Origin of the sequence: Erwinia mallotivora, from assembly GCF_000590885.1 — a bacterium.
Taxonomy (GTDB): Bacteria; Pseudomonadota; Gammaproteobacteria; order Enterobacterales; family Enterobacteriaceae; genus Erwinia; species Erwinia mallotivora.
Genome location: NZ_JFHN01000075.1, coordinates 114420 through 172090 on the forward strand (window position 1 = coordinate 114420; position 57671 = coordinate 172090).

At 52.1% G+C, this 57671-nt stretch carries 50 protein-coding genes and 6 tRNA genes (1 of these 56 only partly in view); 27 read left to right on the forward strand and 29 right to left on the reverse strand.

Annotated features, from left to right (window positions below; translation table 11 throughout):
- Positions 1-204 precede the first annotated feature (204 nt).
- On the forward strand, positions 205-1080 hold the full coding sequence (locus tag BG55_RS20630; RefSeq protein WP_034941602.1) for a hypothetical protein: 876 nt from the start codon (positions 205-207) through the stop codon (positions 1078-1080).
- A gap of 137 nt (positions 1081-1217) precedes the next feature.
- On the opposite strand, the gene cydX is transcribed toward BG55_RS20630, so the two are convergent.
- The 11 genes from cydX to sdhC all read right to left on the reverse strand — a co-directional run bounded on the left by cydX (position 1218) and on the right by sdhC (position 14400).
- Positions 1218-1313: a cytochrome bd-I oxidase subunit CydX gene (cydX, locus tag BG55_RS22175; RefSeq protein ID WP_071995069.1), complete on the reverse strand. Its 96-nt coding sequence runs from the start codon at positions 1311-1313 to the stop codon at positions 1218-1220.
- A gap of 14 nt (positions 1314-1327) precedes the next feature.
- The gene (gene cydB, locus BG55_RS20635) at positions 1328-2467 is read right to left on the reverse strand and encodes a cytochrome d ubiquinol oxidase subunit II (RefSeq protein ID WP_034941605.1); all 1140 of its coding nucleotides are present in this window, start codon (positions 2465-2467) and stop codon (positions 1328-1330) included.
- A 15-nt stretch (positions 2468-2482) separates the two neighbouring features.
- Complete coding sequence (cydA, locus tag BG55_RS20640; protein WP_034941875.1) at positions 2483-4051, reverse strand: cytochrome ubiquinol oxidase subunit I; 1569 nt, start codon at positions 4049-4051, stop codon at positions 2483-2485.
- A gap of 657 nt (positions 4052-4708) precedes the next feature.
- Positions 4709-5584 carry a succinate--CoA ligase subunit alpha gene (gene sucD / locus BG55_RS20645; protein ID WP_034941607.1) on the reverse strand — a complete coding sequence of 292 codons (876 nt, stop codon included), beginning with the start codon at positions 5582-5584 and terminating at the stop codon, positions 4709-4711.
- Positions 5584-6750 (reverse strand): ADP-forming succinate--CoA ligase subunit beta, encoded by a 1167-nt coding sequence (sucC, locus tag BG55_RS20650; RefSeq protein WP_034941877.1) that lies wholly within the window; start codon positions 6748-6750, stop codon positions 5584-5586. Before sucC ends, sucD begins: the two co-directional genes overlap by 1 nt.
- A gap of 106 nt (positions 6751-6856) precedes the next feature.
- Positions 6857-8068, reverse strand: a complete 1212-nt coding sequence (gene odhB, locus BG55_RS20655) for a 2-oxoglutarate dehydrogenase complex dihydrolipoyllysine-residue succinyltransferase (protein WP_034941609.1) — start codon at positions 8066-8068, stop codon at positions 6857-6859.
- A gap of 14 nt (positions 8069-8082) precedes the next feature.
- On the reverse strand, positions 8083-10890 hold the full coding sequence (gene sucA, locus BG55_RS20660; RefSeq protein WP_034941611.1) for a 2-oxoglutarate dehydrogenase E1 component: 2808 nt from the start codon (positions 10888-10890) through the stop codon (positions 8083-8085).
- Between the two features lie 276 nt (positions 10891-11166).
- The gene (locus BG55_RS20665) at positions 11167-11883 is read right to left on the reverse strand and encodes a succinate dehydrogenase iron-sulfur subunit (protein ID WP_034941613.1); all 717 of its coding nucleotides are present in this window, start codon (positions 11881-11883) and stop codon (positions 11167-11169) included.
- 18 nt (positions 11884-11901) lie between these two features.
- Positions 11902-13668, reverse strand: coding sequence for a succinate dehydrogenase flavoprotein subunit (gene sdhA, locus BG55_RS20670; protein WP_034941616.1), 1767 nt, complete (start codon positions 13666-13668; stop codon positions 11902-11904).
- A gap of 1 nt (position 13669) precedes the next feature.
- Entirely contained in the window at positions 13670-14017 is a 348-nt protein-coding gene (sdhD, locus tag BG55_RS20675) for a succinate dehydrogenase membrane anchor subunit (protein WP_034941618.1), read from the reverse strand.
- A complete protein-coding gene (sdhC, locus tag BG55_RS20680) occupies positions 14011-14400 on the reverse strand; it encodes a succinate dehydrogenase cytochrome b556 subunit (RefSeq protein ID WP_034941621.1) in 390 nt (129 codons plus the stop codon). Before sdhC ends, sdhD begins: the two co-directional genes overlap by 7 nt.
- Positions 14401-15022: 622 nt before the next feature.
- On the opposite strand from sdhC, the gene BG55_RS20685 reads away from it, so the two are divergent.
- Complete coding sequence (locus BG55_RS20685) at positions 15023-16306, forward strand: citrate synthase (RefSeq protein ID WP_034941623.1); 1284 nt, start codon at positions 15023-15025, stop codon at positions 16304-16306.
- 51 nt (positions 16307-16357) lie between these two features.
- Here the strand turns inward: BG55_RS20685 and nei are convergent, their stop codons facing one another.
- From nei to BG55_RS20730, 9 genes are all read right to left on the reverse strand, one after another.
- Positions 16358-17149, reverse strand: a complete 792-nt coding sequence (gene nei, locus BG55_RS20690; protein WP_034941626.1) for an endonuclease VIII — start codon at positions 17147-17149, stop codon at positions 16358-16360.
- Positions 17150-17163: 14 nt separating this feature from the next.
- The gene (gene pcp / locus BG55_RS20695) at positions 17164-17811 is read right to left on the reverse strand and encodes a pyroglutamyl-peptidase I (protein ID WP_034941629.1); all 648 of its coding nucleotides are present in this window, start codon (positions 17809-17811) and stop codon (positions 17164-17166) included.
- A gap of 172 nt (positions 17812-17983) precedes the next feature.
- Complete coding sequence (gene pxpA / locus BG55_RS20700) at positions 17984-18742, reverse strand: 5-oxoprolinase subunit PxpA (RefSeq protein ID WP_034941631.1); 759 nt, start codon at positions 18740-18742, stop codon at positions 17984-17986.
- Positions 18732-19664, reverse strand: a complete 933-nt coding sequence (gene pxpC, locus BG55_RS20705; RefSeq protein ID WP_034941633.1) for a 5-oxoprolinase subunit PxpC — start codon at positions 19662-19664, stop codon at positions 18732-18734. Before pxpC ends, pxpA begins: the two co-directional genes overlap by 11 nt.
- The gene (gene pxpB, locus BG55_RS20710) at positions 19658-20314 is read right to left on the reverse strand and encodes a 5-oxoprolinase subunit PxpB (RefSeq protein ID WP_034941636.1); all 657 of its coding nucleotides are present in this window, start codon (positions 20312-20314) and stop codon (positions 19658-19660) included. Before pxpB ends, pxpC begins: the two co-directional genes overlap by 7 nt.
- 111 nt (positions 20315-20425) lie before the next feature.
- Positions 20426-21169, reverse strand: coding sequence for a type 2 GTP cyclohydrolase I (locus BG55_RS20715; RefSeq protein WP_034941637.1), 744 nt, complete (start codon positions 21167-21169; stop codon positions 20426-20428).
- A gap of 114 nt (positions 21170-21283) precedes the next feature.
- Positions 21284-22705: a deoxyribodipyrimidine photo-lyase gene (gene phrB / locus BG55_RS20720; protein ID WP_034941639.1), complete on the reverse strand. Its 1422-nt coding sequence runs from the start codon at positions 22703-22705 to the stop codon at positions 21284-21286.
- A 21-nt stretch (positions 22706-22726) separates the two neighbouring features.
- Entirely contained in the window at positions 22727-23683 is a 957-nt protein-coding gene (locus BG55_RS20725; protein WP_034941642.1) for a YbgA family protein, read from the reverse strand.
- Positions 23684-23930: 247 nt separating this feature from the next.
- The gene (locus tag BG55_RS20730; protein WP_034941644.1) at positions 23931-24137 is read right to left on the reverse strand and encodes a YbfA family protein; all 207 of its coding nucleotides are present in this window, start codon (positions 24135-24137) and stop codon (positions 23931-23933) included.
- Positions 24138-24439: 302 nt separating this feature from the next.
- Here BG55_RS20730 and kdpE point away from each other — a divergent pair, with 302 nt between their 5' ends.
- The gene (kdpE, locus tag BG55_RS20735; RefSeq protein ID WP_034941880.1) at positions 24440-25120 is read left to right on the forward strand and encodes a two-component system response regulator KdpE; all 681 of its coding nucleotides are present in this window, start codon (positions 24440-24442) and stop codon (positions 25118-25120) included.
- Between the two features lie 93 nt (positions 25121-25213).
- On the opposite strand, the gene pgm is transcribed toward kdpE, so the two are convergent.
- Positions 25214-26854, reverse strand: coding sequence for a phosphoglucomutase (alpha-D-glucose-1,6-bisphosphate-dependent) (gene pgm / locus BG55_RS20740; protein ID WP_034941645.1), 1641 nt, complete (start codon positions 26852-26854; stop codon positions 25214-25216).
- A 30-nt stretch (positions 26855-26884) separates the two neighbouring features.
- Positions 26885-27433: a replication initiation negative regulator SeqA gene (seqA, locus tag BG55_RS22730; RefSeq protein ID WP_034941647.1), complete on the reverse strand. Its 549-nt coding sequence runs from the start codon at positions 27431-27433 to the stop codon at positions 26885-26887.
- A 262-nt stretch (positions 27434-27695) separates the two neighbouring features.
- Here seqA and ybfF point away from each other — a divergent pair, with 262 nt between their 5' ends.
- From ybfF to fur, 4 genes are all read left to right on the forward strand, one after another.
- A complete protein-coding gene (ybfF, locus tag BG55_RS20750; RefSeq protein WP_034941649.1) occupies positions 27696-28460 on the forward strand; it encodes an esterase in 765 nt (254 codons plus the stop codon).
- Between the two features lie 150 nt (positions 28461-28610).
- On the forward strand, positions 28611-28892 hold the full coding sequence (gene ybfE, locus BG55_RS20755) for a LexA regulated protein (protein ID WP_034941650.1): 282 nt from the start codon (positions 28611-28613) through the stop codon (positions 28890-28892).
- A 153-nt stretch (positions 28893-29045) separates the two neighbouring features.
- Positions 29046-29576 (forward strand): flavodoxin FldA, encoded by a 531-nt coding sequence (gene fldA, locus BG55_RS20760; protein WP_034941651.1) that lies wholly within the window; start codon positions 29046-29048, stop codon positions 29574-29576.
- A 366-nt stretch (positions 29577-29942) separates the two neighbouring features.
- Positions 29943-30386, forward strand: coding sequence for a ferric iron uptake transcriptional regulator (gene fur / locus BG55_RS20765; RefSeq protein WP_034941654.1), 444 nt, complete (start codon positions 29943-29945; stop codon positions 30384-30386).
- A gap of 223 nt (positions 30387-30609) precedes the next feature.
- On the opposite strand, the gene BG55_RS20770 is transcribed toward fur, so the two are convergent.
- The 5 genes from BG55_RS20770 to nagE form a co-directional block, all read right to left on the reverse strand.
- A complete protein-coding gene (locus BG55_RS20770; RefSeq protein ID WP_034941657.1) occupies positions 30610-33264 on the reverse strand; it encodes a beta-N-acetylhexosaminidase in 2655 nt (884 codons plus the stop codon).
- A 16-nt stretch (positions 33265-33280) separates the two neighbouring features.
- Positions 33281-33475 (reverse strand): ChiQ/YbfN family lipoprotein, encoded by a 195-nt coding sequence (locus BG55_RS20775; protein ID WP_034941659.1) that lies wholly within the window; start codon positions 33473-33475, stop codon positions 33281-33283.
- Between the two features lie 26 nt (positions 33476-33501).
- The gene (chiP, locus tag BG55_RS20780; protein WP_034941661.1) at positions 33502-34917 is read right to left on the reverse strand and encodes a chitoporin ChiP; all 1416 of its coding nucleotides are present in this window, start codon (positions 34915-34917) and stop codon (positions 33502-33504) included.
- 672 nt (positions 34918-35589) lie between these two features.
- Complete coding sequence (gene glnS, locus BG55_RS20785) at positions 35590-37254, reverse strand: glutamine--tRNA ligase (RefSeq protein WP_034941664.1); 1665 nt, start codon at positions 37252-37254, stop codon at positions 35590-35592.
- Between the two features lie 243 nt (positions 37255-37497).
- Positions 37498-39522: an N-acetylglucosamine-specific PTS transporter subunit IIBC gene (nagE, locus tag BG55_RS20790; protein ID WP_034941665.1), complete on the reverse strand. Its 2025-nt coding sequence runs from the start codon at positions 39520-39522 to the stop codon at positions 37498-37500.
- Between the two features lie 331 nt (positions 39523-39853).
- On the opposite strand from nagE, the gene nagB reads away from it, so the two are divergent.
- The 5 genes from nagB (at position 39854) to asnB (ending at position 45821) form a co-directional block, all read left to right on the forward strand.
- Entirely contained in the window at positions 39854-40654 is an 801-nt protein-coding gene (gene nagB, locus BG55_RS20795; RefSeq protein ID WP_034941667.1) for a glucosamine-6-phosphate deaminase, read from the forward strand.
- 52 nt (positions 40655-40706) lie between these two features.
- The gene (gene nagA, locus BG55_RS20800; protein ID WP_034941668.1) at positions 40707-41855 is read left to right on the forward strand and encodes an N-acetylglucosamine-6-phosphate deacetylase; all 1149 of its coding nucleotides are present in this window, start codon (positions 40707-40709) and stop codon (positions 41853-41855) included.
- A 7-nt stretch (positions 41856-41862) separates the two neighbouring features.
- Entirely contained in the window at positions 41863-43083 is a 1221-nt protein-coding gene (gene nagC / locus BG55_RS20805) for a DNA-binding transcriptional regulator NagC (protein ID WP_034941671.1), read from the forward strand.
- A 32-nt stretch (positions 43084-43115) separates the two neighbouring features.
- Positions 43116-43868, forward strand: coding sequence for an HAD-IIA family hydrolase (locus BG55_RS20810; RefSeq protein ID WP_034941882.1), 753 nt, complete (start codon positions 43116-43118; stop codon positions 43866-43868).
- A gap of 279 nt (positions 43869-44147) precedes the next feature.
- Positions 44148-45821, forward strand: a complete 1674-nt coding sequence (gene asnB, locus BG55_RS20815; protein WP_034941672.1) for an asparagine synthase B — start codon at positions 44148-44150, stop codon at positions 45819-45821.
- Between the two features lie 71 nt (positions 45822-45892).
- Here asnB and BG55_RS22735 read toward each other — a convergent pair whose 3' ends face one another.
- Entirely contained in the window at positions 45893-46165 is a 273-nt protein-coding gene (locus BG55_RS22735) for a hypothetical protein (protein WP_152542874.1), read from the reverse strand.
- A gap of 194 nt (positions 46166-46359) precedes the next feature.
- Between BG55_RS22735 and BG55_RS20820 the strand changes: the two genes are divergently transcribed.
- The 6 genes from BG55_RS20820 to BG55_RS20845 all read left to right on the forward strand — a co-directional run bounded on the left by BG55_RS20820 (position 46360) and on the right by BG55_RS20845 (position 46941).
- Positions 46360-46436 (forward strand) — tRNA-Met (locus BG55_RS20820).
- Positions 46437-46444: 8 nt separating this feature from the next.
- Positions 46445-46529: transfer RNA gene (locus BG55_RS20825), tRNA-Leu, on the forward strand.
- Between the two features lie 23 nt (positions 46530-46552).
- Positions 46553-46627, forward strand: a tRNA-Gln gene (locus BG55_RS20830).
- A 40-nt stretch (positions 46628-46667) separates the two neighbouring features.
- A tRNA-Met gene (locus BG55_RS20835) sits at positions 46668-46744 on the forward strand.
- Between the two features lie 7 nt (positions 46745-46751).
- Positions 46752-46826: transfer RNA gene (locus BG55_RS20840), tRNA-Gln, on the forward strand.
- A 40-nt stretch (positions 46827-46866) separates the two neighbouring features.
- Positions 46867-46941, forward strand: a tRNA-Gln gene (locus BG55_RS20845).
- 143 nt (positions 46942-47084) lie between these two features.
- Here BG55_RS20845 and ubiF read toward each other — a convergent pair.
- The gene (gene ubiF, locus BG55_RS20850; protein WP_034941675.1) at positions 47085-48275 is read right to left on the reverse strand and encodes a 3-demethoxyubiquinol 3-hydroxylase; all 1191 of its coding nucleotides are present in this window, start codon (positions 48273-48275) and stop codon (positions 47085-47087) included.
- Between the two features lie 183 nt (positions 48276-48458).
- On the opposite strand from ubiF, the gene miaB reads away from it, so the two are divergent.
- The 9 genes from miaB to BG55_RS20895 form a co-directional block, all read left to right on the forward strand.
- A complete protein-coding gene (miaB, locus tag BG55_RS20855; RefSeq protein WP_034941885.1) occupies positions 48459-49883 on the forward strand; it encodes a tRNA (N6-isopentenyl adenosine(37)-C2)-methylthiotransferase MiaB in 1425 nt (474 codons plus the stop codon).
- A 208-nt stretch (positions 49884-50091) separates the two neighbouring features.
- Positions 50092-51156, forward strand: coding sequence for a PhoH family protein (locus BG55_RS20860; protein ID WP_034941678.1), 1065 nt, complete (start codon positions 50092-50094; stop codon positions 51154-51156).
- Entirely contained in the window at positions 51153-51626 is a 474-nt protein-coding gene (gene ybeY, locus BG55_RS20865) for an rRNA maturation RNase YbeY (RefSeq protein WP_034941679.1), read from the forward strand. Before BG55_RS20860 ends, ybeY begins: the two co-directional genes overlap by 4 nt.
- Before the next feature lie 88 nt (positions 51627-51714).
- Positions 51715-52593, forward strand: a complete 879-nt coding sequence (gene corC, locus BG55_RS20870) for a CNNM family magnesium/cobalt transport protein CorC (RefSeq protein WP_034941682.1) — start codon at positions 51715-51717, stop codon at positions 52591-52593.
- 6 nt (positions 52594-52599) lie between these two features.
- Positions 52600-54135 (forward strand): apolipoprotein N-acyltransferase, encoded by a 1536-nt coding sequence (lnt, locus tag BG55_RS20875; RefSeq protein WP_034941683.1) that lies wholly within the window; start codon positions 52600-52602, stop codon positions 54133-54135.
- Positions 54136-54681: 546 nt separating this feature from the next.
- Positions 54682-55584, forward strand: coding sequence for an amino acid ABC transporter substrate-binding protein (locus BG55_RS20880; RefSeq protein WP_034941686.1), 903 nt, complete (start codon positions 54682-54684; stop codon positions 55582-55584).
- 197 nt (positions 55585-55781) lie between these two features.
- Positions 55782-56522 carry an amino acid ABC transporter permease gene (locus BG55_RS20885; protein ID WP_034941689.1) on the forward strand — a complete coding sequence of 247 codons (741 nt, stop codon included), beginning with the start codon at positions 55782-55784 and terminating at the stop codon, positions 56520-56522.
- Positions 56522-57199, forward strand: a complete 678-nt coding sequence (gene gltK / locus BG55_RS20890) for a glutamate/aspartate ABC transporter permease GltK (RefSeq protein ID WP_034941691.1) — start codon at positions 56522-56524, stop codon at positions 57197-57199. The genes BG55_RS20885 and gltK overlap by 1 nt, the downstream gene beginning before the upstream one ends.
- Positions 57200-57671: the 5' portion of an amino acid ABC transporter ATP-binding protein gene (locus tag BG55_RS20895; protein WP_034941693.1), read on the forward strand. Its footprint extends 254 nt past the window's final position; 472 of the gene's 726 nt are visible here — the first part of the coding sequence; its start codon is at positions 57200-57202; its stop codon lies off the right edge, out of view.

Consider the following 57671-nt stretch of genomic DNA (forward strand, 5'->3'; position numbering starts at 1 on the left):
ACAGAGCACAGCACAGCACAGCACTCAGCATATCGTTCGCCCCTCTGCATAACTTTTCTGATCTCCGGTATTACACCCGCAGGCAAACTGCTCAGCAGAAGATTGGTAACAACTGAAAACCGTTCACCCTTAAGCGTTTTTTTAAAGAAATCTACCCTGCATTGCTGTAGATACAACAAATCATCATTAACCAGAGATAGCATTATGGAAATACGGGGCAGCAGGGTAAACGCACATATCAGCTTATCGGAAATAGACAGGATCCAGAAGGCAACAAATAAAAATGACGTACCCAGCCTGTGGGGAAAAATCAAAGACTGGTTTTGTGGCACAAAAACGGAAAAAGCTAAAATATGTCTTTATGAGATCTATAACGAGGCTACCGACAATAAACAAAAATTAAACGCATTTTTCACACTCATCAATCTGGTTTCACCAGCTTATAAAAACAGATTCAAATTTAGCTTAGATGATAATTCGATAAAAATTAAAATTGATGATGTGGATGGAAGTGAACGTGAAATTGAACTGCCTGAAGATCAACACGGTCTTTTGGATTCGATTAATGAGCGTTTTGGTCACTATTCCAGCGAAGAAAGCATCAGGGGGTTGAAACAGGATATAAACAGGGCGGACTATAAGTTTTCATTTTACGATAAGGAATATGATTTTGATCACCGGGACAAGAGCAAATATCAAGAGCTGTATAATCTGGAATCTAAAGAGCAACTAATTAACGAATTAACTCTCGGCGATCATCAGAAAAAATATCTTGGCATTCTGGCATCCCAGGCGTTACCCCTGGCTATGTTGAGTTTAAGATCAGATTACAGAACGCTTGGTAGTAAACATGATTTGTCGTTTTCTGTCACAACCTTTGCGATAAAAAACAGCCTGCATTATGACAAGCATCTGAAAATAGATATGCAGTTCTCAAATAAGATACCCGAGGTTATGCGCGAATTTGATGAGTCACAAGGTCTGTATCCTGAAGTGAAGTGCACTGCATCATTTCTGATCAATTCTGAGAAAACCTGCCTTCTGTCATGCGAATGGCAAGGGATCGGCGATCGCATTTAAGACACTGTTTTAAAATAAGAGAGTTTGCAACAACACGGCTCCTTGTTATTGCTCCTCTCGTACAGGCTTCAGACCCCAGCTTAAAATATTAACGGATCGGTTGCCCGATCCGTTTTCTCGCGTTATGAACACTATCTTTATGAAGACTTATCCAGATGCTCAATCGCCAGTGCGGTAATAACACCAATTGCACAGGCCAGCAACGTGCCGAGGATCCAGGCAAAATACCACATAGTCAGCTCCTCAATCAGTAGAGAGAATGGGTGTTGGCTTCAATTTGTTCTTTGGTCAGACGACCGAACATTTTGTAGTAACACCAGGTTGTATACGCCAGGATGATCGGCACAAATATTATCGCCGCCACGGTCATAATTTTCAGCGTCAGGAAGCTGGAAGTCGCATCCCACATGGTCAGGCTGATATCCGGCACCGTACTGGATGGCATAATGAACGGAAACATCGCCACACCCGCTGTCAGGATCACGCAGGCCAGAGTCAGGGAAGAGAAAACAAATGCCCAGGCTCCTTTCTCAAAGCGTGAACAAAGCACCGTCAGCAACGGCAGCACCACACCCAGTGCCGGAATAACCCACAGCAGAGGAATCTGCCGGAAATTAATCAGCCAGGCCCCGGCTTCGCGAGTGACGTGCTTGTTCAGTGGATCTGACGCAGCATTATGGTCGAGCGTGGAAGTCAGCAGGTATCCGTCGATACCATACATCACCCAGATGCCCGCCAGTACAAAACAGACCATCATAATCAGCGCCGAAATCTGTGCCGCGGCACGGGAACGAAGATGAAGTTCGCCAACGGTGCGCATCTGCAAATAGGTCGCTCCCTGCGTCAGGATCATCGTGAGGCTGACAAACCCCGCGAGCAGTGCAAAAGGATTGAGTAACTGAAAGAAGCTGCCGGTATAGAACAGACGCAGATACTGGTCGGCGTGGAAAGGCACACCCTGTAACAGATTGCCAAAAGCCACGCCAATCACCAGTGGCGGCACAAAGCTGCCGATAAAAATGCCCCAGTCCCACATACCACGCCAGCGCATATCCTCAATTTTCGAACGATAGTCAAAACCGACAGGGCGGAAAAAGAGCGAGGCCAGCACGAGGATCATCGCCACATAAAAGCCAGAAAAAGCGGCGGCGTAGACCATTGGCCAGGCGGCAAATAAGGCACCGCCAGCGGTAATAAGCCACACCTGATTGCCGTCCCAGTGTGGCGCGATGCTGTTGATCATCACGCGGCGTTCGCTGTCGGTCCGACCCAGAATCCGGCTCAGCATCCCCACGCCCATATCAAAGCCGTCAGCCACAGCAAAGCCAATCAGCAGGACGCCTACCAGCACCCACCAGACGAAGCGTAACAGTTCATAAGTGATCATTTTCAGGTTCCTTTCTCAGCGTGCCGGTTGGCTGGCGATATCAGACTGTTCAAAGTGATAACGACCGGTTTTCAGGCTGCTGGGTCCCAGCCGGGCAAATTTGAACATCAGATACATTTCCGCAATCAGGAACAGCGTGTAGAGGCCGCATATCAGCGCCATTGAGAACAAAAGATCGCCCACGGTCAGTGAGGAGTTTGCCACAGCAGTTGGCAGCACCTCACCAATCGCCCAGGGCTGACGGCCATATTCAGCCACAAACCAGCCTGCCTCCACCGCAATCCACGGCAGCGGAATGCCATACAGCGCGCATTTAAGCAGGAAACGATTTTTGCCAATGCGGTTGCGAATCACCGTCCAGAAAGAACACGCGATAATCAGCAGCATCAGACCACCGGCCGCCACCATGATGCGGAAAGAGAAATAGAGCGGTGCCACACGTGGCACTGAGTCTTTTGTTGCCTGACGAATTTGCGCCTCACTGGCATCGGCGACATTGGGCGTGTAGCGTTTCAGCAGCAAGCCATAACCCAGATCTTTTTTCGTCTCGTTGAAAGCCACGCGTACGGCGGGATCTTCAGAACCAGAACGCAACTCTTCAAGCAGCTGCCAGGCTTTCATCCCGTTACGAATGCGTACTTCATGCTCAGTCATCAGCTCTTTCAGACCGGTCACTGGTTTATCAACAGAACGGGTGGCAATCAATCCCAGCAGCCAGGGGATCTGTACAGCGTAATGATTTTGCTGACGATCCTGATCCGGAATGCCAAACAGGGTAAATGCCGCCGGTGCAGGCTGCGTTTCCCATTCAGCCTCAATAGCTGCCAGTTTGGTTTTTTGTACGTCGCCCATTTCATAGCCGGATTCATCACCCAACACGATAACCGACAGCACTGCCGCCATGCCAAAGCTTGCCGCAATAGCAAAAGAGCGTTTGGCAAAAGCCACATCGCGCCCACGCAGCAGATAATAAGCACTGATGCCAAGAATAAACATCGCACCGGTGGTGTACCCCGCCGCAACGGTATGGACAAATTTAACCTGAGCAACCGGGTTGAAGATCAGTTCGGAGAAGCTGACCATTTCCATACGCATCGTTTCAAAATTGAATTCCGATGCTACCGGATTTTGCATCCAGCCATTGGCAACCAGGATCCATAACGCGGAGAGATTAGACCCGAGAGCAACCAGCCAGGTCACAGCCAGGTGCTGGACCTTACTCAGCCGGTCCCAACCAAAAAAGAACAGGCCGACAAAAGTGGATTCGAGGAAAAAAGCCATCAGACCTTCAATGGCCAGCGGGGCACCAAAAATATCACCAACGTAATGTGAGTAATATGACCAGTTGGTGCCAAACTGAAACTCCATAGTCAGCCCGGTTGCCACACCCAGCGCAAAGTTAATACCAAATAACTTGCCCCAGAATTTAGTCATATCTTTGTAGATTTGTTTGCCGGACAGCACGTACACCGTTTCCATGATCGCCAGTAAAAACGCCATGCCCAGCGTTAACGGGACAAACAGGAAATGATACATAGCCGTCAGAGCAAACTGTAAGCGCGACAGTTCGACGATATCAAACATCTTGACTCCTTGCTCCTCGCCTGAGGGAGATAACACAGTGCCATAGCCCATCAGGCCTGCACCGGTCAGTACCAGTAATTTTAAGAAGAAAAATCCTGTCATGGCATTAAGGAAATGAAATTTGATATCACCTTAATAACCAAAATTTAACAAAACAAATCAAAATCACAGTGGAAATTGCAGCTGTGGCCCACACGATAATCCTCTCTTTATAAACGAGAGTCCGTGACGGATAAACTATTTTATCAAATCATATGAATTTATTATTAATGCGCTGAAAGCCATTTTTTGATGCGGAACAATTTAATCGAAAAACCAATTTTTAATCCAGCAATAACAATTGATTTAGCTCTGTTTTTCTTGATCCTGATTAATGTCGGAAAGCGGTTAAATGTGCTTTGGAAATGGCAATGTTAAATAATTATATTTAAAAATCAGAAATACACTCATTTGAATAACAATGACATAATATTTTTAACCATGCTTTTATTTAAGCAGCAATGCGCATTACGGATTCATGCGCAACGGCAGCGTTAATCCGCCAGTCACGCTACAAAAGCGTAGTCCGATTTTCATATTTTGCCTGATAGCGGATTTTATCGCCGCAAGAGAAAAAAAAGGCCACCCGAAGGTGGCCTGAGGTATCCATCCAGGTAATCAGTTCGGTGCAAGAACCGCTTTCACCGCATCACCGATATCGGCAAGGCTACGCACAGTTTTGACGCCAGCCGCCTCCAGAGCAGCAAACTTCTCATCTGCCGTACCTTTACCGCCGGCAATAATGGCTCCGGCGTGACCCATACGCTTGCCTTTTGGCGCAGTGACGCCCGCGATATAACCGACCACTGGCTTGGTAACATGCTCTTTGATAAAGGCTGCGGCTTCTTCTTCTGCACTCCCGCCGATTTCACCGATCATGACAATCGCTTCGGTTTGCGGATCGTCCTGGAACAGTTTCAGAATGTCGATGAAGTTAGACCCCGGAATCGGGTCACCGCCAATCCCGACACAGGTGGACTGACCATAGCCAATATCGGTGGTCTGCTTAACCGCTTCATAAGTCAGCGTACCGGAGCGGGAAACAATGCCGACGCGACCTGGCTTATGAATATGGCCCGGCATGATACCGATTTTGCAGGCACCAGGCGTGATCACGCCCGGACAGTTTGGACCAATCATCCGCACGCCAGCTTCATCCAGTTTCACTTTCACCGTCAGCATATCCAGCGTCGGGATGCCTTCGGTGATGGTGATGATCAGTTTGATGCCCGCATCGATTGCTTCCAGGATACCGTCTTTACAAAACGGCGCAGGAACGTAGATTACTGAAGCCGTAGCGCCAGTGGCTTCGACAGCCTCACGCACGGTATTAAATACCGGCAGACCGAGATGCTCGGTGCCGCCTTTACCCGGCGTCACGCCACCGACCAGCTGTGTGCCGTAAGCCAGCGCCTGTTCTGAGTGAAAAGTGCCCTGTCCACCGGTGAAGCCCTGGCAGATTACTTTGGTGTTTTTATCGATCAAAATGGACATTATTTCCCCTCCGCTGCGGCAACAACGCGCTGCGCCGCGTCGCTCAGGCTGGTTGCTGCAATAATATTCAGCCCGCTGTCTGCCAGTTTTTTGGCACCCAGCTCGGCGTTGTTTCCTTCCAGACGCACCACCACCGGCACATTGACACCGACTTCAGCGACTGCACCAATGATGCCATCTGCGATCAGATCGCAGCGCACGATGCCGCCAAAGATGTTAACAAACACCGCTTTCACCGCATCATCAGACAGGATGATTTTAAAGGCTTCGGTAACACGCTCTTTGGTTGCACCGCCGCCAACATCGAGGAAGTTAGCGGGCTGGCCGCCGCTCAGTTTAACGATGTCCATCGTGCCCATCGCCAGACCTGCGCCGTTAACCATACAGCCAATGTTGCCTTCCAGCGCCACGTAGTTCAGTTCCCATTGCGCAGCATGTGCTTCACGGGAGTCTTCCTGGCTTGGATCGCGCATTTCGCGCAGTTCAGGCTGACGGAACAGGGCATTGCCATCGGCGCCCAGTTTGCCATCCAGGCAGATCAGGTCACCCTGTTTGGTGATCACCAGCGGGTTGATCTCGACCAGCGCCAGATCGCGCTCAAGGAACATGGTTGCCAGCCCCATAAAGATTTTGGTGAACTGACCAACCTGCTTACCGCTCAGACCCAGTTTGAACGCCAGTTCACGTCCCTGATAAGGCTGAGGACCGGCCAGCGGGTCAAGCGCCATCTTGTGGATAAGATGCGGGGTTTCTTCCGCCACTTTTTCAATTTCCACACCGCCTTCGGTTGAAGCCATGAACACCACGCGACGGGTTCCACGGTCAACCACTGCGCCCAGGTACAGCTCCTGGTCAATATCAGTCGCCGCTTCGACCAGAATCTGGTTAACCGGCTGGCCGTTGGCGTCGGTCTGGTAAGTCGTCAGGCGTTTACCCAGCCAGTGTTCAGCAAAAGCACGGATCTCTTCCTTGCTTTTGACCACTTTCACGCCGCCCGCTTTACCACGGCCTCCGGCATGAACCTGACATTTCACTACCCACGGACCGGCCCCAATTTTGGAGGCGGCTTCTTCTGCTTCACGTGGCGTGGTGCAGGCATAACCGGTTGGTGCCGGTAAACCATACCGTGCAAACAACTGTTTTGCCTGATATTCGTGTAAGTTCATGATGATAATCCACTCAGGTCGGAAAAGACTCAGCCGCATCCGGCAGGTTGCCGGCATGTCGGCCATACACAGGGAAAGGTGCGGCGAGCTGGCCGCACCGGACCAGTCAGACGTCCAGCAGCAGGCGGGACGGATCTTCCAGAAGTTCCTTGATCGCCACCAGATAACTGACGGACTCTTTACCGTCAATCAGGCGGTGATCGTAGGAGAGCGCCAGATACATCATTGGCAGGATTTCCACCTTGCCATTGACGGCCATCGGACGATCTTTAATCGCATGCATACCCAGAATGGCACTCTGCGGTGGGTTGATGATCGGCGTGGACATCAGCGAGCCAAACACACCACCGTTGGTGATGGTAAAGTTTCCGCCGGTCAGTTCCTCAACGGTCAGCTTGCCGTCGCGCCCCTTAATCGCCAGCTCTTTGATTTTTTTCTCGATGTCGGCCATACCCAGCGCATCAACATCTTTCAGCACCGGGGTGACCAGACCACGCGGTGTGGAGACGGCGATGCTGACATCAAAATAGTTGTGATAAACCACATCATCGCCATCGATAGAGGCATTGACTTCCGGGAAGCGTTTCAGCGCTTCAACCACCGCTTTCAGGTAGAAGGACATAAAGCCCAGACGTACACCGTGACGCTTTTCAAAGGCTTCGCCGTACTGTTTGCGCAGATTCATGATCGGCTGCATGTTGACTTCGTTGAAAGTCGTCAGCATGGCGGTGCTGTTTTTTGCTTCCAGCAGACGTTCGGCCACGCGCTTACGCAGACGGGTCATAGGCACACGTTTTTCACTGCGACCCGCCAGGGCCGGGGCTGGCGTAGAGGCGGAGGCGGCTGCCCCACTCTCAGATTTCTTCGCCAGGTGTTTTTCAACATCTTCACGGGTCAGACGGCCACCCACGCCGGTGCCTTTAATGGCCGCCGGATCAAGGCTGTGTTCTGCAATCAGACGGCGAATTGCAGGACTGAGGGCGTCATTACTTTCATCAGACAGGGATGCGCTCTGGCGTTGTGCCGGCGTGGATTCCTGAGGTTCTGCTTTGGCAGAACTCTCTTTACCGCCACTGTTACCCTCTTTCAGGCGGCCCAGCGGCTGACGCGAGGTGACCGTCGCGCCTTCATCTTCGAGAATGGCTTCCAGCACGCCATCTGCGGAGGCAGGAACTTCCAGCACCACCTTGTCGGTTTCGATCTCAACCAGCACTTCATCGCGCTGAACGGTATCGCCCGGTTTTTTGTGCCAGGTCGCCACGGTGGCGTCGGCAACGGATTCGGGCAGGTCGGGAACGAAGATATCTACGCTACTCATTATTTTTCCTTTGATTAATTAACGTTCAGCGCGTCGTTGACCAGATCTTGCTGCTGCTGCTGGTGAACGGACATATAGCCAACCGCAGGTGAAGCGGAAGCAGGACGACCGGCGTAACGTAATGAAGCACCGAATGGCACCACTTCACGGAAATGATGCTGACTACAGTACCAGGCGCCCTGGTTAAGCGGCTCTTCCTGGCACCAGACAAAATCGTGGACGTGGGAGAACTGTTGCAGTTTGTCCTGTACCGCTTTATGCGGGAAAGGATAAAGCTGTTCAACACGTACGATGGCCACATCGGTTTGTTCGTTTTTGCGGCGTTTTTCCAGCAGGTCGTAATACACCTTGCCGGAGCAGAGCACCACGCGCTTAACACCTTGTGGATCAAGGGAATCGATCTCGCCAATGGCAGGCTGGAAGTCACCGGTCGCCAGATCTTCCAGCGAAGACACCGCCAGTGGATGACGCAATAGCGATTTCGGCGACATCACCACCAGTGGGCGGCGCATCCCACGCAGCGCCTGACGACGCAACATGTGATAGACCTGAGCCGGGGTGGATGGCACACAAACCTGCATGTTCTGTTCCGCGCAGAGTTGCAGATAGCGCTCAAGACGGGCGGAGGAGTGCTCCGGCCCCTGCCCTTCATAGCCATGAGGCAGCAGCATCACCAGGCCACACATCCGGCCCCACTTCTGCTCGCCGGAGCTGATGAACTGATCGATAACCACCTGCGCACCGTTAGCAAAGTCGCCAAACTGCGCTTCCCAGATGGTCAGCGTGCGCGGTTCTGCTGTGGCATAACCGTATTCAAAGGCCAGCACCGCCTCTTCCGAAAGTACCGAGTCCCAGACTTTGAAAGTACCCTGGCCGTTATGAACATGCTGAAGCGGAGTGTAAGTGGAACCGTTTGACTGGTTATGGATCACCGCATGACGGTGGAAGAAGGTGCCACGCCCCATATCCTCACCGGAAAGCCGGCAGGCGATGCCCTCATCCACCAGCGTAGCGTAAGCGAGGTTTTCAGCCGCGCCCCAGTCGAAAAGTTTGTTGCCTTCCGCCATTTCCGCACGGTCGTTGTAAATTTTAGCGACGCGCGACTGCATCTCTATCGCTTCCGGCACCTGGCTGATCCGCTTTGCCAGCTCCTGTAACCGTTTTGGATCCAGGGTAGAAGGATAGCTTTCATCCCATTCGTGATTGAGGAATGGCGACCAGGTGGAAGAGTGCAGACTTAGCGGACGCCATTCCGGCACCACGCATTCGCCCTGATCGAGCGCATCACGATACAGGTTGACCATTTCCGTGGCATCTTCCAGGCTGGCAACCTTTTCCTGTTCCAGGCGGTCAGCATAGATTTTACGCGGCGTCGGGTGTTTCTTGATTTTCTGGTACATCACCGGCTGAGTCGCACTGGGCTCATCGGCTTCGTTATGCCCATGACGGCGATAACAGACCAGATCGATAAATACGTCGCGTTTGAAGGTGTTACGGAAATCCAACGCCAGACGGGTGACAAAAGCAACGGCTTCGGGATCGTCAGCATTAACGTGGAAAATCGGTGCCAGCACCATTTTTCCAATATCAGTACAGTACTGGGTCGAACGGGCGTCTTTCGGATTTGAGGTGGTAAAACCAATCTGGTTATTGATAACGATACGTACCGTACCACCAACCTCATACCCTCTGGCCTGCGACATGTTCAGGGTTTCCTGCACCACACCCTGACCGGTTACTGCCGCATCACCATGAATCGTGACCGGCAGAACCTGATGGCTACCAGGCGCATCAAGGCGATCCTGACGAGCGCGTACCGATCCCATTACCACCGGGCTGACAATTTCAAGGTGCGACGGGTTAAACGCCAGCGCCAGGTGAACCATGCCGCCGTCGGTTTCCACATCGGATGAAAAGCCCATGTGGTATTTCACGTCACCGGTGCCAAGATGCTCTTTATGCTTGCCAGAGAATTCGTCAAACAGATCCTGTGGCTTTTTACCCAGCACGTTGATCAGCACATTCAGACGACCACGGTGAGCCATCCCCAGTACCACTTCACGGATGCCGTTGTTGCCCGCATGGCGGATCATCTCATTAAGCATCGGAACCAGCGCATCTCCGCCTTCCAGCGAAAAACGCTTCGCGCCGGGGAATTTAGCCCCAAGATAGCGCTCAAGGCCTTCAGCAGCGGTCAGCTGTTTCAGGAAACCTTTTTTCTCCGCGTCAGAGAAAGAGGCCTGCCCCGCTACGGATTCAATGCGCTGCTGGATCCAGCGTTTCTCTTCGGTGTTGGTGATGTGCATGTACTCTGCACCGATCGAACCACAGTAAGTCTGCTGTAACATCACAAAGAGATCGGACAGCTTCATGGTGTCCCTGCCGAAGGCAAAGGAACCCACGTTGAAGGTTTCCTCAAAATCAGCCTGGGTCAGATCATGAAACGCAGGATCAAGATCCGGCACCGACTCCTGCTGCCACAGCCCAAGCGGATCGAGCTTAGCCTGCTGATGACCACGGAAACGGAAGGCGTTAATTAACTGAAGGACTTTAACCTGCTTGGCATTGATGTCGGGATCGCTGACGGAGGCAGTGTAGCGCGTGGCATCTTTCGCCAGACGCTTAAAGTACTCGCGGGTGGTGGAGTGGAATTGTTCAGGTTTGACGCCTTGTCCAGGAAGCTGCTGAAACAGTGTTTTCCAGGCAACATCAACAGAGTCAGGATCGGTTAAATAGTCCTCATAGAGTTGCTCGATGTAGGTCTGATTCGCGCCGGCCAGCCAGGAGGAGTCTAGCCAGGGTTTCATCGCGCTGTTCTGCATTGTGAGCCCTTAAGCATTTTGTGCTTTTTTTCGCCGTGGTTATTTAATGGAACAAGCTCTGTTCCGCGCCGCATAAGCGGCTTGCCCTCGGCTGAATTCCGCCAATAAAGTGCGGGATACAGCCTGAAAGTTCATCGATACGAGCGCAGTACGCGGCTGCTGGCGACCGGGCCCGTAAGGGAACCCTGGCAAGAAATCTTGAACAGCGCAAAATTCTCTTGCCAGGATTTCCTGGTGAGTTTACGCGGGAACCCTGGAGTTCCCGCACGGTGATAATTATGCTCCGCGCTGCAACAGCATCGACTTGATATGGCCGATGGCGCGCGTCGGGTTCAGTCCTTTCGGACAAACGCTCACACAGTTCATAATGCTGTGACAGCGGAATACGCTGAAAGCATCGTTAAGATTATCCAGACGCGCATCCGTTTCCGTGTCACGGCTGTCAATCAGGAAACGGTAAGCCGCCAGTAAACCCGCCGGCCCGATAAATTTATCCGGATTCCACCAGAATGACGGGCAGGAGGTTGAACAACATGCGCAAAGAATACATTCATACAAACCATCCAGTTTTTCACGCTGTTCAGGCTGTTGCAGATGCTCACGCGCTGGCGGATTTTCTCCATTATTCAACAGGTAAGGTTTGATTTTCTCATACTGAGTGTAGAACTGTCCCATGTCCACTACCAAATCACGGATCACCGGCAGGCCAGGCAGTGGGCGGATCACAATTTTACGTTTCCCTCCCCCCAGGGCAGAAACGGGGGTGATGCAGGCGAGGCCATTTTTGCCGTTCATGTTGAAACCGTCAGAGCCACATACGCCCTCGCGGCAGGAACGACGAAAAGCCAGCGTCGGGTCTTTCTCTTTCAGGCGGATCAGCGCATCCAGCAACATCATGTCACGCCCTTCTTCCGACTCCAGGCTGTAGTCCTGCATCCGGGGCGCATCATCGACATCCGGATTGTAACGATAGATAGAAAATTCGAGTCTCATCGCATTAATCTCCGCAAACTAGTAGGTACGTGCTTTCGGCGGGAAGGCCGGGCGCAATTTTGGCTGCATGTTCACCTCACGGCGGGTCATGCTTTCACTTTGCGGCAGATAGACGCTGTGACATAACCAGTTTGCATCGTCACGTTCCGGATAGTCGAAGCGACTGTGCGCCCCACGACTCTCGGTGCGGAAGTTAGCGGCAACCGCTGTGGCGTAGGCGGTTTCCATCAGGTTATCCAGTTCGAGGCACTCAATACGCTGGGTGTTAAAGTCCGGTGAACGGTCATCCAGGCGGGCATTTTTCAGGCGCTCACGCAGCACTTTCAGCTCTGCCAGACCTTTCGCCATCGCCTCACCCTCACGGAATACGGAGAAGTTATTCTGCATACAGGTTTGCAGCGCTTTACGCAGCTCAGCAGGATCTTCACCGTCCACGTTGTTATTCCAACGCTGCATACGTGCCAGCGAGGCGTCGATTTCTTCGTCCGTCGCGTCCAGCAGCTCACCCTGTTCCTTAATGGATTCCTGCAAGTGCAGACCGGCGGCGCGGCCAAACACCACCAGGTCCAGCAATGAGTTGCCGCCGAGACGGTTAGAACCATGTACTGATACACAGGCAATTTCACCGACGGCGAACAGGCCTGGCACCACCACATCTTCACCCTGCTCGTTCAGGGTGATCGCCTGCCCTGTGACTCTGGTCGGGATACCACCCATCATATAGTGGCAGGTTGGAATCACCGGAATCGGTTCTTTAACCGGATCGACGTGGGCAAAGGTGCGGGACAGCTCAAGGATACCGGGCAGACGCGCCTCAAGAACTTCATGCCCAAGGTGGTCCAGTTTCAGCTTGATATGCGGTCCCCAGGGGCCTTCGCAACCACGGCCTTCACGGATTTCGATCATCATCGAACGGGCCACCACATCACGGCCTGCCAGATCTTTGGCATTAGGTGCGTAACGCTCCATGAAACGCTCACCGTGTTTGTTCAGCAGGTATCCCCCTTCGCCACGGCACCCTTCGGTCACCAGCACGCCGGCACCGGCAATGCCGGTTGGGTGAAACTGCCACATCTCCATATCCTGCACCGGCACACCGGCACGCAGCGCCATACCCACGCCGTCACCGGTATTGATGTGTGCGTTGGTGGTGGACTGATAAATGCGACCCGCGCCACCGGTAGCCAGCACCGTGGCACGCGCTTTGAAATAAACCACTTCACCATCTTCAATGTTCAGTGCGGTACAACCGACAATGGCACCGTCGGCATTTTTTACCAGGTCCAGCGCGTACCATTCGGAGAAGATGGTGGTTTTGTTTTTCAGGTTTTGCTGATAAAGCGTGAGCAGTAGCGCATGGCCGGTACGGTCAGCCGCAGCAGCAGTTCGTGCCGCCTGCTCGCCACCAAAGTTTTTTGACTGCCCACCAAACGGGCGCTGATAGATGCGGCCGTCATCCAGACGGGAAAAAGGCAGACCCATGTGTTCCAGTTCCAGAATCGCTTCCGGGCCGGTTTTACACATATATTCAATGGCGTCCTGGTCACCGATATAGTCGGAACCTTTTACCGTGTCATACATATGCCACTCCCAGTTATCTTCATGGGAGTTACCTAACGCCACGGTGATGCCACCCTGTGCGGATACGGTATGAGAACGGGTTGGAAATACTTTTGATAACAGGGCACAGCTCTGGCCCGATTGGGAAATTTGCAGGGCAGCACGCATTCCGGCACCACCTGCGCCGACCACCACGGCATCGAATTCTCTGACTGGCAACTTCATTTTACACTCCCCACACGACAACAGTTCCATAAATGGCATAGACCAACAGCACCACTACTACCAGCAGTTGCAGCAACAGCCGCAGCGCGAGAGGTTTGATGTAATCCGTCAGTACCTGCCACATCCCAATCCAGCCATGCACCAGAATGGAAAAGAGTGTCAGCAGGGTGAATACCCTGGTAAATGAGGAGGAGAAAAAACCGCGCCAGATGTCCCAGGTCAGATGACCGGACATCACGATAAAACCAACGATATAAAGGATATACAGGGTCATGATCATCGCAGCAGCACGCAGCAGCAACCAGTCATGAACGCCATTACGACCCAGTGCAGAAGCATTGCTTACCATACGAGGACTCCAGCCAGAATTGAAAGCACGACAGTGATACCAAAAGAAATTTGCGCCGAACGCGTACCCGTTTGCAAGGTTTCACCCAGCCAGCCAAAGTCCATCATCAGATGACGTATACCGCCGACGATGTGATACGCCAGTGCGGTCAGAATGCCCCAGAAGATAAACTTAACAATAAAGCTGCTCATGATGGCGGAGGCCTGAAGAAAGCCTTCGGGTGAGGAGAGAGAGAGGCCCAGTAACCAGAGGAGTATACCAACTGCCACAAAAGTAATGACGCCGGATACACGGTGGAGAATAGACGCTATTGCAGTAACGGGAAACCGGATCGTTGAGAGATCCAAGTTGACAGGTCTTTGTTTTTTCACGGTTTTGCCCACACAGCTTTTCTTATTTTGCTTCCTCCGGTCCCTGAGGGCGGGTCAGACAGCGTTAACGGTGAAACACTGCGTCAGGCACTAAAACGACAACGTCCAGTGTCAAAACGCCGCGTATAAAACGCTGGGTGGCTCCTACGGCAGGGGGTTCCGGAGACCTGGCGGAAGTATAGGTGGTTCACAAACTCATTACAATTCCCCTACAAACATCTTGGGGAAATTTAGGTGGAACAGTGATCCCTCTCACGTTTTTCACAATTTATACAAATTTAATTATCTGATTTGACAAAAGATCAACATAACTGTTACAAATGAAGGATAAAAAAATATGATGCATAAAAGTTATGGGGATACACTTTCTCCTAAGCACAAGTTATGTAACATTGGTGAGTCAGACAGATTACGTATCAGGTAATGGTTACCTAAAAAAGTTAAGACCAGACCGGATCTTTAACAACTGCGAAACGAAGTCAGACCTGCCCTCCGTAAGGCGAGCGCCCTCCTCTCTGTACCCTGCACACTAAAAGATGCCACAGAGCGGAATATGTGCCGCTTAACGCAACTGCGGACAAACTGGCTTTCTGGATGTCAAAGATCCACCGATAAGGCGCTAAGGAGACTGTAAATGGCTGATAAAAAGGCAACGCTAACCCTACCCGGCGAAGCGGCTATTGAACTTGACGTGCTGAGCGGCACATTAGGCCAGGAAGAGATTGATGTCCGTGCCCTGGGTTCCAAAGGCTACTTCACCTTTGATCCGGGATTCACCTCTACGGCGTCCTGTGAATCGAAAATCACCTATATAGATGGTGATGAGGGCATTCTGCTTCATCGCGGCTTTCCTATCGATCAACTGGCTTTGCATTCCAACTATCTCGAAGTGTGCTATATCCTGCTCAACGGTGAAGCGCCGACTCAGGAACAGTTTGACGAATTCAGCACCATTGTCACCCGGCATACCATGATCCATGAGCAGATCCACCATCTGTTCCGCGGCTTCCGCCGTGACTCTCATCCGATGGCAGTAATGTGCGGCGTCACCGGCGCGCTGGCCGCCTTCTATCACGATGCAATGGACGTTAATATTGAGCGTCACCGCGAGATTGCCGCTTTCCGTCTGCTGTCCAAAATGCCTACCGTGGCAGCAATGTGCTACAAATATTCCATCGGTCAGCCCTTTGTTTACCCACGTAACGACCTCTCTTACGCTGGTAATTTCCTCAACATGATGTTCGCCACCCCTTGCGAAGATTACGTGGTGAATCCGGTGCTTGAACGTGCAATGGATCGCATCCTGATCCTGCATGCCGATCACGAGCAGAATGCCTCAACCTCTACCGTGCGTACCGCAGGCTCTTCCGGGGCGAATCCATTCGCCTGTATTGCAGCCGGTATAGCTTCCCTGTGGGGACCTGCACACGGTGGCGCGAATGAAGCCTGCCTGCGGATGCTGGAAGAGATCAGTTCTGTCGATCATATTCCTGAATTCCTGCGTCGCGCCAAAGATAAAAACGATTCTTTCCGCCTGATGGGCTTCGGTCATCGCGTCTACAAAAATTACGATCCGCGCGCTACCGTGATGCGTGAAACCTGCCATGAAGTTCTCAATGAGCTGGGAATGAAAGATGATCTGCTGGAAGTGGCGATGGAGCTGGAACACATTGCGCTGAACGACCCGTACTTCATTGAGCGCAAACTCTACCCTAACGTTGACTTCTACTCCGGTCTGATCCTGAAAGCGATGGGCATTCCTTCTTCGATGTTTACGGTTATTTTTGCCATGGCGCGTACCGTTGGCTGGATTGCACACTGGAAAGAGATGCATGACGACGGCGTTAAAATCGCCCGTCCGCGTCAGCTTTACACCGGCTATGACCAGCGCGATTTCACGTCCAGTATCAGTAAGTAACAACCTCTTCTCTGCGCCGCCCCTGCGGCGCTTTTTTCAGTCAGACCGTAACTATTTCTGACAGCCGGGACACCAGTAAAATGGCCGCGAGGAAAGCGTGGTTTTTTCAATGGTGCCGCCGCAGCGTTCACACAACTTCCCTGCCCGGTGAAACACCTTAAAGCTGAATAACGCCCCGTGGTGCTTATTCTCCCTGGCGACCCCTCTGGTCTGATAAGAGAGCCGTGGCACCGCCAGCAGTGCATCAGCCAGTTTTTCCAGCTGTTCAGCGGTGAGATCCTGCGCTTTATACTGCGCGGCCCCCCCCGCCTGCCAGAGGATCTCCGCCCGCAGATAGTTGCCCAGCCCGGCCAGAAAAGCCTGATCCAGCAACAGTCCGCTGAACTGACGACGGCGAAAACGAGGAGAGCAGAGCCGTTCAGCCACCTGTGCCACAGTCAGCGTCATGTCCAGCACGTCCGGCCCCACCCGCAGCAGGAACGGATGCGCCGCCAGAGTATCTGCATTTAACAGCTCAATATCCGAGGCGCTGTAGAGCAGTAGCGTTTTATCCTGCGCCGCGAGCCTGACGCGCAGCACGCGCCCGGTTTCAGGATCTTTGCCGGTTTTTGTCACCCGCCAGACGCCATATAACTGATTATGACTGTAGAGCGTCAGGCCATTTGAGAAGTGGGTCAGCATCGCCTTGCCGCGAGTTTCAATCGCGTCAACCCGTTCACCGACCAGCGAGGATTCATACGTTTTAAGCTGAGGAAAAGCAAACCAGACCGCAGTCAGCGTTTTCCCGACAATCGCTTTTTCCAGCTTGTCCGCCGCACGGCGGATTTCAGGACCTTCCGGCATTCACTCCATCCCTGTTAGTGCGTTGCGCCGCCTGTCAGGCGGACGTCCTCTTCGACAGTCAGCGCAATACTCAACGCCATCTCCAGTGCCAATGCCACCGTCGGCGCAGGCATACTGGCAACACCAGGATGGCTGACCGCCTGCTCCGGCAAATAAGGAATATGAATAAATCCGCCGCGTATTTTATTTTTGTGCTTCGCCAGATAGTGCAGCAACCCGTACATCACATGGTTGCAGACATAGGTGCCTGCCGTTTGTGAAACAGAAGCCGGAATACCGGCTTCACGGATCCCCTCGACGATGGCTTTAATCGGCAGCGTGGAAAAGTAAGCAGCCGGGCCACCTTTAACTATCGGTTCATCAACAGGCTGATTACCGGCATTGTCCGGGATACGCGCATCGTCAACGTTAATGGCTATGCGCTCAACGGTGATATCTGTCCGGCCCCCTGCCTGCCCGACGGCAATCACCATTTCGGGTTGTAGTTCATCAATAGCGCCATACAGCGCCGTCAGGGCATCGCCAAACACGCAGGGTAGCTGTTTAGCGATGACTTTAGCGCCACACACCAGCCGCTCTTGCAGTTGACTCACGGCCTCCCAGGACGGGTTAATCCTCTCGCCCCCGAAAGGCTCAAAAGCCGTTATCAGAACCGTTTTCATCCACACCTCACATAAGCATCAACATTCTGCGCAAAACGGCATTTGCGGTTAACAATAGCACAAGCTCTGAGGACACCTGTTTCGCCGCGGCTGCTTGCTGCTCGATCTGCGATCGTGCCATTTATCAGCGCGATGGCAGGCAAATGGCTGTCGAAGATCAACGGAAACGATGTTATGCCTCTGGCACACAGACGGGCTGGCTGCTGACGCTGATACCGTGCTGGTTGAAAGCCTCACGCAGCTGTCTGGCAAAGTTCAGAGCCTGCGCCCCGTCGCCGTGCAGGCACACCGTTTCGGCTTTCACGCTGACCCACTGACCACTGACGCTGCGTACCCTGCCACGCTGGATCATCTCCAGCGTCTGGCCGATTGCCTGCTGCTCATCGGCCACCAGCGCCCCCGGCTGCGAACGGGGAACCAGTGAGCCGTCGTCCTGATAGCCGCGATCGGCAAACACCTCCTGTCGGGTGGTCAGCTCAAGTGCCTGCGCCGCACGAATCGATTCGCTGCCAGCCAGCCCCACCAGGACGAGAGCAGGATCAACTGCACGCACCGCCCGCGCAATCGCCGCAGCCAGCTCAGGTTCCTGCGCCGACTGGTTATAGAGCATACCGTGAGGCTTGACGTGGACCAGTTGTGCGCCTTCGCTGCGGGCGATAGCCTGCAAAGCCCCAATCTGATAAACCATCTGTGCGTAGACGGTTTCAGGTGGCAGCTGCATGCGCGTGCGGCCGAAGTTTTCACGGTCGGGAAAACTGGGATGCGCGCCAACAGCCACGCCCAGCTCCAGCGCCCAGCGCACACTCTGGCGCATGGTCAGTGCATCACCGGCATGATATCCGCAAGCGATATTGGCTGAAGAAACCAGGTGCAGCAGCGCATGGTCATTTTCACAGCCTTCACCGAGATCGGCATTAAGATCAATTTTCATGGCGCAATCCCCATTCCATCTGCTCGAGGCCGCGTCGCTGTTCACGCATCGCCAGCAACGCCTCTTCAGTCGAGCATTCAATGAAATGAACCGGTTCTCCCAGTCGTAACTGGGCAAGATGATAAAGATCGGCCTCGATAACACAGGCAATTCGCGGGTAGCCCCCGGTGGTCTGCGCATCGGCCATCAGCACAATCGGCTGGCCGTTTGGCGGCACCTGAACAACACCGGGCAGCAGCCCGTGGGACAGCATCTCCTGCGGATGTTCCCTCGTCAGGGGTTGCCCTTGCAGGCGATAGCCCATGCGGTTGCTTTGCGGATTAAGCTGCCACGCGGTACGCCAGAACATGTCACGGCTTTCAGCACTGAAATGGTGATACTCCGGTCCGATCACGGCGCGAACCCGGTTGCCGGACAGCAGCTGCCGTACGCCGACAGATTTACTGAATCGGTTTTGTGGCTGCCCCAGCGGCAGACAATCCCCCTCCTCCAGCCGACGGCCGGCAAAACCACCAAAGCCGGCTTTCGCATCGGTGCTGCACGATCCCAGCACCGGCGTGACGGCAAAACCGCCATCCACCGCCAGATAACTGCGCATACCCCGAACCGGCATCTTCAACGTCAGTCGCTGGCCCTTTTTAACGGCGGTACGCCAGCCGGTCCAGACGGGCTGAGTGCCCAGTACGGCATCGCATCCCGCGCCGGTCAGGGCGATCCAGCCATCGCGGGTGAACTCTGCGCAAAACTGCCCCAGGGTGATTTCCAGCACCGCGCTACTCCGGGCATTACCCACCAGCAGGTTGGCGGTTTCCATCGCCGGATGATCCAGCACGCCGCCCGTTCCGACACCGTACTGACGCCAGCCACTGCGTCCCGCGTCCTGTAGGGTGGTGCTCATTCCGGCACGAATAATTTTCAGCATATTCCCCCCTTCTGCGGCACAAAGCGCACACTGTCACCCGGCCTTAACAAGGTCGGAGTCCGGGACTGGGGATCAAACAGCCCGACCTGCGTCTGGCCGATCAACTGCCAGCCACCCGGCGCAGAGAGCGGGTAAACACCGGTCTGACTGCCGCCAATACCGACAGAACCGGCAGGCACCTGAACGCGAGGTTCGGCACGACGTGGAGTATGTAAACGTGGATCCAGACCGGCAAGGTAAGGAAATCCGGGCTGAAAACCGATGAAATAAACCACATAGTCTGCGGCTGCATGGGCTTCCACCACCTGCCGTGGCGTCAGGCCACAATGGCGGGCGACCTCTTCCAGGTCCGGTCCGGCTGCACCGCCGTACACCACCGGAATATCAACCTGGCGCATGGCCATTTCCAGCGCTTCGCTTTTTTCCCACCGGGCCTGCAACCAGTCAACGGCGTAGAGTGCTGTCTGCTGTGGATCACTGAGAATAACGGTGATGTTATTCATTCCGGGGATGACCTCTGTCACTTGTGGAGAGGTCATCAGCTGTGCCGACAATCCCCAGATTCGTTGCTGAACAGCAAGGGAGACAGGGGGGGGCAGCTCAAGCACAACCGCGCGCTCACCCAGCAGGTAACAACGTGCTTGTTGCAAAACACTTCTCCTGAACGGTTTTTCCGGGCTGATTAGTGGCTAATAGTTATCCGTAAATGTTACTGATGTGTCAACAAAAGGTATCGGTGGCTGCATAAGCCATCCGGAAAATCAGGCCGGATTGTCAATATCAATAAAGGTGACATCCAGGGCATAATTTTCCGTCAGCCATTCGCCCAGCGCCCGGATCCCCGCGCGCTCGGTGGCATGATGTCCGGCAGCAAAGAAGTGTATTCCCTGCTCGCGAGCGCTGTGGATGGTTTTTTCTGACACCTCTCCGCTAATAAACGCATCGACGCCAAAGGCGGCGGCCGCATCAATAAATCCCTGCCCACCCCCGGTACACCAGGCAACGCGACGGATCAGATGCGGCGCATTATCGCCACAGTGAAGTGGCTCCCGGCCCAGAACCTTCGTCAGGCGTTCAGCCAGCAACTCGCCGCTGAGCGGCTCTTTCAGCTCTCCCCACGGGACCAGTGGCATCACCTCTCCGCACACTTCAACAGCCAGATCCTTTGCCAGCAGGGCGTTATTACCGATTAAGGGATGCGCATCCAGCGGCAGGTGCCAGCCGTAGAGATTGATATCATTCGCCAGCAGGGTTTTCAGCCTTTTCCGCTTCATCCCGGTAATAACGGGAGCGTCGTTTTTCCAGAAATAGCCATGATGGACCAGCACGGCATCCGCTTTAAGACGTACCGCCTCATCCAGCAGGGCCTGGCAGGCAGTCACGCCGGTGACGATTTTTTTTACCTCCTCCCTTCCCTCAACCTGCAAGCCATTAGGCGCATAGTCACTGAAAGCGCTGGTATTCAGCAGTTGGTTAACAACGTGTTCAAGCTCAGTATTTCGCATATCTTTTCCTTAAGCGGCCGATCTGAAAATGACCGGCAGATGGCAGTCAGGGCAACAATAACAGACGGGGAAAATGATGAGAACGAGCGGCGGATACCGCTCGCTGTTGAAGGGTTATTTTTTCGCCGCCTCAAAAGCCGCCAGGGTGGTTTTTCGCGCTTCTTTGTGGTCGACAATTGGCTGAGGGTAGTCCAGTGATACCCGATTTTTTTTAGCCCAGGCCTGCGGTTGATGAATATGCTGCTGTGGCACCGCTTTCAGTTCAGGCAACCATTGACGGATGAAGGTGCCATCTTCATCAAAACGTTCGCCCTGGGTGGTTGGATTAAAGATGCGAAAGTAAGGGGCCGCATCTGTACCGCTGGACGCAGCCCACTGCCAGCCTCCGTTATTGGCCGCCAGGTCGCCATCAATCAGTTGCGACATAAAATAGCGTTCACCTTCCCGCCAGTCGATTAACAAATCTTTCACCAGGAAACTGGCTACAACCATCCGCAGACGATTATGCATCCAGCCCAGTGCATTGAGCTGACGCATCGCCGCATCGACTATCGGGTAGCCGGTTTTACCCTGCTGCCAGGCCTCAAGATGACGGGGATGGTGCTGCCATTTCACTTTTTTAGTCCAGTCGATAAACGGTTGATGGCGACACAGCGAGGGCCAGGCAACCAGCAGATGACGATAAAATTCCCGCCAGATAAGCTCATTCAACCAGACGAAGACCTGGCTATCGTCCAGTCCGTGCGGATGTTCATGCAGTAAGCGGTGCAGACACTGGCGCGGTGAGAGTACCCCGGTAGCCAGATAAACGGATAACCGGCTGGTGCCGTCAACGGCGGGAATATTGCGCTGCTCCTTATAACGGGTAACCGGCTGCTGACAGAATGCCCTCAGACGCCGGAGGGCCGCAGCTTCACCCGCCGGGAACTGCGTCTCATCGAATTCTTCCTGTGGATAATCAAAGGATTTGATGGCAGGTGTTTTTTGCAACGGCGCGTCTGTACGAGCTTTCGGCGCGGGCATACATTCCGGCAGCCCTTCCTGCAAACGTCGCACAAAGGCTTTACTGAATGGCGTAAACACTTTGTACATTTCACCGCTGCCGGTCAGTACGCTTCCGGGAGGAAGCAACAGGCTGTCATCAAATCCCTGTGGCGTAATCTCCAGTGCGGAGAGTTCGCGTTCAGCTTGCGCATCGCGTTGACGTTCATTGACTTCGTACTGGTAATTGTAAAACACCCGACTGACGTTGTGCTGCTGGCAAAAGTCTTTCAGTGCTGTCACTGAAGCAGCAAAATCGTCGCATTGTGCAAAATGTAAGGGGATGCCTTTTTCAGCCAGGGATTGCTGCACTTCCAGCAGGCTTTTGTAAATAAAGGCCGCCTGTTTGGGTGCCATATGGTGCGATTGCCACTGTCCGGGCGTGGCGATAAACAGCGCCAGAACCCTGGCTTTACTGTCCTGACATGCAGCATGTAATGCGGAATTATCATGGATACGCAAATCGTTGCGTAACCAGACCAGATGAGTGGCCATAACGCTCCCTGAAGTTAAAAATCAGTGGCCGTAGCGCAGACGAAGCGCTTCGGGATAGGGTTCAAAGTAACGTTGCTGCGACAGATAGGGGTCGGGAAATTCCGCCATGTAGTGTTTAAGCAGCGTAATTGGCGCCAGCAGCGGTTGTAATCCCTGGCGATAGTGGTCAATCAACGAGGCCAGCTCCTGACGCTGTTGCGAGGTCAGCTGTGGACGAAAATAGCCCTGTACATGCGACAGGACATTGGTGTGATTACGTCGGGTCGCCTGCTGTTTGAGCAGGTCCATCAGACGCTGACGATACTCAAAAGCGTATTCTTCCAGGGAAGACCACTCCTCAATCGCCGCCACAAAACGGCCCAGCTTACGGTATTCAGGCTGTGAGTGTGCCAGCAGCAGTAATTTGTAACGGCTGTGGAAAGCAATCAGCTTGCCGCGCGTCAGTCCATCGCGCCACATTTCGTTAAACTCGTGCAGGGTGTAAACCCGTTCAACAAAATTTTCCCGTAGTTGCGGATCATGAAGACGTCCATCTTCCTCAACCGGTAGCCAGGGCATTTGCGACATCAGCTCGCGGGTATAGATGCCAGTGCCTTCTTTGCGATTATTGTTGTTGTCCGGCTGGTAAATGCGTACCCGCTCCATGCCGCAACTTGGCGATTTCGCACAAACAATGTAACCACAAAGGTGATGTAACGAGGCGATTTTATGCTCGGAGAATTTCTGCATTGCTCCGGTAACAGGCTGGTCTTTGCCATTGCTGAATCTGAGTTCAATCGTGTGGTGATCGGTTTCGGTCAGGCGTAACGCAGGACGTGGCGTCGGCAGGCCAATCGCCATTTCCGGGCAAACGGGTTGATAACGAACAAAGGGAGAAAGCTCATCCGCAGCGAAGGCGCAGCGCTTATGGCCACCATCAAAACGGACGTTATCTCCAAGCAGGCAGGCACTGATGCCGACAGGAATTTTATCACTCATAGTTGTACAACCTCCAACTTCCTGTAGAGGTTTAAGTGTAGCCGAATTTCTGTCGTTAAGCGCGTTCAGTACCGGGAATTGCCATCTGTTGCGGATAAAAGCAGGGAGTCTGGGGGGAAATGACGAGCAAACCAGCGTCATCGTTGGCTGATTTTTGTTTCGCAGGTTTAGTTTGTTGTTTTCAGCTAATGCGGAATGGCAAAAAAGCCGCAGAGGCTACTTTTTGCCATTCATCAAATCGGAGGCGTTACCAGATATCGCCGCCCACCGCTTCTGACTGGGCCAGCCAGACCGGTTTAGTGCTGGTTTTTGACCACACGCGGTGCAGATAACTGTAGAATTTTGCCCGATCGTTGCGGAATAACATCACCGGCAATGCAACCGTGCCGAGAACCACCACGCCGACACGACGCATGGCAATCCGCTGTGGTGAATAGTGTTGATAAAGATTCATGCATCCCCCTTAAGGCTGGCAATTAACGCTGTAAGATGGCTCGAATAATAGCCTTTGCGCTGTAACTTTACTACTCATCCGACCACTATTTTGTGGAAAATTTCACCATAAATTGCCCTGGTTCTGTAACCCGGTTACATAAAAGTAAAAAAAACGCTGTTAGTTAACTTTTGATCAACAAAGAGTGGGCTGTGATTACCGGCAGCGCGACCTGACTTTATTTGCTAAATTAAGCCACGTTGATTGTTGAGCGATCTGCTGGTGACCCTTTGCGGCCACGGTTAATCAAAGAGTGAAGTATGGTGACTACAGTTCTGATCGTTGAAGATGAAAAAGAGATCCGCCGTTTTTTGCGTGTTGCCCTCGAAGGAGAAAATCTGCGCGTATTTGATGCAGAGACGCTGCAACGCGGTTTGATCGAGGCGGCAACCAGGAAACCCGATCTGGCCATTCTTGACCTCGGCCTGCCGGATGGTGATGGTATTGAATTTATTCGTGAAATTCGTCAGTGGACGTCGATCCCGGTGATTGTCCTGTCGGCCCGCAGCGATGAGCAGGACAAAATTGCCGCACTGGATGCCGGAGCAGATGACTTCCTGACCAAACCCTTTGGCATAGGCGAATTGCTGGCCCGGGTGCGGGCAGCGCTTCGTCATCGCAGAGCCGCCGACACGGCACCGCAGGCTGAAGTCAGATTCAGTGAAGTAAAGGTGGATATTGCTGCCCGACGGGTAACCCGATGTGGTCAGGAGCTACATCTGACGCCTATTGAGTTTCGCCTGCTGGTCAGCCTGCTGAATAATGCAGGAAAAGTGATGACTCAGCGCCAGTTGCTCAATCAGGTGTGGGGACCTAACGCCGTAGAGCACAGCCACTATTTGCGGATTTATATGGGCCATTTGCGACAAAAACTGGAAGACGATCCCGCCCAGCCTCGTCATCTGATTACCGAAACGGGCGTAGGCTATCGTTTCGTGCCCTGAGACCACATCGGAGAACTCAGCAGCATAAAAAAACCCACCTGAAGGTGGGTTTTACCAGCAGCAGGCGCGCAGACGCCACGCCTCAATGCTTGATCAGGCGTTTTTCAGCACTTCACTGACAATCTCTACCGCCTCTTTTTCGATCTTCTCACGGTGCTCAGCACCCAGGAAGCTCTCACAGTAGATCTTATAAGCGTCTTCAGTACCGGAAGGCCGTGCAGCGAACCAGCCGTTTTCCGTCATCACTTTCAGACCGCCAATTGACGCACCGTTGCCGGGCGCGGCGGTGAGACGTGCAGTAATCGGATCGCCGGCCAGCGTATCGGCACTGACCATTTCTGGCGACAGCTTAGACAAGGCGGCTTTCTGTGCCGAGGTGGCAGAAGCCTGTAAGCGGTTGTAGCTTGGCGCACCGAAACGTTCAGCCAGCTCATCGTAGTGCTGCTGTGGATTTTTACCGGTTACGGCGGTGATCTCTGCGGCCAGCAGGCACATGATGATGCCGTCTTTATCGGTTGACCACGGCGTACCGTCAAAACGCAGGAAAGAAGCCCCCGCGCTCTCTTCGCCACCAAAACCAAAGCTGCCATCGAACAGTCCGTCAACGAACCACTTGAAGCCAACCGGCACCTCAACCAGCTTGCGGTCGATAGCATTGACCACCCGGTCGATCATCGCACTGGAAACCAGCGTTTTACCTACCGCCACCTGTTTGCCCCATTGTGGACGGTTCTGGAACAGATAGTTGATCGCCACCGCCAGATAGTGGTTCGGATTCATCAATCCTGAAGGAGTGACAATGCCATGACGGTCATAGTCAGGATCGTTGGCAAACGCCAGATCAAACTGATCGCGCAGCGCCAGCAGACCCGCCATCGCACTTTCAGAAGAGCAATCCATGCGGATAACGCCGTCTTTATCCAGATGCATAAAGCGGAACGTCTGGTCGACGGAATCATTAACAATGGTCAAATCCAGATTGTAGAACTCTGCAATTCGCTGCCAGTAGGCAATGCCCGATCCGCCCAGCGGATCGACACCGATTTTCAGCCCGGCTTTCTGAATGGCCGGAATATCAATAATCTGCGCCAGGCCTTCAATGTAAGGCTGGATCAGGTCCTGCTCCTGCAAATGTCCGCTGGCCCAGGCTTTATCCAGTGCGATGCGTTTGACCCCCTGAAGCCCTTCTTTAATCAGGACGTTAGCACGCTCTTCCACAACTTTAGTGACGTTGGTATCAGCAGGGCCACCGTTCGGTGGATTGTATTTAATGCCACCATCTTCTGGCGGGTTGTGTGAAGGCGTAATCACGATACCGTCAGCCTGCGCGCCCCCCGCCTTGTTGTGTTCGAGAATTGCATTGGAGATGGCGGGCGTCGGGGTATAGCCATTGCCCTGTTGCACGATGACATCAACGCCGTTAGCTGCCAGCACTTCCAGGACAGAAATGATGGCGGGCTCGGAAAGTGCGTGCGTATCTTTACCTACGTAGCAAGGGCCGGTGATACCGTTCTTCTTACGCTCTTCCGCAATCGCCTGCGCTATCGCCAGGATGTGGGTTTCGTTAAAGCTGTGACGCCCTGCACTACCACGATGGCCGGATGTGCCGAATTTCACCGCATGTTCCGCATTGCCCGGATCAGGTTGCAGGACGTAATACTGTGACGTTAATTGTGCAACGTTAATCAAATCGCTCTGACGGGCTGGTTGCCCGGCACGGGGGTGATTGGCCATTGGCGCTTCTCCCTGACGCTTATTTATCAGTTAGAGGGTGCCGCAAACTTTGTCAGCCAGTTCCGCAGGGAACTGCATTGACTGCATAATGTGTTCAATCATGCTGCGTTTGCGACCTGTATTGGTATTGGTGATTACCCAGTATGGCGTGCCAGGAATATGCTGTGGCTTGGTATGCGTGCCATTTTGTACCAGGGTTTGTTGGTTACCGGCAAAATAGACGCGCGTCCGGCCCAGCAGAGACTCGGTTGCAGCGCCGAATGCACTGGGGTCCAGACGGTACAAGGTCGACAGAATCAACATGAACCGGTTAATCGCTTTCTTCTGTTCAGCATACTCATCTGACAACAACAGCTCGCGCACGGCACGAACGCGATCCTGCGGGCGTGAACCTGCCTTCTCCGTTGCCGTCTCTTTAACTACCGGGGCAGAAGACACCGTCTCCTGAGCGGCAGGTGAAGATTGCCCGGCAGTGAATTTAAGCATACGGCGTAAAATGTCAGAGGCGCTCTCACCAATATGCTGAGTGTGGCTGGCGATATAACGGTAAAGCTCTTCATCAACTTCGATAGTTTTCATCTTGATCCAGTACAGTTATTGCTTATTAAGAGCCGGGGCCGGTCATACATATATAAAAAGCGATGCGCATATGTATGAAAAACGCCTGCTCTAACACGAGGATTATAAAGTTAAATCCTGCCGGGGTGTAGCGCCAGCCCTTAATGCCAGTAAAAGTCAGATAATGCCGCAAAAAGGAAGGGCTGAATAAATGGGTCGCGCAGACAGGAAATCGTGGTTCCATGATAACCTAACCGCTCGTTTACCCTGTAAGAACTTTGCTATGAAATTGAATGTCCGCCTGCAATCTGAACAATCTGCTGCTGCCAGCTTACCGGTGGTCCTTATCCACGGCCTGTTTGGCAGTCTTGATAACCTTGCCGGTCTGGCCAGAGGGCTCAAAGCGGAGCAGCAGGTTATCCAGATTGACGTCCGTAATCATGGATTGTCGCCACGCTCATCTGAAATGCACTACGCCGCGATGGCCCAGGATGTGACAGAAACGCTGGACAGCCTTGGGGTCGAACAGTTTGTTGTCATCGGTCATTCAATGGGCGGCAAAATTGCCATGTCGCTCACTGCGGCCGCGCCTGAGCGCGTGGCAAAGCTGGTGGTGATTGATATGGCACCGGTGGCGTACAAGGCGCGCCATCACGATACTATCTTCGCTGCGCTCAATGCCGTAAGCGCAGCGGCAATAAAACAGCGCAGCGAAGCCGCTACGCTGATGCGTGAGACAATAAAGGAAGAAGGCATCATTCAGTTTTTGCTGAAGTCATTCCATGAAGGTGAATGGCGTTTCAATGTGCCGGTATTAATGGCTGAATATGACCAACTGATCGGCTGGCAGCCCGTGCCCGCCTGGCCTCATCCGACTCTGTTTATTCGTGGTGAGCTTTCGCCCTATCTCGATGACCAGTACCGCGATCTGTTGTTGCAACAGTTTCCAGCCGCGCGGGCCTGGGTGATTGCCGGAGCGGGACATTGGGTCCATGCTGAAAGGCCTGATGCCGTTTTACGTGCCATTCGGCGTTTTATTGCACAGTAAAAACAAATATTTGTCAGTGCAGCTAAATGATTGTCGCCATCACTTTCACTGGGGTATGATGGCGCGCTAAAATTTTGTTGGTGGTCGGTATTCAGCCAGCATGACCGCCTGGTCCATCAGAACTCCAGTCTTTTTCAGTAACACAATCCTATGGCAAAAGAAAACACCGACCGTACTACGATCGATCTGTTTGCAGAAGAGCGTCGCCCTGGTCGCCCCAAAACCAACCCGCTGGCACGCGACGAGCAGCTGCGTATTAACAAACGCAACCAGCTCAGGCGTGATAAAGTGCGCGGCCTGCGGCGCGTGGAACTAAAAATGAACAGTGACGCCGTTGATGCACTGAACCAGCTGGCAGAAGCCCGCAATATCAGTCGCAGCGAACTGATTGAAGAAATGATCATGACGCAACTGGTCAATCCATCATGTTGAGCAAGTCGGCCTCTGAGAATTCCACGGCACAGAGCACAAAGCGACAAATGCGGGAGGATTCCTCATTTATCCACCCGATGCGGTCTGCTATCATTGCCGCTAATATTTTCAGGTCAGCCGTCCCTTTTTAAGATTCAAGAGGTTATTAAACTCATGGCAATCGTAGGCATTTTCTTTGGCAGCGATACAGGCAATACGGAAAACATTGCAAAAATGATACAGAAGCAGCTGGGTAACGAGGTTGCGGAAGTTCATGATATTGCTAAAAGCAGCAAAGAAGACCTTGAAGCCTTTGATATTCTGCTGCTGGGCATTCCAACCTGGTACTATGGCGAAGCGCAGTGCGACTGGGACGACTTTTTCCCGACGCTGGAAGAAATTGACTTCAACGGCAAACTGGTGGCGCTGTTTGGCTGTGGCGATCAGGAAGATTATGCTGAATATTTCTGCGATGCGATGGGCACCATTCGCGACATTATTGAGCCAAATGGCGCAGTGATTGTCGGTCACTGGCCCACTGAGGGCTATCATTTTGAAGCCTCTAAAGGGCTGGCAGATGACACGCATTTCCTTGGTCTGGCCATTGATGAAGACCGCCAGCCTGAGCTGACAAATGAACGTACTGAAAAGTGGGTTAAACAGATCTACGAAGAGTTACAGCTTAAAGAGATTCTTGAAGCCTGATTTGCTCCTCTGCTGAGGATGCCAATCACGCAACATATCTGTGGTTTTTTCCTATGAATATAATAGGAACATTTTTGTAACTTTCATCTGCAACACTGTACAATATCGCCATCGACCCTTCGCGCTTCGGGTATCTGCCCGGAGTGCGTCAAGCCGGAAACAGAGCGAAGTGTAAACCCGCACGGTGTCGTTGCTTCCCCCGGATGTACAGGTTTTTGCCCTGCCCTCTGCGGCGGTTCTGCGCCTTTCCGGTGGTTTTCATTTCGACACATCAGTTCTATACTGGGTAGCTTAGCTTTTGTTTAGGCCGATGTTCAGGGTTTTTCAGCCACTTAGTGACAAGCAAAGTAACAGGACAATATCCGCATGACTGACAATAACACCGCATTAAAGAAGGCCGGCCTGAAAGTCACGCTTCCCCGATTGAAAATTCTGGAAGTGCTTCAGGAACCAGAGTGCCATCACGTCAGTGCGGAAGATTTGTACAAACGCCTGATTGATATGGGCGAAGAAATTGGTCTGGCAACGGTCTACCGCGTGCTTAACCAGTTTGATGATGCAGGCATCGTCACCCGCCACAACTTCGAAGGTGGCAAGTCTGTTTTCGAACTTACTCAACAGCACCATCATGATCACCTCATCTGCCTGGACTGCGGCAAAGTGATCGAATTCAGTGACGAATCCATTGAATCCCGTCAGCGTGACATCGCTTCGCGCCACGGTATCAAGCTCAGCAACCACAGCCTTTATCTCTACGGCCATTGCGCAACAGGCGACTGCCGCGAAGACGAAACACTGCATGACGATTAAATAAATCACCTGCTTTGCAGGTGATTTGCTTCATATTCCTGTCAATCAGCCTCATAGTCAGTGCTTCCCTCAAGTAAAACACCGCTTTTCTTCCGAAATGTGAAAGATGACAGATGGCCTGTTTTCACTATCATCAAAGCTGGCGCCCGGTAACGAAGGCGCCAGTCTGGCGTTTTAATGCTGATAACAGAAAACAACAGAAGTCAGCCCGTAAACCTGACCATTAAAGCTTTTCAGCACGGCTGTAACGTTTTCCATCCGGACTGACCGAGCGGACCATCACCTCACCGCTTACCGCAGGTTGTGCAGTGGCATCATAGCGTTGCCAGTTTTTGCCTGCATCAAGGCTGTATTCGATGGTCAGACCTGGCAGGGCGATATTTGCCTCAAGCTTACCATCAACTATTTTTCCTCCCGGTACAGGCAGTCGGTAGTGGATTCCGGTTTTATCGAGTTTGGCCAGCTCTCGTTGCCCCAACAGATTGGCAAAGCGCTGCCAGTCTTTCAGCAGTGCCTGCTGGTCAACAAAGGTGGTTTTCCCCCCCACATACTCTTTTCCTGCCTGGTAATCCTGTTCCCAGGCAGCACGATGCCATGCACGCTCAGCAACGGATAGCATACGAGGGAAAATCATATATTCCATCTGCTCATCAGATCTGACGGTTTCACTCCACAACTGTGCAGATAATCCATACGCGCCGGGCCAGCTCTTATCTGATTTGGCACTAAAGGTGTTGCCATCGCGATCCACTGAGGTTTCAGCATTCTGTGGCAAATTATTCGGGGCAAAGCTGAATACTTTACGCTCATCGCTGAAACGAGTTCCCCAGTAATAGCCGCGCTCTAATGGATTGACTTCATAAGGGAAATCCATATAGACGTAATCCGGGTTAGAGATAACCACCTCATAGCCTTTGTTGGCCCAGTCATTAGCGGAATCAAACCCTCCCCAGAACAAGGTATCCCAGAAGTTGACTCCCATTCGCTCAGTGGCAAATGTTTTAGCCCCTTCAGCATCCTTCAGACCATCCTGCCATGCCTGCATTTTTTCAATGCCATGCTGCTTAACCAGTTGACTGACCTGGGCTGCGAAATAGCTGGGCAGATGCTCCATATCTTCCACTTTGCCATCGGCAATCATTTTCTGGCACACCTGAGATTTTGCCCAGGGCTTATCTTCCCGGCTCATATCATGACGACCGGTCCCTGCCACAGGGTTGCTGACATCAGAATAGCCCGTACCGAGGCGAATATTTTTGGCTTCATCGCCACCAAAATGCCAGGTTTGCAACGGCTGTCCTGCTTCGCGGTGCATCGCCTGAATTTCACCAATCACCTTGTCACTAAAGCGCAGGGAAGAATCCAGGCAAGGATTCAGATAGCTGGTGTGGTCATAAAACTGTACTGAAGTGGTATTAGACGTATCGGTCGGATCCAGCAAACGGAATTCGGATGCCTCAGCCGTTTTGCCCTCCTTCATCAGTCGGTTGTAGCGTGCTTCCATAGAGATCACCGCTGCACGCGCATGTGCCGGCATATCTATTTCAGGGATCACCTGAATACCCCGCGCTGCCGCGTATTTTACTATTTCGATATAATCTTCACGGCTGAGGTAGCCACTGCCATGATTGTTATTTTCCGGGCCTGACCCCAGCTGTGGCAACAGACAGCGCTGCTCACTGAGGTCGTGACAGCGCTGGCTTCCCACTTCGGTCAGCTCAGGCAAACCAGGGATCTCAATTCTCCAGCCCTCATCGTCACTCAGATGGAAATGGAAGACGTTAATTTTCCACGACGCCAGTTGATCCAACATTCGCAAAACGGCATCTTTACTGTGAAAATTACGCGCCACATCAAGAAAAACGCCACGATAGGCAAAGCGTGGAGCATCACTGACTTTCAGGGTGGCGATAACAGCACTGCCATCTGCCGGTAACAGTGAAAGGATCGATTGCAAACCATAAAGCACGCCGCTTTCATCATATCCGACCACTTCAGCTTTATTTTTGCCGACGGTCAGCTTATAGGCGCCGGAAACCGCCAGCTGTTTTTTCAGCGCTTTTTGATCGATGCGGGTGCCTATCTGATAGCCTTCAGCATTTTCCTCTACCCCCAACAGTTTGAAGCGCTGCTTAATTGCCTCGGCCTTAGCCTCTGATAAAGCGGTAAGATTCAGACTCACACCTTTCGACAGATCAGCATCACCGGGCAGCACTTTTACCTGTAAGGGTGTCGGAACAATCTGTCCGCGCAGGGCAGATTCTGGTAGTAATGCGACGTCACTGTTCTTATCAAAGCGACTTCCCGGCATCATCAGAATATTTTTATCATCCGGCGTTCGTTTCCACTGTTCACCAATGGGTTCAACAAAGCTGCTCAGATCTTCAGTGTCCGTGCTGGCAATAATTTTTGGACTGGCATCACCGGATGTCACATACCAGCGAGGCATAACGTCAGTAACAAACAGCTGCCAGTACTCATTAATGATTGGGATTTCGACAGACTCACCGGCCGCAAAGCCTTTGAATTTTTCTGTGGGCTCCAGCCGGGTTAAATCACCAATGACATGCACCATGCGAAATTGATCGTTATCCACTCTCAGCGTCTGGCGAATATTTGGCAGATAGATAGCCCAGTCATGACTGGTCATCGCCTTTCCCGGATTAGTCAGAGTGATGATTGCCCGGTTGCAGGAAGCCCAGTCAGCCCCCAGTGCCGCACAGTCAACGCCATGCTGTGCAGCATGATTATCGACCACCTGATACTTAACCCCAAACTGACTAATCTGATCGACAACTTGTTGATTTGCCAGTGCATTACCGCCTGCAAGTGCAGAAATAAGCGCCGCCGCCAGAAGACTTGCTCTGAATTTTTTCATCCGTTTTCCTTATCAGTTAGTTGGAAGTTTGCTCAATGTCGTGCTGAAGTTGACCGCATTCCCTTGAGATCCCTTCACCGCCACCCTCATGCCTTGCATCCAGACAGTGCTGATAGTCCAGGCTGGGGATTGGCTCTTTCTGCGGAACAACGTTTTTTTCAACGCAACCACTGAGTAAAAAAGCCGTGACAGCGACAAGCACATATTTCATTTTGTTGATCCTTTTCGGGTGCGAGGTTATCTGGCTGGCTCAAAAATAGTGAACGGAGCAATAACCATGAATTTCACGTCTTTTTCATCCTGAAATACGTTGCCATATCCCCCGCTCCAGCTTGGGAGATCCGAGTGGTTGTTGTAACGGGTATAGTGCAGTTTGAATAATGTGCCTTTGGCCGCCCCTTGCTGAACGGTATAAAGCAGGTCCATATTCCATGCAGACTCTCTCAACCGCTGATTCTGATCGTAAACAGGTTTGGTGGACGGTCTGGCATCCCAGCCATAAGCGTAAGAGGTTCCAATCGCCCAGCCGGGCAGCTGCCAGTTTTTCAGGTCATACATCACTCCCGCAAACAGCGCCTTTTCACCGTTAGCATTGAAGTCAGAGCGTGAATCCCACCACACATCCAGGCGACCATTTGAGGTGGCATACCCCGGCGTCATACGTTGCAGAAAAAATCCCTGATTCCCTTCTGCTTTTACCCAGGTCCCTTCAAGACGCCAGTCAAATGGCCCGGTTGTGTAGCCAAACGTGACAGCCTGCAACCATGCAAGTCCGTCATAAACACTATTCACATCAGAAATACCGCCGCTCTCTTTATCTTTTGCACCATAAAACTGCCAGCTGGTTTTCAGATTATTTCCTGCCAGCGGAAAAGCATAAGAAACTTTGGTGAAGTACTGATCCATATAATCAGCCGCCTGGCCAAATGCACCTTCCAGTACCAGGTTATTTTTAAAATCGTATTTTGCCCCAATGGAATGCAGATAACTGATTGCGGTAATGCCATCTGCTTTACGGAAGTTGTACATATTCCTGTACCAGGGCGCTTTATATTCATCTGTCCAGATATAAGAAAGCGATAATTCTCCGGCATCGGATAAATCATACACTGCCCCGGCTTCCACACCACGATAAGTTCCTGGTAAAAAACCCCACTGAGGTGTTAATAAAGTCTGCCCGACAGGTTGTAAATAACCACCGCGAAGCCAGTAATTATCAAACTTCATTTTTATTGCCGCTTTGTAAATACTGGCTCCACCTGTATCGCCATCCCATTTTTCACTCCAGCGACCTTTTGCATTACTGAAACCAATTTCATTGGGTGCTGCTGGTCCTGTGCTGGATAATTCAACGGCACTAAATGCCGCTAAATCCAGTCCAATAAAATCCGCTGCATAGCCAGAAGAGAAATCCAGATTGGCATTGAAAGTGGAGTGATGAAGATTTTGCTCATACTGACCGTATTTTTCACTGCCTGCATCGAGGTCTTTACGCTCACGGTGACGCTGCCAGTAATAGATTCCTCCACTCAGTGATGAGTCATCTACAAAGCCTGTGGCAGCGGCAGAGGGTAAATAATAACCACCACTTATAGCCGAACATAAAGCAACAGCCAGTGCTAACGGTTTTTGTTTTTTTATAGTTCTGAACATATTTTATGTCCTTTTTTAAAGGATATTATTAATTCATTCTGATGTTATTATCAGTACAGTTACTGGTGTTGGCAGCACGAGCATCGATTAATACGATGATATTTTTCGCGTCGCGAATTATCAATTAATTATGTATATTTCGAGATAAAAACATGACCCAGACCACATCCCACTGGCGAATGTAACCCAGTTATTAATACAAATTTATGAGAATGAAAATATCTATCAACTGAAATCCTCATAAAATAACAATAAGAAAAGTTTTTTAATAAAATAATTATCACTAAAAAAATAATAAGGTAAATAAACCGTTTTGATACAGATTGCATTTAACTCTTCGCAATCTGACAGAAATGGGGATTAGTCTTATTAGCGTAAATCGTTATATTGCTTATTTTAGAAAATTTCATTATTGTAAGCTGTCTTACATCAACGCTTACGGAAAAAATGATTGACTGATAAATATATTGCCAATTTGAATAAAAATTTTATTCGTTTAGCAACCAGTCAACATCAACAGGCAGGCAGTTAAAAAATATGAGGACGGATTGCGGTTTATTCTTTAAATAAAAGTGAAAAGATAACTTTATCTGCTACTCCTCGTAAAAGTCATACCGCGATTTATAAAAAAAACGCAGCCTGAAGGCTGCGTTGTCTTTGCGATTACGGGGATTATTCGCTGGTTTTCGTCCAGGTATCACGCAATCCGACTGTGCGGTTGAATACCAGTCTGTCAGAGGCAGAATGGCGATCGGCGCAGAAGTAACCTTCACGTTCAAACTGGTACGGGCTGGTGGCCTGCGCCTGCTGCAAACCTGGCTCAACGAATCCCTGGCGAATGACCAGAGAGTCAGGATTGATTGTGGTCAGAAAATCCTCTGCCGCGCCCGGATTTGCCACGCTGAACAGACGATCGTAAAGCCGGAACTCTGCCGGATGGGCATGCACAGCCGATACCCAGTGAATAACGCCTTTTACTTTGCGTCCATCGGCAGGATCTTTGCTCAGCGTATCCACATCACAGGTGCAGAACAGGCAGGTTATGTTCCCCTGTTCATCCTTTGCGATACGTTCAGCTTTAATCACGTATGCATTCCGCAGGCGCACCTCTTTACCCAGTACCAGTCGTTTGTACTGTTTATTCGCTTCCTCACGAAAATCCGCCCGATCGATATAGATTTCCCGACTGAAGGGCACCTCGCGCGTCCCCATTTCCGGTTTATTCGGATGGACAGGCATGGTGAGAATTTCTTCATGATTCGACGGCAGGTTTTCGATCACCAGCTTGAGCGGGTCGAGCACCGCCATTGCACGAGGCGCATTTTCATTCAAATCGTCACGAATACACGACTCAAGCGATGCCATCTCCACAATGTTGTCCTGCTTAGTGACGCCAATGCGACGGCAAAACTCGCGAATGGAGGCGGCGGTATACCCCCGGCGACGAAGACCCGATACCGTCAGCATCCTGGGATCATCCCAGCCTTCGACGATCTTTTCAGTCACCAGCAGGTTGAGCTTACGCTTGGACATGATGGCGTATTCCAGATTCAGCCGGGAAAACTCATACTGCCGTGGGTGAGCAGGAATGGAGATGTTATCCAGCACCCAGTCGTACAGGCGGCGGTTATCCTGAAACTCAAGGGTACAAAGAGAGTGGGTGATCCCTTCCAGCGCATCAGAAATACAGTGGGTAAAATCGTACATCGGATAGATGCACCACTTATTACCGGTCTGATGGTGTTCAGCAAACTTGATGCGATACAGCACCGGATCGCGCATCACAATAAAGCTGGATGCCATATCGATTTTAGCGCGCAGGCAGGCTGTTCCCTCGGCAAACTCACCATTACGCATTTTTTCAAACAACGCCAGATTTTCAGTCACGCTGCGATCGCGGTATGGGCTGTGCTTACCAGGAGACGTCAGCGTACCGCGATATTCACGGATCTGTTCGGGTGTCAGCTCATCCACATAAGCCAGCCCTTTGTTGATTAACTCAATGGCGTACAGATGCAGCTGATCGAAATAATCTGAAGAGTAGCGAACGTTCCCCGTCCAGCTAAAGCCCAACCACTGCACGTCATGTTTTATTGATTCAACGTATTCCAGATCTTCTTTTACCGGGTTGGTATCATCAAACCGCAGGTTGCACTGCCCCTGATAGTCTTGTGCAATACCAAAATTGAGGCAAATAGACTTGGCATGACCAATGTGCAGATAACCATTTGGTTCCGGCGGAAAGCGAGTATGGATGCTGCTGTGCTTACCAGAAGCCAGATCTTCGTCGATGATCTGACGAATAAAGTTAGTTGGGCGGGCTTCAGCCTCACTCATCTTAATTTCCTCAGTAATGCGGTGGTAACGATACCCTGACTATGTCCAACTTCAGCAAAGCGACTGGCGAATCGGGTGGCCGAAGCGGCCAGCACAACGACAACTTGTCGATAACGGGTATGGTGTGTGAAATAACGGAGTATGATCCACAAAGCCGTGAAGGGAAACAACCGTTTGTTACAGCAATACAATAAAAAAGGGCGGGAATGACTCCCCACCCTTCAGGTTTAATCCAGTCGGACGTCAGCTATTGATTTCATACAACGGGCTTTCGCCAGCAACCACTTTATCACCCGCCACCAGCGTAATACCGCTAAAGTCATCGATATTGCTGACCACGACAGGGCTTATCATTGAACGGGCATTGGCGTTCAGGAAAACCAGGTCCATTTCCAGTACAGGCTGACCGGCGGTCACGACAGCGCCCTCATCCACCAGACGCGTGAAACCTTTGCCGGCCAGTGCCACCGTATCAAGTCCCATATGGACCACCACTTCAATCCCTTTATCCGTTTCCAGACAGAAGGCATGATTGGTATTAAAAATTTTCACCACCGTACCATTAGCTGGCGAAACCACCTTGCTACTGGTTGGGACGATTGCCACGCCATCACCCACCGCTTTACTGGCAAAGGCTTCGTCGGGTACCTGCTCCAGGGCAACGACATCACCGCTGACCGGGGCGACCAAAGTCGCAACGACTTTCTTTTCAGTTGCCGTGGTCACACTCGGGGCCGCAACCGCCGACGGGGCAGAGGAGAGGGAGGACGATGCTACCGGACCTTTGGACAACACGGTTTTCATTGCTGAGGCAATGGTTTCCGCACGCGTACCGACAATAATCTGCACGCTTTGCTGGTTAAGGCGAATCACCCCTGAAGCACCCAGACGACGTGCAACCGATTCATTTACTGCACTACTGTCCTTAACACTCAGACGCAGCCGGGTAATACAGGCATCAATCGCGGTCAGATTGTCAGAACCACCAATGGCACCGATATAGCGGCGGGCAAGTGAATCAATTTCTGATTCATCAGTGTGGTTTTTTTCGACACTGACATCGTAGCCATCGCTTTCATCGCCTTCCACTGCCAGCTCGCGTCCTGGCGTCAGCAAATTGAATTTTTTGATCGTGAAGCGAAAAACCACATAGTAAATCACGAAGAACACCAGGCCCTGCGGGATTAACATATACCAGTGTGTAGCCAGCGGATTACGGCTTTGAAGCGCCATATCAACCAACCCGGCACTGAAACCAAAACCTGAAATCCAGTGCATGCTGGCAGCGATAAATACCGAAATCCCCGTCAGTACCGCATGGATAAAATAAAGTACCGGCGCCACGAACATAAAGGAGAATTCCAGCGGTTCGGTAATACCGGTAAAGAAGGCCGCAAAGGCGGCAGCCAGCATGATCCCCCCCACTTTGGCCCGGTTTTCAGGACGGGCACAGTGGTAAATCGCCAACGCTGCCCCCGGCAAACCAAACATCATGATGGGGAAGAAACCAGCCTGGTAACGCCCGGTAATGCCGACCACGGCTTTGCCGCTTTCCAGCGACTGAGCGCCGCCCAGGAAGTTTGGTATGTCATTAATTCCCGCCACATCAAACCAGAACACTGAGTTAAGCGCATGATGTAAACCAACCGGGATAAGCAACCGGTTGAAAAACGCATACACGCCCGCCCCCACAGAGCCCAGTTTCTGTATCTGCTCACCAAAGCTGACCAGCCCGCCAAAGATTACCGGCCAGGCGTACATCAGAATAAAGGCAATCAGGATCATCAGAAAGGAGACCAGAATCGGCACCAGACGACGCCCACTAATGAACGAGAGCGCCCTGGGGAGTTCTACGTGGCTGAAACGGTTATACATTTCCGCCGAAATAATCCCCACCATAATACCGACAAACTGGTTTTCAATTTTTCCAAATGCCGCAGGCACCTGATCGACAGGAATTTTCTGAATCATGGCCACAGCGGCAGGAGAACAGAGTGTGGTTACCACTAAAAAGCCGACAAAGCCGGTTAATGCCGCCGCGCCATCTTTGTCTTTCGACATGCCATAAGCCACACCGATAGCAAACAGGACGGACATATGTTCAATAATTGCCGAACCGGACTTCAGCAGTAGCGCCGCAAAAGCGTTACCATTGCCCCATGCATCCGGGTCGAGCCAGTAACCTATTCCCATCAGGATAGCGGCAGCAGGTAGCGTAGCTACCGGTACCATCAGTGCCCGACCTACTTTTTGTAAATAACTAAGCATGTTCCCCTTCCCCCTGTAAGCACCTTTTAAGGTACCTTCGTCGTATTGTTTCAGCGGTAAACTGTTTTCTCAGTGACATAAAATAATACGCCCGAGTGTAAAAAAAATTTAATTCGCTTCGCAAATTAAAACCGCGACTAATGTGATTTCAATCACCAAAATGTTGCATTTTTTTCTGCCAGTCGTGGCATTCCATACCCACTTATTTTATGATTCGAAAAATCATCACGGATTTATCCCTCGCGAACAGCAGACCAGATCGTTACGCTTTAATGCTTGATTGCAGGGCTCCGCCAGACTTATTTCAAATTACGTTTAAACGAGGTCAACTATGAGACTGATTCCTCTGGCCACCCCGACACAGGTTGGGAAATGGGCCGCCCGCCATATCGTGAACCGTATCAATGCTTTCAACCCCTCCGACGAACGCCCGTTTGTTCTTGGACTGCCAACCGGCGGTACGCCACTGGAAGCTTACAAACACCTCATCGCTATGCATAAAGCAGGCCAGGTTAGTTTTCGCCACGTCGTGACCTTCAACATGGATGAGTATGTTGGCCTGCCGAAAGAACACCCCGAAAGTTACCACAGTTTTATGTACCGAAACTTTTTCGATCATGTTGATATTAAAAGTGAAAACATCAATCTTCTGAATGGTAATGCTGCCGATATTGACGCAGAATGTCGCCAGTATGAAGAGAAAATCCGCGCGTACGGAAAAATTAATCTGTTTATGGGTGGCGTGGGTAATGACGGTCACATTGCCTTTAACGAGCCAGCTTCGTCGCTGGCGTCACGTACCAGAATCAAGACGCTGACGCATGATACCCGCGTGGCTAATTCGCGCTTCTTTGACGGCAATGTGGATCAGGTGCCCAGATATGCTCTGACCGTTGGCGTCGGTACGCTGCTGGATGCGGAAGAAGTGATGATTCTGGTGACCGGCCATGTGAAAGCTCAGGCTTTGCAGGCCGCGGTCGAGGGCAATGTCAACCATATGTGGACCATCAGCTGTCTGCAACTGCATGCCAAATCTGTCGTGGTTTGCGACGAACCCGCCACCATGGAACTGAAAGTAAAAACCGTAAAATATTTCCGCGAAATGGAAGCGGAAAACATGAAAAATCTGTAAGTCATCAGCGCACCGTTAACCGCTCAGTAGCGGATAATGCCGGGAGAACATTATGTACGCTTTAACCAATGGCCGTATCTACACGGGTCACGAAATACTTGATAATCATGCTGTTGTCATTTCTGATGGCCTGATCGACCGCGTTTGCGCACGGGACGCGCTTCCTGCCAACGTGGCACTGCGCGATGTCAACGGTGCACTGATTGCTCCCGGCTTTATCGATTTGCAACTCAATGGCTGCGGCGGTGTGCAATTTAACGATGATCTGGCAGCAATCAGCAGTGAAACCCTGCACATCATGCAGAAAGCTAACGAAAAATCCGGCTGTACCAGCTTTCTTCCCACACTTATCACCAGCAGTGATGAAATGATCAGGCGGGCGGTTGAAGTGATGCGGGCTTATCTGGCTCAGCATACCAGTCAGGCACTGGGCCTGCATCTGGAAGGCCCATGGCTGAGCCCGCGTAAACCCGGCACACACAATCCGGCGCTCATTCGCACGCCCGAACCAGAGCTGGTTGATTTTCTTTGTGAAAACGCTGATGTCATCGCGAAAATCACCCTGGCGCCTGAACAGGTTAATGGCTCAGTTATCCGCCAGTTACGCGACGCCGGTATCGTGATTTCCGCAGGACATTCCCATGCCACTTATGCTGAAGCACGCCAGGGTATTGCCGCTGGCGTCAGCTTCGCCACCCATTTATATAATGCCATGCCCACCATCACAGGCCGTGAACCGGGCCTGATCGGCGCGTTGTTTGATTCGCCCGATGTCTGGTGCGGAATCATTGCTGATGGTCTGCACGTCCATTATGCCAACATCCGCAATGCCAAACGCATCAAAAGTGACAGGCTGATTCTGGTTACAGATGCCACTGCCCCGGCTGGTGCAAGTATTGATCGGTTCATTTTCGCTGGAAAAACAATATACTATCGCGACGGACTCTGCGTTGATGAGAAGGGTACGCTGAGTGGTTCCGCCCTGACTATGATTGAAGCTGTGGCGAACAGTGTCGAACATGTGGGCATCGCCCTGGATGAGACGTTACGAATGGCAACGCTCTATCCGGCCCGCGCGATGGGTGTGGATGATAAGTTAGGTTCGATCGATGCAGGTAAAGTCGCTAACCTGACGGTTTTCACCCGTGACTATAAAATAATCAAGACCATCGTTAATGGTGACGAGGTCTATAGCGAGTAGATACACAATGACCACTGGCGGCCCGACACAAATAGGAAATGTCGATTTAGTTAAGCAACTCAACAGCGCGGCCGTTTATCGGTTGATCGACCAGCAGGGGCCGATTTCGCGGATACAGATTGCCGAACACAGTCAGCTCGCTCCCGCCAGTGTCACCAAAATTACCCGCCAGCTGATTGAACGCGGCCTGATTAAAGAAGTTGATCAACAGGCCTCTACCGGTGGCCGTCGCGCCATCTCTATTGTTACCGAAACCCGTGGTTTCAATACTATCGGAGTGCGTCTTGGGCGCAGCGATGCCACCCTCACCCTTTTTGACCTCAGCGGTAAGCCCCTGGCGCAGGAGGATTACTCGCTACCGGAAGAATCACAGGCTTCCCTGGAAAGCGCACTCTTCAGTGCCATTGCTGACTTTTGTGGACTGCATCAGCGCAAACTGCGCGAGCTGATAGCTATTTCAGTGATCCTTCCCGGCTTAGTGGATCCGGATAACGGCGTGATCCGTTATATGCCACATATAGAGGTCCAACACTGGCCACTGGTGGCTAATCTGCAAAAACGTTTTAACGTCACCAGTTTTGTGGGTCATGACATCCGCAGTCTGGCACTGGCTGAGCACTATTTTGGGGCGTCACGCGACTGCGCAGACTCCATTCTGGTGCGTGTCCATCGGGGAACCGGTGCCGGAATTATTGCCAACGGTCAGGTTTTCCTTGGCAGTAATGGCAACGTGGGTGAACTGGGACACATTCAGGTCGATCCACTGGGAGAACGCTGCCACTGTGGCAATTTTGGCTGCCTGGAAACCATTGCGGCAAACACCGCCATTGAAAACAGGATGCGTCATCTGTTGACCCTGGGACATCCCAGCGCGCTGACGGTAGAAAAATGCCAGATTTCGTCAATCTGTGCCGCCGCCAACCGCGGCGATGCACTGTCGGCGGAGGTCATTGAGCACGTTGGCCGCCATCTGGGTAAAGCCATCGCCATTGCCATTAATTTGTTTAATCCACAGAAAGTGGTGATTGCCGGAGAAATTATCGAAGCCGATAAAGTTTTGCTGCCAGCCATTGAAGGCTGCATCAACACCCAGGCACTGAAAGCCTTCCGGAAAAATCTGCCGGTGGTGCGTTCAGAAATCGATCATCGTTCTGCGATTGGGGCCTTTGCACTGGTAAAACGCGCCATGCTTAACGGGATTTTATTACAACATTTACTGGAAGGTTAATGCCTGCGTTAACCCTGACGGACAGCGAAATAATGACCATCAAAAATGTGATTTGCGATATCGACGGTGTGCTGATGCATGACAACACACCGGTGCCAGGAGCAAAAGAGTTTCTGCAACGTATTATGGCGAAAGAAATGCCGCTGGTGGTGCTGACGAATTACCCTTCACAAACCGCTCCTGACCTTGCCAATCGTTTCGCTTCTGCCGGGATTGACCTGCCGGACAGTGTCTTTTATACCTCAGCAATGGCGACCGCAGATTTCCTTCGTCGTCAGGAAGGAAAAAAAGCGTATGTCGTGGGTGAAGGCGCACTGATTCATGAAATGTACAAAGCCGGTTTTACCATCACCGATATCAATCCGGACTTTGTGATAGTCGGGGAAACCCGTTCCTACAACTGGGAAATGATGCACAAGGCGGCTTTTTTTGTGGCGAACGGCGCACGCTTTATTGCGACCAATCCTGATACCCATGCACGTGGCTTTGTGCCCGCCTGCGGTGCACTTTGCGCCGGCATTGAAACGATTTCCGGCAGAAAACCTTTCTATGTTGGTAAACCCAGCCCCTGGATAATTCGCGCTGCGCTGAACAAAATGCAGGCACATTCAGAAGAGACGGTCATTGTCGGTGACAATTTACGTACCGATATTCTGGCTGGTTTCCAGGCCGGACTGGAAACTATTCTGGTGCTGTCAGGCGTTTCCACCCTCAGCGACGTTGATGCAATGCCCTTCCGCCCCAGCTGGATTTACCCTTCCGTCGCAGACATTGACATTATCTGAACCACACCCGCCAGCACGGCGGGTCGTTTCATTGTCATGTCCAGTGGTTATTTTTCACCCACGCCCGCCAGAAAATTATCGTTTATTCATTTTAAGACCGCTTTTATTGAATAAACATCAACACAGTCAGCCAGGCAACAGACTATTTTTCAGAGAAAAGCTAAATTGCTTGCATCAGCATAGCAAGATAGAGCATTTTCTTATGCATCGGGCGAAGCCTTCGCTGGTCATATTCACCTATAACCATCACCGTTCTGGGATGCTGTCAGGGAGTTAACTATGTGTTCTGTGTTTGGAGTGTTGGATCTTAAAAGCGATCCTGTTGAGCTGCGTAAGAAAGCCCTTGAGCTTTCCCGTCTGATGCGTCACCGCGGGCCGGACTGGTCCGGCGTTTATGCTGACGATCACGCGATTCTGGCTCATGAACGTTTGTCTATTGTTGACGTCAATAACGGCGCACAGCCGCTGTACAATGCCGCGCACACCCATGTGCTGGCGGTGAACGGTGAAATCTATAACCACCAGGCTCTGCGTGCCGAACTGAGCGATCGTTACCAGTTTCAGACTGAATCAGATTGTGAGGTAATTCTTGCGCTCTACCAGGAAAAAGGCGTTGATTTCCTTGATGACTTGCAGGGCATGTTTGCCTTTATTCTCTATGATGCGGTGAAAAAAACCTGGCTGATTGGTCGCGATCACATTGGCATTATCCCGCTTTATATGGGCAACGATGAACACGGTAACCTGTTTGTCGCCTCTGAAATGAAAGCGCTGGTTCCGGTGTGCAAAACGCTGAAAGAATTCCCACCGGGAAGCTATATGTCCAGCACCGACGGTGAAATTCGTCGTTACTGGCAACGTGACTGGTTCAGCTATGAAGCCGTTGAGCACAACACAACGGATGCCGCCGCGCTGAAAGATGCGCTGGAAGAATCGGTTAAAAGCCATCTGATGTCCGACGTGCCCTACGGCGTGTTGCTTTCCGGTGGTCTGGACTCTTCAATTATCTCGGCGGTCACTAAAAAGTTCGCGGCCAAACGCATCGAAGATCAGGATAAAAGCGAAGCCTGGTGGCCGCAGCTGCACTCCTTTGCGGTCGGTCTGGAAGGTTCTCCCGACCTGAAAGCAGCTAAGTCCGTCGCCGATCACCTGGGGACCGTACACCACGAAATTCATTTTACGGTGCAGGAAGGTCTTGATGCGATTCGCGATGTTATCTATCACATTGAAACCTATGATGTCACCACCATCCGTGCCTCCACGCCAATGTACCTGATGTCGCGAAAAATCAAAGCGATGGGGATTAAAATGGTGTTATCCGGTGAGGGAGCGGATGAGGTTTTCGGCGGCTACCTCTACTTCCATAAAGCGCCAGATGCCCGCGAGTTTCATGAAGAGAACGTACGTAAACTGCTGGCGCTGCACATGTTTGACTGTGCCCGTGCCAACAAAGCCATGTCGGCCTGGGGGGTTGAAGCCCGCGTTCCCTTCCTTGATAAAAAATTCCTTGATGTGGCAATGCGTATCAACCCGGCGGATAAAATGTGTGGTGCTAACGGTAAGATGGAAAAGCACATTCTGCGCGAATGTTTCTCCTCTTACCTGCCGGAGAGCGTTGCATGGCGGCAGAAGGAGCAGTTTTCCGATGGTGTCGGCTACAGCTGGATCGACACGCTGAAAGAAGTTGCAGCTAAGCAGGTAAGCGACCAACAGCTACAGACCGCCCATTTCCGGTTCCCGTACAATACGCCGACCTCAAAAGAGGGCTATCTGTACCGCGATATTTTTGAACAGCTGTTCCCACTCGCCAGCGCCGCCGAGTGCGTTCCTGGTGGGCCTTCGGTCGCCTGTTCATCTGCTAAAGCCATTGAGTGGGACGAAGCATTCAAAACAATGGATGACCCATCAGGACGCGCCGTTGGTGTCCATCAGTCGGCCTACGCGGTTAAATAGTCTCAGCCTTTATGGGTTGCCTCAAAAAAGTGAGGTAACCCGCTTTTCCCTCTGCCCCGGCTTTTTGCTACTTAACGAACAACTGGTGGCGGTACTCTGGCACTTTCTGCGAATTCCCTTCTGTGTGCTGAAAAAACACCCAGACCGCCAGGATATTGACCTTTAATCACCAAAAGCATCGGATACAATAAAGCGACTGTTATCAGTGAAATCCTCTTTTTTCCTGATAATCCGTTAATACTGCTCATCAGAGCGCGGGCTGAACTGCGCCCTGCTGGCGATAAAAATGCTGATTTTCGCCTTTTTTTCGCCTTAATGACCAACAGTAAAAAGGCGATGTCCACACGCGACAATCGCCGGGTTATCAATGCGGAAGTGATGAAAACACCTGGTGACTGGTGGTTTAATCGCCATGCTGGTTATAAGCCAGACAAACGAATCGGTTCCGGGCAAAAACAGGAAAAAATTTGTTGACGCTTCCAGGTCAACTCCGCATAATGCGCCCCGCAACGCCGATGAAGGTTACGCGAAAAAAGATGGCTACGTAGCTCAGCTGGTTAGAGCACAGCACTCATAATGCTGGGGTCACAGGTTCGATTCCCGTCGTAGCCACCATCTTTTTTGCGGGAGTGGCGAAATTGGTAGACGCACCAGATTTAGGTTCTGGCGCCGCAAGGTGTGCGAGTTCAAGTCTCGCCTCCCGCACCATTTCCATAAACGGTTTGCACGGATGGGGTATCGCCAAGCGGTAAGGCACCGGTTTTTGATACCGGCATTCCCTGGTTCGAATCCAGGTACCCCAGCCATCTTTTTCTCCGGAAAAAGAATTCAAGATTTGCAAGTTCAGGCTACTTAGCTCAGCTGGTTAGAGCACAGCACTCATAATGCTGGGGTCACAGGTTCGATTCCCGTAGTAGCCACCAATTTTATTGGGGTGTCGCCAAGCGGTAAGGCACTGGTTTCTGATACCAGCATTCCGGGGTTCGAATCCCTGCACCCCAGCCATACAAAAGACGATTTGCAGTGTGAATCGCAACATTATTATTGGGGTGTCGCCAAGCGGTAAGGCTCTGGTTTCTGATACCAGCATTCCGGGGTTCGAATCCCTGCACCCCAGCCAATAAAAAAAGCTCGCTACGGCGAGCTTTTTTACGTCTGGACATTAACCGTTTCCGCAACGCCATAAGATTATGCCGCCTTGATACCGTTACGCACCATGGCACAAACCGCAGCCGTTCAGCTTCAGTGACTGCGACTCCCCATTCAAAACCTTCTTTGCAAACCCAGGGCATAACGTAGCGCCTGCCGCTTCAGCACGCCAGAGCGTTCAGCGACCATCAACCCCAGATTTCGTGCAATACGCACGGGAGCAACGGCGTTACTGAAGGTGAAATAGAACAGATCCATCCCGTTTTGCATCAGCAGATTATCCCGCAGCCGTTGACGCTGATAGCGTGTTAACACCTCTTTAGCCGCCCAGTCCTCCGCCTTTTCCCTTGCTGACGTCAGTGTGGCGATCAATGCATCCACATCACGGTAGCCCAGATTAACCCCCTGTCCCGCCAGAGGGTTAATGGTGTGAGCCGCATCGCCCACCAGAGCCAGGCCGGGTAGCACATAGCGCGAGGCATGGCGGCGAACCAGCGGAAAAGCCCCCGCCGCCACCGGAGTAAGATTTCCTGCCCGGGAAGGAAAATGTGTCGCAATCTCCTGCTGTAACCGGCCCATATCCATTGCCTGAAGCTGACGAATGCGAGCCCGGTTGTCGTACCACACCAGCGACGCCCAGCGTCCGGATAGCGGTAAAAAAGCCCGCGGGCCGTCAGGCGTAAACTGTTGCCAGGTGCAGTCGCCCGAATCCTCTTCGCCCCGGGCAGTAATCAGCATGCAGGATTGCGCATACTGCCAGCCGCGAATGCCAATACCCGCCAGTTGGCGAACCTGCGAGTTAGCACCATCTGCCCCGACCACCAGGCGGGCCTGAAAAATTTCGCCGCTCTCCAGGGTTAACCGCCAGCCACCGTCAACCGACTGCAATGCCTTCAGGCTGGCGGGTGAAATAAGGCTGACACCCTGCTGTTCAAGCCGTTGCCACAACGCCAGTTGTAATACGCTGTTTTCCACCATATAGCCGAGCTCGGGCAGCCCCAGCGATTGCGCATCAAATCCTACCTTCGCACTTTCCCATTCCCAGGTTTCCAGTCTGCGATAAGGCGCACAGCGCATTGCCTGCACCTGCGGCCAGACTTGCAGACGTTTGAGTAAATCCACCGAGGCGGCGCCCACCGCAGAAATTCTCACATCTGGCTGACTTGCCGCATCAAAGTCTGCCGGCCGCTGTTGTTCGAGTACCGCCACGCTGAATCCTTGCGCGGATAATCCGCTGGCCAGCGCTGCGCCCACCATGCCGCCGCCCACCACGACAACATCCCAACTCATTGTTGTTTCAGTCATTATTTTCCCGTTTTATCAACATCCGGCGGCAATGCGCCTGCACTGGCCAGAGCGCAGCCCAATCCCAATAGTGTACCGGATTTTTGCAGGAGAGTTAGAAAAGCCCGGTATGCTGGTCACAACCGCAGCAAAGCATTACAATACGCGCCCTGCACCCACTTCTGCATGATTAATGGCAACCAGATGACCAAAAAACTGCATATTAAAACCTGGGGCTGTCAGATGAATGAGTACGATTCATCGAAGATGGCCGACCTGTTAAACAGCACCCACGGTTTCACCCTGACCGATGTGGCAGAAGAGGCCGACGTGCTGCTGCTTAACACCTGCTCTATCCGTGAAAAGGCGCAGGAGAAAGTTTTCCATCAGTTAGGCCGCTGGAGAACGCTCAAACAATCCAATCCGGATGTCATTATCGGCGTGGGGGGCTGTGTGGCCTCGCAGGAAGGCGATCATATTCGTCAGCGGGCTAACTTTGTCGATATTGTTTTTGGTCCGCAGACATTGCACCGCTTGCCAGAGATGATTAACACCGTGCGCGGTTCGAAAAGCCCGGTGGTAGATATCAGCTTCCCTGAAATTGAGAAATTTGACCGCCTGCCGGAGCCCCGGGCAGATGGCCCTTCTGCCTTCGTCTCAATTATGGAAGGCTGTAACAAATACTGTACTTTCTGCGTGGTGCCTTATACCCGCGGTGAGGAAGTCAGCCGTCCGTGTGACGATATTTTGTTTGAGATAGCCCAACTGGCGGAACAGGGTGTGCGTGAGGTCAACCTGTTGGGGCAAAACGTCAATGCTTATCGCGGTGAAGACTACAACGGTGAGATTTGCACTTTTGCCGAACTTCTGCGGCTGGTGGCGGCGATTGATGGTATCGATCGTATCCGTTTCACCACCAGCCACCCCATTGAATTCACTGATGATATTATCGACGTCTATCGCGATACGCCGGAGCTGGTCAGTTTTCTCCATCTGCCGGTACAAAGCGGTGCAGACCGCATACTTACGCTGATGAAACGCGCTCATACCGCGCTGGAATATAAAGCCATCATTCGAAAAGTGGTCGCCGCGCGTCCGAATATTCAGATCAGTTCAGACTTTATTATTGGTTTTCCTGGTGAAACGCAGCAGGATTTCGAACAAACCATGAAGTTAATTGGCGATGTCAATTTCGATACCAGCTACAGCTTCATCTATTCTGCCCGTCCGGGGACGCCGGCAGCCGACCTGCCGGATGACGTGCCGGAAGAAGAGAAAAAGCAGCGCCTGTGGATCCTGCAAGACAGGATCAACCAACAGGCCATGGCATGGAGCCGACGTATGCTTGGCAGCGTCCAGCGCATTCTGGTTGAAGGAACCTCACGGAAAAATGTCATGGAGCTGTCGGGACGTACCGAAAATAATCGCGTAGTCAACTTCGAAGGTACGCCTGAGATGATCGGTAAATTCGTTGATGTGGAAATCGTCGACGTTTATACCAACTCGTTGCGCGGAAAAGTGATTCGCACCGAAGAGCAAATGGGCCTGCGAGTGAGTGAAACGCCCGCCTCGGTGATTGCCCGAACGCGCAGGGAAAACGAACTGGGCGTGGGTACTTTCCAGCCCTGATAAGCTATTTTGCGGCGGATCTCGCAGGTCCGTCGCTGCAATTCAGCAAACGCCCCTTGCTTTGTCGGGAGCGCGCCCAAATATTCTTTCCCGTGCTTGCGCATTAGCGCACCGCCATAAATAATTTCCCTGTGTTGCCTTACCCACGTGGTGATGTAAGCCCATGATAAAACTCTCAACCTGGCCCTGAGCGACCCAAAGGATTAGTTTGAATACTGAAATACGCGAAATCACCTTAGATCCTGCTGATAATCAGCGCCTGCTGAGCCTGTGTGGCCCATTTGACGACAATATCAAGCAGCTGGAACGCCGGTTAGGCATTGAGATAAACCGCCGTGACAATGCCTTTAAACTGGTTGGCAAGGCGCTGATTATTGATGCAGCGGCCAATATCCTTCGTGATCTGTATGTCGATACTGCGCCTTTGCGCGGCCACATTGCTGATATTGACCCTGAACAAATCCACCTGGCCATCAAAGAGAGCCGGGTGCTGGAGCAGTCGGCAGAGAGCGTTCCCGAATATGGTAAAGCGATAAATATCAAGACCAAACGCGGGGTGATCAAACCGCGTACGCCTAACCAGGCCCAGTACGTTGCCAATATTCTCGACCATGACATCACTTTTGGTATCGGTCCGGCAGGGACCGGGAAAACGTATCTGGCTGTCGCTGCTGCGGTAGATGCGCTGGAACGTCAGGAGGTTCGACGTATCCTGTTAACCCGCCCCGCCGTTGAAGCCGGTGAAAAACTCGGTTTCCTGCCGGGCGACCTCAGCCAGAAAGTCGACCCCTATCTGCGGCCTTTATATGACGCACTGTTTGAGATGCTGGGTTTTGAACGGGTGGAAAAGCTGATTGAGCGCAATGTGATAGAAGTTGCGCCACTGGCCTATATGCGTGGTCGTACTCTTAACGACGCATTTATTATCCTTGATGAAAGCCAGAACACCACCATCGAACAGATGAAAATGTTCCTGACCCGTATTGGCTTCAATTCTAAAGCGGTTATCACCGGGGACGTCACCCAGATTGATCTGCCGCGCAACCTGAAATCGGGTCTGCGCCATGCCATCGAAGTACTCTCTGACGTCGAAGAATTAAGCTTTAACTTCTTTCACAGCGAAGATGTGGTGCGTCATCCGGTCGTTGCGCGTGTGGTCATTGCTTATGAAGCCTGGGAAGCCGCCGATGAGAAACGCCGCGCAGCCGCAGCGGAAGAGCGCAAACGTGAGGCACTGGCGCTGCAAAAGTCTGCCTCGCAGGAGTCTGAATGAGTAACGTAATTTTAGATTTACAGCTGGCCTGTGAGCAGCCGGAAGGATTGCCGACAGAATCCGAATTTCTCCGCTGGCTGGAAGCTGTGCTGCCTCAGTTTCAGGCCGAGAGTGAAGTGACCATTCGTGTGGTGGACGAAGCTGAAAGCCATCAGCTAAACCACACTTATCGCGGTAAGGATAAACCTACCAACGTGCTCTCTTTTCCCTTCGAAGCCCCACCGGGTATAGAGCTGGCGCTGCTTGGCGATTTGGTTATCTGCCGTCAGGTAGTTGAGCAGGAAGCGCTCGAGCAGGAGAAGCCCTTGCTGGCCCACTGGGCGCATATGGTCGTTCACGGCAGCCTGCATTTGCTGGGGTATGACCATATCGAAGATGATGAGGCCGAGGAAATGGAGTCCATTGAGACGGAGATAATGCTTGCTCTTGGTTATAACGATCCGTACATTTCGGAGAAAGCGTTGCCCTGAGCAGCCTGACGCCCTGCAATCATCCCTCCCTGCCTGCGGGCAGGATGGAAACCTTCAATCACGATAAGAGTGACAAAACAAAAACGCCATGAGCGATGACCATTCACAGAACAACGACACTCCCGGTAGTAAAAAGGGATTTTTTACCCTTATCCTTAACCAGTTGTTTCACGGCGAACCCAAAAACCGTGATGACCTGCTGGAGCTGATCCGCGATTCCGAACAAAAAGACCTGATTGATCCGGATACCCGGGACATGCTTGAAGGGGTGATGGATATTGCTGAACAGCGTGTGCGCGACATTATGATCCCACGCTCGCAGATGATTACCCTTAAGCGCAATCAGACGCTGGAAGAGTGTCTTGGCACCATCATTGAGTCTGCACATTCCCGTTTCCCGGTGATCTGTGAAGACAAAGACCACGTTGAAGGCATTCTGATGGCAAAAGATTTGCTGCCATTTATGAGCAGCGGGTCAACCCCCTTCAGTATTGAAAAAGTGTTGCGCCCTGCGGTCGTGGTGCCGGAAAGTAAACGTGTCGATCGGATGCTGAAAGAGTTCCGTTCTCAGCGTTACCACATGGCGATTGTGATTGATGAATTTGGCGGTGTGTCCGGACTGGTCACTATCGAGGATATCCTTGAGCTGATCGTCGGTGAAATTGAAGACGAGTACGATGATGAAGAAGATCGTGATATTCGTCAGCTGAGCCGTCATACCTATACCATTCGTGCACTCACGCCCATTGAAGATTTTAATGACGTCTTCGGCACCCATTTCAGTGACGAAGAAGTGGATACCATCGGTGGTCTGGTGATGCAGGCCTTTGGCCATCTCCCTGCACGTGGAGAGAGTATTGTGATCGACGGCTATCAGTTTAAAGTTGCAATGTCTGACAGCCGCAGAATCATACAGGTCCACGTCCGGATCCCGGAAAACTCGCCGCAACCGATTTTGGAAGAATAATCCCCGATGGCTATCGCCTCAATATACCAGCGCCAGTGGGTCCGCCTGCTGTCAGCGCTGTTGACCGGTGCCGCTGGCACGCTTGCATTTTCCCCTTACGACTTCTGGCCAGCCGCCCTGATTTCACTTTTTGGCCTGCTGGCGCTGACACTTGATCGCACCACCCGACAGGCTACCGCCATCGGCTTTGTTTGGGGTTTTGGTCTGTTTGGCAGCGGCGTCAACTGGGTGTATGTCAGTATTGCCACCTTTGGCGGTATGCCGGGCCCGGTTAACGTGTTTCTGGTGGTGCTGCTTGCCGCGTGGCTGTCACTGTTTCCCATGCTGTTCGCCGCGCTGCTGAACCGTCTTTTCACGCGAACCTCGCTGCTGCGTCTGGTCGTTGCTGCACCCGCACTCTGGCAAATTACCGAGTTTCTGCGCGGCTGGGTCCTGACGGGGTTTCCATGGTTGCAGTTTGGCTACAGCCAGATTGATGGTCCGCTGAAAGGCTTTGGACCGCTCACCGGCGTTGAGGGGATCACCTTTGTGCTGGTGATGGTGGCCGGTCTGGCGGTCTTTGCGGCGGTAAAACGTCACTGGATCACCGCTGTCGCTGCGCTGGCATTGCTGCTGCTACCGTGGCCACTGCGACAAATTAGTTGGTATCAGACTCAGCCAGAGCGCAAAGTTAACGTCGCGCTGGTTCAGGGAAATATTCCGCAGTCGATGAAATGGGATCCGAACCAGCTGCTCAATACGCTGCGGACCTACACCTCTCTCAGTCGTCCCTGGTTGGGTAAAGCGCCACTGATCATCTGGCCGGAGTCAGCCATTCCGGATCTGGAAAGTAATCAGCAGCCGTTTTTACAATCAATCGATCAGGCACTGCGCAACAGCGGCAGCAGCCTGGTCACCGGCATTGTTGACTCCCGCCTGCAGAATAACCGCTATCACGACTACAACTCTATTATTGTACTGGGTGGCGACAAACCCTACGACTACAACAGCGGTGACCGTTACCAGAAAAACCATCTGGTGCCATTTGGTGAATTTGTGCCGCTGGAGACGTTGCTAAGGCCACTAGCGCCCTTCTTTGACTTGCCCATGTCCTCATTCAGTCGTGGCGCCTACGTTCAGCCTCAGCTGAAAGTCGCAGGCTACAATCTGACCGCAGCAATCTGCTATGAAATCGTGCTGGGACAGCAGGTCAGAGATAATTTTCGTCCGGACACTGACTTTTTGCTGACCATTTCTAACGATGCCTGGTTCGGTCATTCCATCGGGCCGTGGCAACATTTTCAGATGGCCCGCATGAGGGCACTGGAGCTCGGCCGACCGCTGCTGCGTGATACCAATAATGGCGTCACGGCGGTGATTAACGCCGATGGCAATGCCGATGAGATGATCCCCCAGTTCAAATCTGGCGTGCTGGCAACCCATGTCGTGCCCACTCAGGGCCTGACACCTTATGCCCGTTTCGGCAACTGGCCGGTGTGGATAATCACGTTGCTGTTTAGCCTGGTCGCGCTGATCCGCAGCAAATACAGGCGTCACCCTTAGTTCTGCTTAAACGCCGGATTTTCACAAATCCGGCGCTGCTTTGCTCTCTGACATCCTGCCACGCAGAATTTGACCAGGCTGGTCTGGTGCCAGGCTACTGCCTTTAAAATAACCTTCCGCAAAGCTCTGCCCTGTACTGGTGGAGTAAAACAACCTCGCCCCGCATGAAAGCGGACAGATAACTTCCTGCCGATACTGCACCTTTGCAATGCAACAAAAAATGTTTCACCTGCAAACATTCTGGCATGTTTGTTGCAAAAATTTACACCGAAAATTGCGTAGCTGCTCGTACCTGGGCGTCAACAACGCAGATATGCACCATTACCGGGCGATATCAGCACTCATTAAGTGCAATCACTGGATTGATGATCTTATTTGGTGCGGCGCAGTTCGCAAAAAAGAAACTTTATTGTTTCATTACATTAACATTCAGCTATGTTAAAGCTCTGCACACCCTGGCGTGCAAGAACAGTAAAGAGCAGATCTGGCAATCATTTACACACCACCACGGGCGCACCGTTGAGCGCGCAGTTTAAGGAGTCACAGATGAAATTACGGAAACTGGGGTTATGCCTGACACTGGCAGGACTGGTATCAGGTATGGCTCATGCAGAAGACGCGGCACAGCCCGGTACTCTGGATAAAATCGCCAAAAACGGGGTGATTGTGGTAGGACATCGTGAATCCTCTGTCCCTTTCTCTTATTACGATAATCAGCAACAGGTTGTCGGCTACTCGCAGGATTATTCCAGTGCCATTGTGGCGGCCATCAAAGCAAAACTTAATAAGCCGGATTTGCAGGTAAAAATGCTGCCCATCACCTCGCAGAACCGCATCCCTCTGCTGCAAAACGGGACTTACGATTTCGAATGTGGTTCCACAACAAATAACGTTGAGCGTCAGAAACAAGCCGCCTTCTCGGATACTATTTTTGTTATCGGCACACGGTTGCTGGTCAAAAAAGGCAGCCCGGTTAAAGATTTCCCGGACCTGCAAGGTAAAACCGTAGTGGTCACGTCGGGCACCACGTCCGAAATTCTGCTGAACAAGCTGAACGACGAGAAGAAAATGGGTATGCGCATTATCAGCGCTAAAGATCATGGAGACTCTTTCCGTACGCTGGAAAGCGGCCGCGCTGTCGCCTTTATGATGGATGATGCGCTGCTGGCAGGCGAACGGGCAAAAGCGAAAAAGCCTGATAACTGGGAAATTGTCGGCACGCCGCAGTCAAAAGAAGCCTATGGTTGTATGTTGCGCAAAGGCGATGACAGCTTTAAACAGCTGATGGATGAGACCATCGCGAAGGCACAAACTTCAGGTCAGGCGGAAAAATGGTTCGCCAAATGGTTCAGCCAGCCGATTCCCCCCAAAAACCTCAACATGAATTTCGCCCTGTCTGACGATATGAAAGCAACGTTCAAAACGCCAAACGACAAGGCACTGAACTAATAACGACAATAAGGGCAGCCGAGGCTGCCCGGTGATTGTTGAAAAAAGGCAAGGACAGACAGCAGCCTGAGAGCCGGACGCGATGCGTCCGATTCTCAGCTGAAAGCGTGATGTGGCCGTTCCCCATGACATGCGACACAAGCCTTCCAGCAATCTTCAGGGTAGCCCGGCTACCCTTTTTTCTACCGGAGTGATTTATGTCAACAGACTGGAACTGGGGAATTTTTCTGCAACAGGCTCCTTTCGGTAATACTACGTATCTGGGATGGCTGTGGTCCGGCTTCCAGGTCACCATCGCCGTTTCCCTCTGCGCATGGGTTATTGCTTTCCTGGTCGGCTCACTGCTGGGTATTTTACGCACCGTTCCAAACCGGGCGCTGGCGACTGTCGGCACCTGTTATGTGGAGCTGTTCCGTAATATCCCATTAATAGTACAGTTCTTTATCTGGTATCTGGTGGTGCCGGAACTGTTGCCCGAATCCACCGGCAGCTGGTTTAAGTCAGAGCTGGATCCCAATATTCAGTTCTTCAGCTGTTCGGTCATTTGCCTGGGGCTGTTTACTGCTGCTCGCGTCTGTGAGCAGGTACGTGCAGCCATCCAGTCACTGCCGCGTGGGCAAAAAAACGCCGGTCTGGCGATGGGGCTGACGTTAGCTCAGACCTATCGTTATGTGTTGTTACCTAACGCTTACCGGGTCATTATTCCGCCGCTGACTTCTGAAATGCTCAACCTGGTTAAAAACTCTGCCATTGCCTCTACTATCGGGCTGGTAGATATGGCGGCTCAGGCTGGTAAGCTGTTGGACTATTCCGCGCATGCCTATGAATCTTTCACTGCCATCACCCTGGCCTACATCGCCATTAATATGGTGATTATGCTGTTGATGAGCCTGGTAGAGCGAAAAGTTCGCCTGCCCGGCAGCATGGGAGGCAAATAATGCACGAATTTGACTGGAGCACGATTGTACCCAACCTGCCCTGGCTGCTGAATGGCATGGTCGTGACGCTAAAAATTACTCTGACCGCGGTCGTTTTCGGCATTCTCTGGGGAACCCTGCTGGCCGTGATGCGTCTGTCGGCATTCAAACCCATCAGCTGGTTCGCCAGACTGTATGTCAACCTGTTCCGCTCCGTGCCGTTGGTGATGGTCCTGTTATGGTTTTATCTGGTGGTGCCTGGCTTTCTGCAACAGGTGCTGGGGCTGTCGCCGAAAACCGATATCCGTCTGATTTCGGCCATGGTGGCGTTCTCACTGTTTGAGGCGGCTTATTATTCAGAAATTATTCGTGCGGGGATTTTGAGTATTGCCCGTGGTCAGGGCAATGCCGCTCTGGCGCTGGGGATGACGCACTGGCAATCGATGCAGTTGATTATTTTACCGCAGGCTTTCCGCGCGATGGTGCCGCTGTTGCTGACTCAGGGGATCGTTCTCTTCCAGGATACATCGCTGGTTTACGTACTCAGCCTGGCTGACTTTTTCCGCACCGCCGACACCATCGGCATCAACAATGGCACCGAGATTGAGATGGTGCTGTTTGCCGGCGCAGTCTATTTCGTCATCAGCCTTAGCGCGTCGCTGCTGGTCGGCTATTTAAAGAAAAAAAGGACAGTGTAAATGATTACCCTGAAAAATGTTTCCAAGTGGTATGGTCACTTCCAGGTGCTGACCGACTGCTCAACCTCCGTGGAAAAAGGCGAAGTGGTCGTGGTGTGCGGGCCGTCCGGTTCGGGTAAATCAACGTTAATCAAAACGGTTAACGGCCTCGAACCCATCCAGCAAGGCATTATCGAGGTCAACGGCACGGCGGTAAGCGCCAGGCAGACCGATCTGGCTAAACTGCGTTCCAGAGTCGGCATGGTGTTTCAGCACTTTGAGCTGTTTCCACACCTGACCATTATTGAAAACCTGACGCTGGCACAGGTTAAAGTGCTGAAACGGAGTAAAGAAGAGGCCAGGCAGAAAGGACTGAAGCTGCTGGCGCGCGTGGGCCTCTCTGCCCATGCCGATAAACATCCCGGTCAGCTTTCCGGGGGACAACAGCAGCGCGTCGCCATCGCCCGCGCCTTGTGTATGGACCCCGTAGCCA

Bases quoted from the DNA above. Each gene is read 5' to 3' on its own strand.
- BG55_RS20630 (WP_034941602.1), top strand. From the start codon at position 205: ATGGAAATACGGGGCAGCAGGGTAAACGCACATATCAGCTTATCGGAA.
- cydX (WP_071995069.1), bottom strand. From the start codon at position 1,313: ATGTGGTATTTTGCCTGGATCCTCGGCACGTTGCTGGCCTGTGCAATT.
- cydB (WP_034941605.1), bottom strand. From the start codon at position 2,467: ATGATCACTTATGAACTGTTACGCTTCGTCTGGTGGGTGCTGGTAGGC.
- cydA (WP_034941875.1), bottom strand. From the start codon at position 4,051: ATGTTTGATATCGTCGAACTGTCGCGCTTACAGTTTGCTCTGACGGCT.
- sucD (WP_034941607.1), bottom strand. From the start codon at position 5,584: ATGTCCATTTTGATCGATAAAAACACCAAAGTAATCTGCCAGGGCTTC.
- sucC (WP_034941877.1), bottom strand. From the start codon at position 6,750: ATGAACTTACACGAATATCAGGCAAAACAGTTGTTTGCACGGTATGGT.
- odhB (WP_034941609.1), bottom strand. From the start codon at position 8,068: ATGAGTAGCGTAGATATCTTCGTTCCCGACCTGCCCGAATCCGTTGCC.
- sucA (WP_034941611.1), bottom strand. From the start codon at position 10,890: ATGCAGAACAGCGCGATGAAACCCTGGCTAGACTCCTCCTGGCTGGCC.
- BG55_RS20665 (WP_034941613.1), bottom strand. From the start codon at position 11,883: ATGAGACTCGAATTTTCTATCTATCGTTACAATCCGGATGTCGATGAT.
- sdhA (WP_034941616.1), bottom strand. From the start codon at position 13,668: ATGAAGTTGCCAGTCAGAGAATTCGATGCCGTGGTGGTCGGCGCAGGT.
- sdhD (WP_034941618.1), bottom strand. From the start codon at position 14,017: ATGGTAAGCAATGCTTCTGCACTGGGTCGTAATGGCGTTCATGACTGG.
- BG55_RS20685 (WP_034941623.1), top strand. From the start codon at position 15,023: ATGGCTGATAAAAAGGCAACGCTAACCCTACCCGGCGAAGCGGCTATT.
- nei (WP_034941626.1), bottom strand. From the start codon at position 17,149: ATGCCGGAAGGTCCTGAAATCCGCCGTGCGGCGGACAAGCTGGAAAAA.
- pcp (WP_034941629.1), bottom strand. From the start codon at position 17,811: ATGAAAACGGTTCTGATAACGGCTTTTGAGCCTTTCGGGGGCGAGAGG.
- pxpA (WP_034941631.1), bottom strand. From the start codon at position 18,742: ATGAAAATTGATCTTAATGCCGATCTCGGTGAAGGCTGTGAAAATGAC.
- pxpC (WP_034941633.1), bottom strand. From the start codon at position 19,664: ATGCTGAAAATTATTCGTGCCGGAATGAGCACCACCCTACAGGACGCG.
- BG55_RS20715 (WP_034941637.1), bottom strand. From the start codon at position 21,169: ATGCGAAATACTGAGCTTGAACACGTTGTTAACCAACTGCTGAATACC.
- phrB (WP_034941639.1), bottom strand. From the start codon at position 22,705: ATGGCCACTCATCTGGTCTGGTTACGCAACGATTTGCGTATCCATGAT.
- BG55_RS20725 (WP_034941642.1), bottom strand. From the start codon at position 23,683: ATGAGTGATAAAATTCCTGTCGGCATCAGTGCCTGCCTGCTTGGAGAT.
- BG55_RS20730 (WP_034941644.1), bottom strand. From the start codon at position 24,137: ATGAATCTTTATCAACACTATTCACCACAGCGGATTGCCATGCGTCGT.
- pgm (WP_034941645.1), bottom strand. From the start codon at position 26,854: ATGGCCAATCACCCCCGTGCCGGGCAACCAGCCCGTCAGAGCGATTTG.
- seqA (WP_034941647.1), bottom strand. From the start codon at position 27,433: ATGAAAACTATCGAAGTTGATGAAGAGCTTTACCGTTATATCGCCAGC.
- ybfF (WP_034941649.1), top strand. From the start codon at position 27,696: ATGAAATTGAATGTCCGCCTGCAATCTGAACAATCTGCTGCTGCCAGC.
- ybfE (WP_034941650.1), top strand. From the start codon at position 28,611: ATGGCAAAAGAAAACACCGACCGTACTACGATCGATCTGTTTGCAGAA.
- fldA (WP_034941651.1), top strand. From the start codon at position 29,046: ATGGCAATCGTAGGCATTTTCTTTGGCAGCGATACAGGCAATACGGAA.
- fur (WP_034941654.1), top strand. From the start codon at position 29,943: ATGACTGACAATAACACCGCATTAAAGAAGGCCGGCCTGAAAGTCACG.
- BG55_RS20770 (WP_034941657.1), bottom strand. From the start codon at position 33,264: ATGAAAAAATTCAGAGCAAGTCTTCTGGCGGCGGCGCTTATTTCTGCA.
- BG55_RS20775 (WP_034941659.1), bottom strand. From the start codon at position 33,475: ATGAAATATGTGCTTGTCGCTGTCACGGCTTTTTTACTCAGTGGTTGC.
- chiP (WP_034941661.1), bottom strand. From the start codon at position 34,917: ATGTTCAGAACTATAAAAAAACAAAAACCGTTAGCACTGGCTGTTGCT.
- glnS (WP_034941664.1), bottom strand. From the start codon at position 37,254: ATGAGTGAGGCTGAAGCCCGCCCAACTAACTTTATTCGTCAGATCATC.
- nagE (WP_034941665.1), bottom strand. From the start codon at position 39,522: ATGCTTAGTTATTTACAAAAAGTAGGTCGGGCACTGATGGTACCGGTA.
- nagB (WP_034941667.1), top strand. From the start codon at position 39,854: ATGAGACTGATTCCTCTGGCCACCCCGACACAGGTTGGGAAATGGGCC.
- nagA (WP_034941668.1), top strand. From the start codon at position 40,707: ATGTACGCTTTAACCAATGGCCGTATCTACACGGGTCACGAAATACTT.
- nagC (WP_034941671.1), top strand. From the start codon at position 41,863: ATGACCACTGGCGGCCCGACACAAATAGGAAATGTCGATTTAGTTAAG.
- BG55_RS20810 (WP_034941882.1), top strand. From the start codon at position 43,116: ATGACCATCAAAAATGTGATTTGCGATATCGACGGTGTGCTGATGCAT.
- asnB (WP_034941672.1), top strand. From the start codon at position 44,148: ATGTGTTCTGTGTTTGGAGTGTTGGATCTTAAAAGCGATCCTGTTGAG.
- ubiF (WP_034941675.1), bottom strand. From the start codon at position 48,275: ATGACTGAAACAACAATGAGTTGGGATGTTGTCGTGGTGGGCGGCGGC.
- miaB (WP_034941885.1), top strand. From the start codon at position 48,459: ATGACCAAAAAACTGCATATTAAAACCTGGGGCTGTCAGATGAATGAG.
- ybeY (WP_034941679.1), top strand. From the start codon at position 51,153: ATGAGTAACGTAATTTTAGATTTACAGCTGGCCTGTGAGCAGCCGGAA.
- corC (WP_034941682.1), top strand. From the start codon at position 51,715: ATGAGCGATGACCATTCACAGAACAACGACACTCCCGGTAGTAAAAAG.
- lnt (WP_034941683.1), top strand. From the start codon at position 52,600: ATGGCTATCGCCTCAATATACCAGCGCCAGTGGGTCCGCCTGCTGTCA.
- BG55_RS20880 (WP_034941686.1), top strand. From the start codon at position 54,682: ATGAAATTACGGAAACTGGGGTTATGCCTGACACTGGCAGGACTGGTA.
- BG55_RS20885 (WP_034941689.1), top strand. From the start codon at position 55,782: ATGTCAACAGACTGGAACTGGGGAATTTTTCTGCAACAGGCTCCTTTC.
- gltK (WP_034941691.1), top strand. From the start codon at position 56,522: ATGCACGAATTTGACTGGAGCACGATTGTACCCAACCTGCCCTGGCTG.